This window comes from Lacrimispora sinapis (assembly GCF_043633585.1).
GTDB lineage: Bacteria > Bacillota > Clostridia > Lachnospirales > Lachnospiraceae > Lacrimispora > Lacrimispora sinapis.
Genome location: NZ_CP141832.1, coordinates 1267343 through 1325013 on the forward strand (window position 1 = coordinate 1267343; position 57671 = coordinate 1325013).

Annotated in this window: 44 protein-coding genes (2 of these 44 running past the window's edge); 36 read left to right on the forward strand and 8 right to left on the reverse strand. The window is 45.3% G+C overall.

What is annotated here, in order from left to right; all coding sequences use genetic code 11:
* Positions 1-290, forward strand: the 3' end of a protein-coding gene (locus VIG27_RS05805; protein ID WP_394525953.1) for an SLC13 family permease. Its footprint begins 1009 nt before the window's first position; only the last 290 of its 1299 coding nucleotides appear in the window; its start codon lies beyond the left edge, outside the window; the stop codon is at positions 288-290.
* An 87-nt stretch (positions 291-377) separates the two neighbouring features.
* On the opposite strand, the gene VIG27_RS05810 is transcribed toward VIG27_RS05805, so the two are convergent.
* Positions 378-1364, reverse strand: coding sequence for a LacI family DNA-binding transcriptional regulator (locus VIG27_RS05810; RefSeq protein ID WP_394525955.1), 987 nt, complete (start codon positions 1362-1364; stop codon positions 378-380).
* Positions 1365-1569: 205 nt separating this feature from the next.
* Between VIG27_RS05810 and VIG27_RS05815 the strand changes: the two genes are divergently transcribed.
* From VIG27_RS05815 to VIG27_RS05830, 4 genes are all read left to right on the forward strand, one after another.
* Complete coding sequence (locus tag VIG27_RS05815; protein ID WP_394525958.1) at positions 1570-2964, forward strand: PTS transporter subunit EIIC; 1395 nt, start codon at positions 1570-1572, stop codon at positions 2962-2964.
* 31 nt (positions 2965-2995) lie between these two features.
* On the forward strand, positions 2996-3820 hold the full coding sequence (locus tag VIG27_RS05820) for an MBL fold metallo-hydrolase (RefSeq protein WP_394525960.1): 825 nt from the start codon (positions 2996-2998) through the stop codon (positions 3818-3820).
* A gap of 128 nt (positions 3821-3948) precedes the next feature.
* The gene (locus VIG27_RS05825) at positions 3949-5307 is read left to right on the forward strand and encodes an acyclic terpene utilization AtuA family protein (protein ID WP_394525963.1); all 1359 of its coding nucleotides are present in this window, start codon (positions 3949-3951) and stop codon (positions 5305-5307) included.
* Entirely contained in the window at positions 5304-5609 is a 306-nt protein-coding gene (locus tag VIG27_RS05830; RefSeq protein WP_394525965.1) for a hypothetical protein, read from the forward strand. The genes VIG27_RS05825 and VIG27_RS05830 overlap by 4 nt, the downstream gene beginning before the upstream one ends.
* Positions 5610-5694: 85 nt before the next feature.
* Here VIG27_RS05830 and VIG27_RS05835 read toward each other — a convergent pair whose 3' ends face one another.
* Positions 5695-6726: a substrate-binding domain-containing protein gene (locus VIG27_RS05835; RefSeq protein ID WP_394525968.1), complete on the reverse strand. Its 1032-nt coding sequence runs from the start codon at positions 6724-6726 to the stop codon at positions 5695-5697.
* Between the two features lie 298 nt (positions 6727-7024).
* On the opposite strand from VIG27_RS05835, the gene VIG27_RS05840 reads away from it, so the two are divergent.
* The 4 genes from VIG27_RS05840 to VIG27_RS05855 are packed head-to-tail and all read left to right on the forward strand — an operon-like array spanning position 7025 to position 12043.
* Positions 7025-7930, forward strand: a complete 906-nt coding sequence (locus VIG27_RS05840) for an ABC transporter permease (RefSeq protein WP_394527423.1) — start codon at positions 7025-7027, stop codon at positions 7928-7930.
* 16 nt (positions 7931-7946) lie between these two features.
* The gene (locus VIG27_RS05845) at positions 7947-8843 is read left to right on the forward strand and encodes a carbohydrate ABC transporter permease (protein ID WP_394525970.1); all 897 of its coding nucleotides are present in this window, start codon (positions 7947-7949) and stop codon (positions 8841-8843) included.
* A gap of 36 nt (positions 8844-8879) precedes the next feature.
* On the forward strand, positions 8880-10556 hold the full coding sequence (locus VIG27_RS05850) for an ABC transporter substrate-binding protein (RefSeq protein ID WP_394527425.1): 1677 nt from the start codon (positions 8880-8882) through the stop codon (positions 10554-10556).
* A gap of 14 nt (positions 10557-10570) precedes the next feature.
* Entirely contained in the window at positions 10571-12043 is a 1473-nt protein-coding gene (locus VIG27_RS05855) for a glycoside hydrolase family 32 protein (RefSeq protein WP_394525973.1), read from the forward strand.
* Between the two features lie 37 nt (positions 12044-12080).
* Here the strand turns inward: VIG27_RS05855 and VIG27_RS05860 are convergent, their stop codons facing one another.
* The gene (locus VIG27_RS05860; protein WP_394525975.1) at positions 12081-13133 is read right to left on the reverse strand and encodes an AraC family transcriptional regulator; all 1053 of its coding nucleotides are present in this window, start codon (positions 13131-13133) and stop codon (positions 12081-12083) included.
* A gap of 140 nt (positions 13134-13273) precedes the next feature.
* Between VIG27_RS05860 and VIG27_RS05865 the strand changes: the two genes are divergently transcribed.
* Genes VIG27_RS05865 through VIG27_RS05880 form a run of 4 tightly spaced genes read left to right on the forward strand, consistent with a single transcriptional unit; the run spans position 13274 to position 17412 of the window.
* Complete coding sequence (locus tag VIG27_RS05865; RefSeq protein WP_394525977.1) at positions 13274-14632, forward strand: glycoside-pentoside-hexuronide (GPH):cation symporter; 1359 nt, start codon at positions 13274-13276, stop codon at positions 14630-14632.
* A gap of 15 nt (positions 14633-14647) precedes the next feature.
* Positions 14648-16210, forward strand: a complete 1563-nt coding sequence (locus tag VIG27_RS05870) for a cellobiose phosphorylase (RefSeq protein ID WP_394525979.1) — start codon at positions 14648-14650, stop codon at positions 16208-16210.
* Positions 16211-16215: 5 nt separating this feature from the next.
* Positions 16216-17133 (forward strand): ROK family protein, encoded by a 918-nt coding sequence (locus VIG27_RS05875; RefSeq protein ID WP_394525981.1) that lies wholly within the window; start codon positions 16216-16218, stop codon positions 17131-17133.
* 51 nt (positions 17134-17184) lie between these two features.
* On the forward strand, positions 17185-17412 hold the full coding sequence (locus VIG27_RS05880; RefSeq protein ID WP_394525983.1) for an HPr family phosphocarrier protein: 228 nt from the start codon (positions 17185-17187) through the stop codon (positions 17410-17412).
* 109 nt (positions 17413-17521) lie between these two features.
* Here VIG27_RS05880 and VIG27_RS05885 read toward each other — a convergent pair whose 3' ends face one another.
* Positions 17522-18520 carry a LacI family DNA-binding transcriptional regulator gene (locus VIG27_RS05885; protein WP_394525986.1) on the reverse strand — a complete coding sequence of 333 codons (999 nt, stop codon included), beginning with the start codon at positions 18518-18520 and terminating at the stop codon, positions 17522-17524.
* A 298-nt stretch (positions 18521-18818) separates the two neighbouring features.
* Between VIG27_RS05885 and VIG27_RS05890 the strand changes: the two genes are divergently transcribed.
* Positions 18819-19799 carry a dihydrodipicolinate synthase family protein gene (locus VIG27_RS05890; protein WP_394525988.1) on the forward strand — a complete coding sequence of 327 codons (981 nt, stop codon included), beginning with the start codon at positions 18819-18821 and terminating at the stop codon, positions 19797-19799.
* A 139-nt stretch (positions 19800-19938) separates the two neighbouring features.
* Here VIG27_RS05890 and VIG27_RS05895 read toward each other — a convergent pair whose 3' ends face one another.
* On the reverse strand, positions 19939-21285 hold the full coding sequence (locus tag VIG27_RS05895; RefSeq protein ID WP_394525990.1) for an Nramp family divalent metal transporter: 1347 nt from the start codon (positions 21283-21285) through the stop codon (positions 19939-19941).
* Between the two features lie 261 nt (positions 21286-21546).
* Here VIG27_RS05895 and VIG27_RS05900 point away from each other — a divergent pair, with 261 nt between their 5' ends.
* The 11 genes from VIG27_RS05900 (at position 21547) to VIG27_RS05950 (ending at position 36254) form a co-directional block, all read left to right on the forward strand.
* Complete coding sequence (locus VIG27_RS05900; protein WP_394525992.1) at positions 21547-22596, forward strand: LacI family DNA-binding transcriptional regulator; 1050 nt, start codon at positions 21547-21549, stop codon at positions 22594-22596.
* 324 nt (positions 22597-22920) lie between these two features.
* Complete coding sequence (locus tag VIG27_RS05905; RefSeq protein WP_394525994.1) at positions 22921-24315, forward strand: ABC transporter substrate-binding protein; 1395 nt, start codon at positions 22921-22923, stop codon at positions 24313-24315.
* Between the two features lie 33 nt (positions 24316-24348).
* Entirely contained in the window at positions 24349-25221 is an 873-nt protein-coding gene (locus VIG27_RS05910) for a carbohydrate ABC transporter permease (RefSeq protein WP_394525997.1), read from the forward strand.
* A 7-nt stretch (positions 25222-25228) separates the two neighbouring features.
* Positions 25229-26056 (forward strand): carbohydrate ABC transporter permease, encoded by an 828-nt coding sequence (locus VIG27_RS05915; protein ID WP_394526001.1) that lies wholly within the window; start codon positions 25229-25231, stop codon positions 26054-26056.
* A 13-nt stretch (positions 26057-26069) separates the two neighbouring features.
* The gene (locus tag VIG27_RS05920; protein WP_394526003.1) at positions 26070-27416 is read left to right on the forward strand and encodes a glycoside hydrolase family 172 protein; all 1347 of its coding nucleotides are present in this window, start codon (positions 26070-26072) and stop codon (positions 27414-27416) included.
* A 16-nt stretch (positions 27417-27432) separates the two neighbouring features.
* A complete protein-coding gene (locus VIG27_RS05925; protein ID WP_394526006.1) occupies positions 27433-28917 on the forward strand; it encodes a glycoside hydrolase family 32 protein in 1485 nt (494 codons plus the stop codon).
* Positions 28918-28948: 31 nt separating this feature from the next.
* Positions 28949-29935: a carbohydrate kinase family protein gene (locus VIG27_RS05930; RefSeq protein WP_394526008.1), complete on the forward strand. Its 987-nt coding sequence runs from the start codon at positions 28949-28951 to the stop codon at positions 29933-29935.
* A 137-nt stretch (positions 29936-30072) separates the two neighbouring features.
* Positions 30073-31935 (forward strand): hypothetical protein, encoded by a 1863-nt coding sequence (locus VIG27_RS05935; protein ID WP_394526010.1) that lies wholly within the window; start codon positions 30073-30075, stop codon positions 31933-31935.
* A 219-nt stretch (positions 31936-32154) separates the two neighbouring features.
* Entirely contained in the window at positions 32155-32343 is a 189-nt protein-coding gene (locus VIG27_RS05940; RefSeq protein ID WP_394526012.1) for a hypothetical protein, read from the forward strand.
* Positions 32340-34418: a TIM-barrel domain-containing protein gene (locus VIG27_RS05945; RefSeq protein ID WP_394526014.1), complete on the forward strand. Its 2079-nt coding sequence runs from the start codon at positions 32340-32342 to the stop codon at positions 34416-34418. Before VIG27_RS05940 ends, VIG27_RS05945 begins: the two co-directional genes overlap by 4 nt.
* A 213-nt stretch (positions 34419-34631) precedes the next feature.
* Positions 34632-36254: an extracellular solute-binding protein gene (locus tag VIG27_RS05950; RefSeq protein WP_394526018.1), complete on the forward strand. Its 1623-nt coding sequence runs from the start codon at positions 34632-34634 to the stop codon at positions 36252-36254.
* 101 nt (positions 36255-36355) lie between these two features.
* Here the strand turns inward: VIG27_RS05950 and VIG27_RS05955 are convergent, their stop codons facing one another.
* Positions 36356-37012, reverse strand: a complete 657-nt coding sequence (locus VIG27_RS05955) for a YesL family protein (protein WP_394526021.1) — start codon at positions 37010-37012, stop codon at positions 36356-36358.
* A gap of 260 nt (positions 37013-37272) precedes the next feature.
* Between VIG27_RS05955 and VIG27_RS05960 the strand changes: the two genes are divergently transcribed.
* A complete protein-coding gene (locus VIG27_RS05960) occupies positions 37273-38193 on the forward strand; it encodes an ABC transporter permease (RefSeq protein ID WP_394526023.1) in 921 nt (306 codons plus the stop codon).
* Positions 38194-38210: 17 nt separating this feature from the next.
* Positions 38211-39098, forward strand: a complete 888-nt coding sequence (locus VIG27_RS05965; protein ID WP_394526025.1) for a carbohydrate ABC transporter permease — start codon at positions 38211-38213, stop codon at positions 39096-39098.
* On the opposite strand, the gene VIG27_RS05970 is transcribed toward VIG27_RS05965, so the two are convergent.
* Entirely contained in the window at positions 39072-41381 is a 2310-nt protein-coding gene (locus VIG27_RS05970) for a helix-turn-helix domain-containing protein (RefSeq protein WP_394526027.1), read from the reverse strand. The genes VIG27_RS05965 and VIG27_RS05970 overlap by 27 nt on opposite strands.
* Positions 41382-41470: 89 nt before the next feature.
* Between VIG27_RS05970 and VIG27_RS05975 the strand changes: the two genes are divergently transcribed.
* Positions 41471-44899: a hypothetical protein gene (locus VIG27_RS05975; RefSeq protein WP_394526029.1), complete on the forward strand. Its 3429-nt coding sequence runs from the start codon at positions 41471-41473 to the stop codon at positions 44897-44899.
* Positions 44900-44959: 60 nt separating this feature from the next.
* Here the strand turns inward: VIG27_RS05975 and VIG27_RS05980 are convergent, their stop codons facing one another.
* Positions 44960-48664 carry a hypothetical protein gene (locus VIG27_RS05980; protein ID WP_394526031.1) on the reverse strand — a complete coding sequence of 1235 codons (3705 nt, stop codon included), beginning with the start codon at positions 48662-48664 and terminating at the stop codon, positions 44960-44962.
* Between the two features lie 299 nt (positions 48665-48963).
* Between VIG27_RS05980 and VIG27_RS05985 the strand changes: the two genes are divergently transcribed.
* The 8 genes from VIG27_RS05985 to VIG27_RS06020 form a co-directional block, all read left to right on the forward strand.
* Positions 48964-50559, forward strand: a complete 1596-nt coding sequence (locus VIG27_RS05985) for an N-acetylmuramoyl-L-alanine amidase family protein (protein ID WP_394526034.1) — start codon at positions 48964-48966, stop codon at positions 50557-50559.
* A gap of 116 nt (positions 50560-50675) precedes the next feature.
* Entirely contained in the window at positions 50676-51707 is a 1032-nt protein-coding gene (locus VIG27_RS05990; protein ID WP_394526036.1) for a LacI family DNA-binding transcriptional regulator, read from the forward strand.
* The gene (locus VIG27_RS05995) at positions 51691-52698 is read left to right on the forward strand and encodes a LacI family DNA-binding transcriptional regulator (protein WP_394526038.1); all 1008 of its coding nucleotides are present in this window, start codon (positions 51691-51693) and stop codon (positions 52696-52698) included. The genes VIG27_RS05990 and VIG27_RS05995 overlap by 17 nt, the downstream gene beginning before the upstream one ends.
* Positions 52699-53026: 328 nt before the next feature.
* Entirely contained in the window at positions 53027-54418 is a 1392-nt protein-coding gene (locus VIG27_RS06000) for an ABC transporter substrate-binding protein (protein WP_394526040.1), read from the forward strand.
* Between the two features lie 22 nt (positions 54419-54440).
* Entirely contained in the window at positions 54441-55442 is a 1002-nt protein-coding gene (locus VIG27_RS06005) for a carbohydrate ABC transporter permease (protein ID WP_394526048.1), read from the forward strand.
* Positions 55442-56296: a carbohydrate ABC transporter permease gene (locus VIG27_RS06010; RefSeq protein ID WP_394526052.1), complete on the forward strand. Its 855-nt coding sequence runs from the start codon at positions 55442-55444 to the stop codon at positions 56294-56296. The genes VIG27_RS06005 and VIG27_RS06010 overlap by 1 nt, the downstream gene beginning before the upstream one ends.
* Before the next feature lie 60 nt (positions 56297-56356).
* Complete coding sequence (locus tag VIG27_RS06015; RefSeq protein ID WP_394526055.1) at positions 56357-57385, forward strand: glycosylase; 1029 nt, start codon at positions 56357-56359, stop codon at positions 57383-57385.
* Positions 57386-57399: 14 nt separating this feature from the next.
* On the forward strand, positions 57400-57671 hold the beginning of the coding sequence (locus VIG27_RS06020; protein WP_394526057.1) for an AGE family epimerase/isomerase. The gene runs 901 nt beyond the window's last position; only the first 272 of its 1173 coding nucleotides appear in the window; the start codon lies at positions 57400-57402; the stop codon falls past the right edge of the window.

Genomic DNA, 57671 nt, shown 5'->3' on the forward strand with positions numbered 1-57671 from the left:
TAAGTATGCCGATGATGTTAGTATTTACCAACGATATATGGCAATATGCCTTTGTTCCGGTCGTAGCAGGAATCAGTGGAAAGTACGGAATTCCCAACCAGGTCGTAGTGCTCACCCTTTTGATGAATATGGGGGCAATGGTTTCTCCGGTGGCGCAGCCCCAGATTTATCTGGCCTGTGACCTTGCAAAAGAGAAGCTGGCGGATTATGTAAAATTTTCATTCAAACCGCTTTGGATTCTTAACATTATGTGGCTGACTGCAGGATATATTCTGGGGATTTTCAGATAGACAACCAATTAACATACGAACGCCCCAATCCGGGATAAAAGTATGATGTATGATTCCCGGATCGGGGCGTTTGAGTGCAGCAGCGGATTATTGTTTTAGAGAATTTCTTAGAGTAATATTGGGAAGAATCTCTTTGCGTCTCAATTTCGGGTTTTGAAATTGCTTGTTGAGCATCAAAAGACATTCGGCAGCCATTGTTTCAATGGGGATCTGTATGGTGCTTAACGATGGATTAAGAAATTCATTAATATGCGTCAGACCATTTCCGATGGCCAGGATCTCGATGTCCTCGGGAATGTGAATCTGATGTTCGTAACAGTAGTGCATGATGCCAAGAGCAATCATATCACTGGCAGTATAAATCACACTGGTTGATTGAAAATCTATCTTGGATGCGATCTGGTAGCCATCATAGGATTGATTGGACGCTACATCCCACTCCACATATTCCTGTGAGTTTTCCGATAAAAGCTTTTTCAGCGTGGTATCACGTATCTTCATACCTTCAAAAGCATGAGGAGCCTTTACAATAGCGATTTTGCCTTTATTTTTTAGCAGACTGAACGCCTTACGGGCAATTGCAGAGTCATCTACATAGACGCTGCTTAAATTCTCCAAAATACGATTGTATAAAACAACAGGGACCGTCGGCTTTAATGTTGAGAGAAACTTTAAGTCCTCCTCGCCGGCATTTGCAATCAATGCCCCATGAAAGCTGGAAACGGAGATAAGGGACTCCTCTTTGGAAAGGGTATTATTTTCATAGGGATAGATAATAACATCATAGGATAAGTTGGAATCCCTGATCTGCTGCTGGACCCCTTTTAAAAAACGGGCAAGCATAATATCGCGAAAGTCGGTTGTCCAGTACAGAGCGATCGTCTTACGGGTATCAGGAACCCGCAGCCGTTTTGCAGACAAATTAATCTGATAATTTAATTCCTTTACGGCCTGTAACACCTTTTCCTGTGTTTCCTTCGGTATTTTTCTTTCTTCACTTTTGCCATTTATAACGATCGAAACGGTGCTTTTGGATACACCGGCCAGATTTGCAACTTCTCTGATTCCCGCCATCTATACATACTCCTCAAAAATGATCATTTATTTTTGTATCTTTTTAATAAATCTATCATACCAAAAAGAAAAGATGTTGACAAGTAATTAGTAGAACGTTATACTGAAAATATCAAGTAAACCGGTCTACTTAATGGGGAAGGAGATGTGCGGAGTCCAGATCATGACTGGCCTCCCATAAAAAAGAAAAATGGCAGACAATAAGATGATTGCCGAAAGTGTATTACAGACTGTAGGCGGAAGAAAAAATGTAATTGATGTTACACATTGTATGACCCGGTTAAGATTTCGATTAAAAGACGAGTCGATTGCCAAGGATGATGAAATTAAAAAAATTGACGGGGTTTTGAGTGTAGTAAGAAACGGGGGGCAGGTACAGGTCGTGATTGGCCCCCAGGTTGCCAAGGTATATGAAGAATTACAGAAACTTGACAGCCCTTCAGAAAAAGGACCTGTAATAGAAGAGACAGATGGATCATCACCAGCCAAAGGAAAACAAAAAAAGACATTCAAGGATGTTATAAACAACATCATAGGAGCTTTGGCAGGCTGCCTGACTCCTCTGATTCCGGTACTGCTTTGCTGCGGTATGGCGAAGATGCTGGCCTCCGTTCTTGGACCCAATCTTTTTAACGTCCTGGATACGGAAAGCCATATGTTTATTCTGCTGACCATGGTCGGCGATGCAGGATTTTATTTCCTGCCGATCATCATTGGTTATACGGCTGCCAAGCGGTTTGGAATGACACCGGTCATGGGCATGCTGTTTGGTGCGATCCTGGTTCATCCTACCTTGATCAAATTAGCAACGGAAGGAACCGCGTTCAGCGTATATGGGATTCCGGCTTCCGTACAGAACTATACTTCTACCGTATTTCCTATCTTTCTGACGGTATGGATCGGTTCCTATGTGGAAAAGTTCCTGCGCAAACACATTCCTGATACAATTCAGGTCATCGGGGTTCCTCTGATTACCGTGGCTGTTATGCTCCCGGTGGAACTCTGCCTGTGCGCTCCTTTTGGATACTACGTGGGCAATGGGATTGCAACGGGACTGGTAGCACTGAATCACGTTGCAGGCCCTTTGGCGGTAGCCGTTCTTGCAGGCAGCTGGACGCTTCTGGTACTGTGCGGTATGCATGTTGCACTGGTTCCCTTTGTAGTCACCAGCTTTGCAACTCTTGGATATGATACTTTTATTGTTCCTGCGATGTTTGCCGGAAGCTGGGCGACCTTCGGTTGTATGCTGGCTGTTCTGGTACTGGTTAAAGATAAGAAAAAACGTACATTGTATTCCGGATATGTGTTTGCATGGCTCATCGGAGGGGTAGGAGAACCCTACAAATATGGGGTACAGATCCCATACCGGACCCCGCTGTACGCAAGTGTGATCTCTGGTACGCTGACCGGATTGATTGCCGGTTTGATGCATCTGACTGCAAATGTACTGAATACTGCAAATGGAATTTACTCCTTTGCCGGTTTCCTGGGCGGTGATATGAAAAATTATATTGCCCTGATTGTGACGACCGTAGCTGGAACGATTATTGGTTTTATTACGATGTATGTTATGAAAATTGATGAAAGCCTTGTAGAATAACCAGAGCAGAATGTGTAAGGAGGAAGCTGTTATGAGCAATTATGGCTATACCCATGAGAAATTAAGTCCCCATCTTTGGCGCATCATTGATCGCACTGGTGTCTGCTGTTATCTGGTTGAAGGGACAGAGAAAGCCTGTTTGCTGGATACCACCAACGGACTGGGAGATATAAAGGAATATGTCCAGAGGCTGACGGATCGTCCGGTTTTTGTTGTGCTCACCCATGCCCATCTGGACCATATGGGGTCGTCAGGCTTGTTTGAGGAAGTGTATCTCAATAGGGAAGACCTTCCGGTTTACCGTTTTAAAACAAGTACAGAACACCGTCTTTCCGATGCGAGGAACCGTTTAAAGCTTCAGGTATCCGATATAAGCGAACTTCCTCCTGTTTATGCTGGAGAATTCCGTCCGCTTAGAGATGGCCAGTGTTTTGATCTGGGCGGGATCACGATTGAAATGATTTCCGTGAAAGGACATACCCCAGGCATGATGTGTGCATTGCTGAAGGAAGAGCGTATCATTATATTTGGTGATGCATGCGGGGTTGCGGTGATGCTGATGGATGAGTTCTCATCCAATGTATCCGAATACCGGCAAAGCCTGCTGCATCTGAAGGAATATGAAGACCAGTATGATGTGGTATATCGGAACCATGGCACATTTACCTCACCAAAAGAGCTGCTTGATCATGTGATTGAATGCTGTGATCTTGTATTGGCAGGAAAAGATGATCACGTTCCAATAAAGCTCTATGGGCATGACCTGTTTCTCTGTCACCAGCTTAAACCTGGAACGCATGAACGTATGGACGGAAAAGAGGGAAATCTTCTCTATCTGCCGGAAAAAGTCAAATAGAAAGAACTCCGTCCGCTGATAAAAGCAAAGAGGATAGTAAAAAGATCTGCTGGGGCAAGGCGAATAGGTATGTGACTGGCAGTCGCATACCTATTCATCTATCCCTTGCGGTGGAAAGAAGGAAGAGTATGAAGCAAATTAGAATTGGTTCGGGTGCAGGCTATGGAGGCGACCGGATTGAACCGGCGATTGATTTAATAAAGCGTGGAAATCTGGACTACATTATATTTGAGTGTCTGGCAGAGCGTACCATTTCTCTTGCACAGAAAGCAAAGCAGAAAAATCCGGAACTCGGTTATAACGAACTGTTTGAATACCGGTTCGATAAGATACTGGATGCATTAAAGGACCATAAGGTAAAAGTTGTCACCAATATGGGCGCAGCAAATCCGGAGAGTGCGGCAAAACTTTGTTTGGCTATGGCAAGGAAAAAGGGTATTACCAGGCTTAAAATCGCTTATGTATTAGGAGATGATATCAGTGACCGTCTTGAAAATTACCTGGATTACCAGGTGCTTGAAACAGGCGGAAGATTATCCGATATACAAGGAACCATTTTATCGGCAAATGGCTATATCGGCATCAAAGGGATTGTCCAGGCACTGAGGGACGGGGCAGATATCATCATCACCGGAAGAGTTGCAGACCCGTCTCTTTCTTTAGGACCTTTGTGTTATGAATTCGGATGGGACATGGATGATTATGATAAATTGGGAAAAGGAACCTGGATCGGTCATCTTCTGGAATGTGCCGGACAGGTGACAGGCGGCTATTTTGCTGATCCGGGTTACAAGGAAGTTCCGGAATTATGGAATCTGGGTTTTCCAATGATCGAGGTGGATGAAGATGGCAACGGGATTGTCACCAAGCTACCCGGAACAGGGGGGATGGTGACTAAGGAGACTGTACAGGAGCAGACCCTTTACGAAATCCAGGACCCGGAAAACTATTTTACCCCGGATGTGATCGCAGATTTCAGTAAAGTAAGAATTGAGGAAGCAGGGAAAGACCGGGTGCGGATTTCCGGCGCATCTGGAAAAGCGCCCACAGGAAACTATAAAACCAGTGTGGGATACCATGACTGCTACATTGGGGAAGGACAGATCAGCTATGGCGGAGGCAATGCAGTGGCAAAAGCACAGCTGGCAAAAGAAATTTTGGAGAAACGGTTTGAACAAATCGGACTTGCTTATGAAGAAATCCGCTATGATTTTATCGGATTAAATTCCTTATATGGAGATTCCATTTCAAAACAGTTAAATACAGGTAATTGTTCTGAAGTAAGGCTGAGAGTGGCAGCGCGTGTGAAAACCATGGAGGAAGCAACTCTGGTGGGAAATGAAGTGGAGGCTTTGTATACCAACGGACCGTCAGGCGGAGGGGGAGCAACAAAGAATATAAAGGATATCGTTAGCATTGCATCTATATTTATTCCGGTTGAGGATTTTAAGATATCGGTTGGATATCTGGAGGTAAATGAACAATGAAATTAAAAGAAATCGCACATTCAAGAACCGGAGATAAGGGGAATATCTCCATTATATCTGTCATTGCATATCATGATGAAGATTATGCACTTATAAAAGAAAAAGTGACGGAAGAACGGGTAAAAGAGTATTTTAAGGATATTGTTCATGGGAAGGTGACCAGATACGAGATCGAGACGATCAGCGCCCTGAATTTTGTAATGGAGGATGCTTTGGGCGGCGGTATCACACGCTCTCTGGCGATGGATATGCATGGGAAATCTCTTGGAAGCGCTCTGTTAGAGATGGAAATAGAAGAATAAGAGTGTAAGGACAGGGTTACATATGCCCCGGTATTGTGTCAGCTTCAGCTGCAGTACCGGGGCATGAACCGTTAAAATGGAAAAATCAGAAAGGACCGGATGTATCTCTCGAAATCAGTACAGGAGGAATGACCTTATGGACCACCTTCTCCAAAGGGACCGGTCTTCTTTTTTTTCGCTCGTTCATCTGCACAACAAGAAGCTCCATGGCAGCAAGGGCTATTTTATCAATCTGCTGGCCTACGGTGCTGGTTGGTATGACGGCCTCCCTGGATATGGGGGAATCATCAAATCCTATGATGCGGTAGTCAGCAGGCAGGGACCCGTGTTTTCTGATGAGGGTGTTGACCAGCATATTCGCATACGTGTCATTGGCAAGAAATATCCCCTTTTTTTTGCCGCTATAGTTCTGATCCAGATATTCTACCACTTCTCTGATGCAATTTAAATTATCCTGATAGGTATCCCCAAAGTCTTTCAGTATCAGTTCATGAGGGATTTGGTGTTCCCCGCATAAATCAAGAAATCCTTTGATCCGCCCATAAGCAGGAATTTCCGGAGGGACATCTACATTGACATGGATCAATATGTCACAGTTATTTTTATATAAAAGGCTGGCTGCCTGAATCCCTCCCATATAATTATCCGTGTTTACACTGCAGGTGTATTTGTCTTCCCGTTCAATGGTTACGATCGGAAGGTTATAAGAGGCCAGTTCTTTTGAGGAGATGGTGTGGCTTAAAACAATCATTCCTTCAATTTTGTAAGCCAAAAGTTCCTGGATATACTGACGTTCAATGTCTTCCTTTGAGTTTCCTGCGAAAACAAGAAATTTGTAGCCATATGTTTGATAAGTGGAAAGAATATGGTTTAACATTTCAGAGTAATAGTGGAGATACAAATTAGGAATAATGATTCCAACAAACTCTGTTTTGCCGCTGGCCAAAATTTTTGCAACTTTATTTTCCTTATAATCCAGTTCCACCAGGGCTTTTGCGATGATTTCCTGGTTTTCTAAAGTCAGGGAATCAGGATTATTAAAGTAGCGGGAAATTGTAGTTTTGGAAAAGTTTGTGTAGTTTGCTATATCTTCAAAGGTTATATTCTTTTTTTTCATGGATTCATCCCCAGTTCTTCTTTAATTTGACCGCATACTAAATCATAGCAAAAAGTTATAAAAATTGCAATTGCGAAAGTTTCCGGTTACGTAACCGGTTTTGTAAATACTATACAAAAAGAAGACGGGAAAAACAGGAATATTTGCCAAAAAATATTTTAGAGATTGACGTCTTATGGAGAACGCATTACAATATAACCATAAAGTAACCGGTTACTTTACCGGTTATTATGTGCAGCACCGTGAGAAAGGGGAAAAAATGGGAATAAAACAAAAAAGTGTTACAAAACCTTTAAAAATGAAAAGATCCATAAAACAGAACGTTCGCTATATAGAAAAAAACTGGCAGTTGTATGTTGTTTTTCTATTGCCCGCCCTGGCGCTTACCATTCTATTTAAATACATACCAATGGGGGGCGTATTGATTGCATTTGAAGATTTTAATGTAATTGACGGAGTTTTCGGTAGTCCCTGGGTCGGAGTGGAGTATTTTAAGCGGTTTTTATCTTCTCCTGATTTTCTAAAGTATTTGATGAATACGCTGAAGCTGAGTGTATATGGACTGCTGTGGGGGTTCCCGGTTCCTATTATACTTGCCCTGCTATTGAACAGAATCCGCAGAACCGGAATCAAAAAGAAAATACAGCTATTGATCTATGCACCGAATTTCATCTCGGTCATCGTTCTATGCGGTATGGTAAGAATGTTTTTATCTCCCATCGGGCCGGTGAATCAGGTACTTGGAACGGATATCAACTGGATGACCATGCCGGAGGCATTTCGGACAATTTACATAGCCAGCGGGATCTGGCAGGGAGCAGGGTGGGCCTCCATCATGTATACGGCTGCGCTGTCCAATGCCAGCAAGGATTTAGAGGAGGCGGCACTGGTGGATGGTGCAAACATTCTTCAGCAGATATGGTATGTAGAACTTCCTGCCATCAAAAACATCATTGTCATCCAGTTTATTTTGCAGGCAGGCAATATTATGAGCATTGGGTTTGAAAAAGCATATGCATTACAGACGGATATGAATCTCCCGGCTTCTGAAATATTATCTACATATGTGTACCGGATTGGTCTTTTAAATGGGGACTACGGATATTCAACGGCGGTAGGGCTGTTTAATTCTGTTGTTAATGTGATACTGCTGCTTTTGGTCAATGGAGTCGTCAAGCGTTTAAATGAGGGAGAAGGCATATGAGATGGGAGCAAAAATTATGAACGAAAAAAGAAAAACACGGCTCAGAACATCCGATAGATTTCTTTTAGGCATTGGATATATTCTTCTGGGCGCATTTGCAGCTGCAATTTTCATACCTCTGTTATATGTAGTTATCGCATCATTTATGGACCCTGATATATTAAACAACCAGGGATTGAGTTTTCGGCTTCGTGACTGGACGTTAAATGCCTATCAGCGGGTATTGGAAAATGGTATGATTTGGAGAGGGTTTATCAATTCCATGTTTTATTCCTGTGCATTTACTGTCATATCCGTTTTTATTACCTTACTGGCGGCATATCCCATGTCAAAAAAGGAATTAGCTGGGAGAGGCATTTTCAATACCATATTCATTATTACCATGTTCTTCAATGGGGGATTGATTCCCACATTTATTCTGATTAATCAGCTTCATATGGTGAATACCATATGGGCCATACTGCTTCCCAATGCATGTAACGTATGGAATATGATTCTGGCAAGAACCTATTACCAGTCCCTGCCAAAAGAATTGAGAGAAGCTTCACAAATTGACGGAGCCAGCGAAATACAGCATTTCTTTAAAATTATGATGCCGGTGTGTAAACCCATCATTGCAGTGCTGGCGCTGTGGTCGTTTGTGGGTATGTGGAATAGTTATTTTGACGCAATGATTTATTTGAATGATGCCGGATTGCAGCCGCTTCAGCTTGTACTTCGGTCCATACTGGTTCAAAATACACCCCAGCCAGGTATGATTGCCGATATTCAAAGTACGGCAGAGATGGCTAAGGTGGCTGAGCTGTTAAAATATGCAACCATCGTGGTCTCCAGTTTGCCGCTGCTGGTCATGTATCCGTTTTTCCAGAAATATTTTGACAGCGGAGTGATGGTAGGTTCTGTAAAGGGATAAGAAGGAGGGGTTGATTTGAAGAACACATATCAGTTTATGAGGATTTTTGCATCGGTGATTATTTTATTATCCCTGGCCGGGTGCACTGGCCGGGACATAAAATCAGCAGATGTAAATCCGGACACACCGGTTGAAGCGGTAGCATTTCCCTTAAAAGAAACACAGGAGCTGTCATTTATTACAAGTGCTCCGGCCAGAACGATCCAGGACCCCAATAAAAAGGTGATTTTTAAAAGGCTGGAGGAGCAGACAAATGTTCGGATCGACTGGACCTGTTTTGTAACGGATCAGTTTCCGGATAAGAAAAATCTGGCGCTTGCCCAGTTTGGAAATCTTCCGGATGGACTGTTTCAAGCCGGCATGAATGATTACGACCTGCTCCGGTATGCCAAACAAGGGATCATTATTCCTCTGGAAAATTTAATTGATAAGTATATGCCGAACCTGCAGGCTGTTTTTGAAAAGTATCCGGAATACCGGGTTATGTGCACAGCGCCGGATGGACATATCTATTCTTTTCCCTGGATCGAACAGTTAGGAGCAGGCAAGGAAGCTATTCAGGCAATTGGAAATATTCCCTATATCAATAAGAAGTGGCTGGATTTCCTGGGCTTGGAAGTGCCTCGCTCAACCGATGAGTTAGAGCAGGTTTTGATCGCTTTCCGGGACAATGCAGATCGGCTGGAACAGGAATTTAAGATAGAAGGTGATGTGATCCCCATGTCATTTATCATTAATAATGGCGATCAGGACCCCGCAATATTGTTAAACGGTTTTGGGGAAGGTTATGGGGATACGGGAGATCATTTTGCAGTTACCAATGACGGAACGGTTATTTATACTGCGGTACAGGAGGGGTATAAAGAGGGGATAGGGTGGCTGCACCATCTGGTGGAAGAAAATCTGGTGGACCCGGAAGCATTTACCCAGGACTGGGCAACTTATGTGGCGAAAGGAAAAAATCATCGTTACGGACTATGCTTTACCTGGGATATCGCCAATATTGATAATTATAATGATTATGTCATGCTTCCTGCTTTAGCCGGTCCCGAGGGCTTGGTAAATATCACAAGACAGAACGGCAGTGAAACCAGCGGATTTGACAGAGGCCGCTGTGTTCTTACTACCAGCTGCAGGAATACGGCGCTGGCTGCCGCGTGGATCGACCAGATGTATGCGCCGATGCAGTCCATACAGAATAACTGGGGAACTTATGGGGAAACGGATGCGGCCAATATTTTTGAATTGAGTACCAATTCTAAGGGAGAAAAAATGCTCAGACACAGGGATCTGGGAGACAATTCTCCAGTGGAAATCCGGGAGAACCAGTCGGTGAATGGTCCTTTGGCGGTACTCAATGATTATTATGGTATTTATGTGACGATGCCAAATGATGCGAAATGGCGGCTGGACCAGATGCATCAGACCTATTTAAAAGATATGAACAGTAACTATGTATATCCCAATGTTTTTATGAGCATTGAAGATACCAATAAAGTGTCCCAGTATGATACGGATATTAAGAAGTATGTAGAGCAGATGAAGGCCAGTTGGATACTCAACGGAGGCATTGAAAAAGAATGGGATTCTTACTTAAAAAAATTAGAGGAATACGGACTGTCCGATTACCTGGCCATCAAGCAAAAATATTTTGATGAATATGAGAGGTCCCTCACAAATGAGTCAGGTTCTCAGACAGAGACAGCACAGTGACAGGAGAAGCGATTATGATGTTGAGCGAAATGTTGAAAAAAGCAAGGGAGTACGAAAAGACAGCGTTAAAAACCATCTCAAACGAGCAGAGGCCAGGCTTTCATTTTTCGGCGCCCACAGGCTGGTTAAATGACCCCAATGGATTTTCCATGTATCAGGGGGAATATCATCTGTTCTTTCAGTATTATCCCTACGATACCCACTGGGATTTTATGCACTGGGGACATGCAAAGAGCAGGGATTTTATCAAATGGGAATATCTTCCGGCTGCTTTGGCGCCTGATGAAACGTATGACAGTTCCGGCGTTTTTTCAGGGAGTGCTCTGGAGGATAAGGGAAAACAGGTGCTCATTTATACCGGTGTTGAGGAAGTGGAAGGGCAGAACGGAAAAAAGGAAGTCCGGCAAAATCAGTGTATTGCTGTGGGAGACGGATTAAACTATGAAAAGCTGGAGAATAATCCGGTGATAACGGCCAGCCAGCTGCCAAAGGGAAGCAGTCTGGAGGATTTTCGGGACCCTAAAATCTGGAAAGAGGACGGAAGATTCTATCTTGTAGCAGGAAGCCGGAATGAAGACGGAAGCGGCCAGATCGCTTTGTATTCCGCAGAACAATTAGACCAGTGGAACTTCTGCTCCATACTTGCCCGAAGTGCCAACCTTCATGGCAGCATGTGGGAATGTCCGGATTTCTTTGCTCTTGGTGAAGGACATGTGCTCATGGTTTCCCCGCAGGATATGCATGCGGAGGGATTGGAATTCCACAACGGAAACAACGTTATTTTTGTAACAGGCAAGTATGACAAAAAAGCCATGAGCTTTGAACGGACCGGTTTACAGTCTGTGGATTATGGACTGGATTTTTATGCGGCCCAGACAATGGAAACGGAGGACGGGCGCAGAATTATGATCGCCTGGATGCAGTCATGGGATAACCATATGCGTCACGGAGACTTTCGATGGTCGGGCATGATGACGATTCCGAGAGAGCTCTCTGTGAAAAACGGGCGGATCTGCCAGCAGCCAGTCAGGGAACTAAAACGATATCATCAAAATGAAGTATCCTATGATTCCGTTTCCATAGAGGGAGAGACAAGGTTAGAAGGAATATCCGGCAGGAGAACAGACTTAACGATCGAAGTGGAAGAAGGGGATTATGAGAAATTCAGCATAAAGGTTGCCGCAAATGACAGGTATTATTCTGCTATTGTACTGGATACCAAGGAACGCATACTGACGTTTGACCGTACTTACTCCGGTTACGGAAGAGATGTGATCAGCAGCAGAAGCATGAAGGTGGATCATCAGAATGGAACAATCAAACTCCGTATCCTGTTAGACCAGTATTCTGTGGAAATCTTTGTCAATGACGGTGAGCAGGCAATGACTTCTTTGATCGCTACACCAAAAGATGCGGAGGAAATTATCTTCGATGTGCAGGGAAGGGCATGCTGCAGCTTAAAAAAATATGATGTCATTACCGAATAATACTTTTTTAGAGTCCCGGTGGTTTTACAGATAAGCTCTAACCATATTTATGAATCCTTCGGTATTCACTTGGAGTCATATGATAGGCTTTTTTGAAAATGCGGTTAAAATGTTCGGGATTCATATACCCGATTATTTCGCAAATGGAAGAAATACTTAAATTCGTTGTTTTAAGGGCGCGGCATGCTTTTTCCAGACGGATATCCCGGATCAGCTGGACAAAGGTCTTTCCGGTATGATCCTTGACCAGCTTGCTGAAATGAGGAACAGAAAATCCAAAATGCTCAGCCGCAGAGGATAGGGTGATATCCATAAAATTCGCCTGAAAATAGTTCAAAATATCCAGTACGGCCAGATGCGGGTGGGTCGTGTTGAGAAAACTTTCCAGATGGTTCTCATGGTGCCTCAGCAGTATGACCCAAAAGGTTAAAAGGTAACTGTCCAGCAGGGAATTGGAATATTTTTTATGACCGTAATATTCAATATAAATATCTTCGAGGAGAGAACGGATTACATGATCTGACTGGGTGTGGAACAGCAGATAATTGTTTTCCGTTTTTTCGTATAAGGTATGGGAGAAAAAATGGGATAACACGTTATTGTTGTTAAATAATTCAAAAAAGGTTCCGTGGAAGGTACTGGACTTAATCATGACATTGATTATGACACTGTCGTCAAATACGGCAATGCTGTGCTTCGTATTGGGTGGAATAATACACAGATCTCCCGTCTGGCAGGTCTGTTCTTTGCCTTTGATCGTATTGATGCAGGAACCGGTGTACACATAAAAAAATTCATAAAATTCATGTTCGTGGAGGTATACCGGTGAATAACGGTTGTGCTTTGCAATGTATATGTTCTGGGTATTCGTCTGAAAAAAATCGTTTTCGGATATGTATGGAAACCAGGTATCATGAAGGACAGGAACATAGAGCTGACGGCGCTCAATAAAGTTTTTGTCCAGGGAATGAACATATTGGGCAAAGGTTTCCGGATGTTTTTGTTCTGCTTCGTAAAGACGGCGGTAAAAAAGCTCATCCTCCGTATAAGAAAGCATAAAATCTTTAAATTTTTCTTTGATTATTTTCATAGCAGCACCTCTGAATCACTTTCTGTTGTTTTGAGTATAACATCTTAAAAAAGATCAAGTCAATACCATAAAATATTCAATATTAAAAATAAATGTAAAATGATATCATACCAATATCAAATAAAGGAGAAGGATTTGATATGGTGAATACGATAGAAAAAGAGATGAAAAAAAATCTATGGAGACAGAGGATCGGATACGGTTCTTCTGATTTTGCATGTAATTTGATCTGGCAGGTTATTTCCTTGTATCTGCTGTATTTTTACACCGATGTGATGCATTTAAACGCTGCAGCGGTAAGCGTCCTGTTTTTGGTAACCAAAATCTTTGACGGTTTTACGGACTTGGCGGTGGGGTTCCTCATAGACAGGACGAACACGAAGTGGGGAAAATCAAGGCCCTGGATTTTCGCAGGTGCCATTCCTTTTGCGGTTACAGCAGTTCTTGCGTTCAGTGTACCTGACATATCACAAAAGGGAATGTTGATTTATGCTTATGTAACCTATATGCTTTTATCTCTGGCTTATACGGTAGTCAATATTCCCATGGCAGCTATTTTACCGGCACTAACAGCGGACCCCAGGGAAAGAACCAATCTGGCAACCAGCCGTGTCTTCTTTTCATCCGTAGGTTCGACCGTTGTATCCGCATTTGCGCTTAAACTGGTGGACCAATTGGGGGGAGAAAATGAAGCACTGGGGTTTCGCATCGTAATGACGATTTTCGGTATCATTGGCTGTCTGGTATTCTTTTTCTGCTTTTTCAATACAAAAGAGAGAGTGCGGGTCAGTGAAGAGAAAGTAAGTTTAAAAGCGAGCCTGAGCTGTCTGTTCCATAATAAACCGTGGCTGCTGTTTGCTGCCAATATTATCTGGTTTTTCGGCGGGTATGTGATCCAGGCAGGAGCAATCATTTATTACTTTACTTATAATCTGGAAAACAAAGAACTTTCCAGTGTTGCCGCTACCATCACGACCCTGATTCCTGTGGTGACAAACCTTTGCGTTCCGTTTTTATCCCGTCTGGCCACAAAAAGAAATTTAATGATTGCAGGATCTGTATTGCATGGGGCTGGTTTGGTTTTGGTATTTATCGGAGGCAAGTTCATTCCGCTGGTGCTTTTGGGAGTAGTGGTTGCAGCTCTTGGCTATGGTTTAAAGGGAAGTATGCATTTTGCAATCCAGCCGGACCCTGTGGATTATGGGGAATGGAAATCTGGAATCAATATTTCCGGTACTTTATCTGCGGTAAACGGCTTTATCGGTAAGGTGGGAATGGCTGTTGCCAGTTCAATAGCAGCCGCAATGCTGGCAGCAAGCGGCTACGTTGCCAATGCCCCGGTACAGTCTGCGTCTGCATTGAATGCAATCAGTGCAATGTATATTTGGATTCCCATTGCAACCAATATATTAACAATCGTAACATTTTTATTTTATGATTTAGACAAGAGGTTGCCGGAGATCAACAGAGAGTTAGAAGCAAGAAGAAAAGATCATTAGGAAAAGAGGTTTATTATGGCAAAAGTTAGTATTGATTTAAATATGAAGAGAGTTACGAATGATAATTTTGTGGAAAAGGCAAAAAAGCTGGAACCTAAGCTATTGGAAAAGCAGGTAAAACCGATTAAAATCGTATCCATCGGTGATGATGGGAAGGTGGAACCAAGAGCGGATATTGGTGAATTAGACCGTATTTCACTAAAGAAAGGGGATTCCCTGGTTCTGGATTTTGGTGACCATCAGGTAGGCTACGTCAGCTTAAAGCTGAAATCCGTAGGAAGTCCTCAGGATGCACCGGCTTATTTAAGACTGAAATTCGGTGAGGTTCCAAAAGAAATTAAGGAAAATTCAGAGGAATATAATGGATGGATCAGCCGCGGCTGGATTCAGGAAGAATACATTCATGTGGATGTTCTGCCGGCCTGGCTGCATCTGCCAAGGCGGTATGCGTTCCGGTTTTTGGAAATATATGCGGTTGATACTTCTGTAAAATTCCAGGTTGTAGTGGAGGAAGTGGTTTGCAGGGCAGTTTCGGCGGTAGATATGGAAAACATCGAGCCGTTTTCTGCATCAGATCCGGTTCTCCGGCAGATGGATAAAGTCAGTCTGAGGACGCTTCAAAATTGTATGCAATCGGTGTTTGAAGATGGACCGAAGCGTGACCGGAGACTGTGGCTGGGAGATTTAAGGCTTCAGGCTTTGGCAAATTATGCAACGTTTCAGGAGAATGAACTGGTAAAACGGTGTATGTATTTATTTGCCGGGCTTACCAGGGAGGATGGAGCCATCGGTGCTTGTCTTTTTACGGAACCGGAGTATCTGGTGGATGATACGTTTATGTTTGATTATTCCCTGCTTTTCCTTTCCGCTTTAAAAGAGTATTATGAAGCGACCAATGATAAAGAGACGGTGGAAGAACTGTGGCCGTCCGCTTACCGTCAGATTGAATTGTCCAGAATGTGCTTCGATGAAAGAAACGTGGTTTCGGAGGAAGCTGGTGACAGCTGCTTTGTTGACTGGAAAGAAGGACTGAATAAACAGGCCAGTGCCCAGGCAATCTATATCTATGTGCTGAAGGACGCCATTGCTATGGCCAATGCTTTCGGTCAGGAGAAACTTGCGGCAAAACTGGAGGAAGAGAGAAAACGGTGTGTCAGCGCAGCCCTTGATTATTTTTGGGATGAAAAACAAGGGGTATTTGTCAGCGGTGAAAAACGTCAGATTTCCTATGCAAGCCAGGTGTGGATGATACTGGCCGGTGTAAAAGCAGGGGAAGAAGCCAGAATGCTGTTGGATCGTATCGTGGAACTGAAACCGGAGATGAGCATGGTCACTCCCTATATGAATCATCATTTTGTAGAAGCATTGAATCTCTGCGGGGAGAAGGAAAAGGCCATAGACTACATGAAGTATTATTGGGGAGGTATGCTGTTACAGGGAGCAGATACCTTCTGGGAATTATATAATCCGGATAATCCTCAGGAATCGCCCTATGGTTCATCTGCCGTCAACAGCCATTGCCACGCCTGGAGCTGTACCCCTTCTTATCTGCTTCGGAAATTAACAAATGAGGAGTGAAGGAAATGGAATATCTTGTCATTGATTCAGGAGGAACCTTTATCAAATATGCTGTTATGAATGAAAATGCAGAAATTATTGAAAAAGGCAAGGTAAAGACCCCTCCGTATGATCAATATACTTTAGAGGATTATCTGGAGGTTTTAGAATCTATTTATCAGCGGTATGAGAAAACGGTGAAAGGGATTGCCATGAGCAGCCCCGGGATTCTGGACAGTGATACCGGGTATTGCTACACAGGCGGTTCTCTGACCTACATTTCCGGACAAAATATGGTGGAACTTTTAGAAGAGCGGTGTAAGGTACCGGTTACCATTGAAAACGATGGGAAGTGTGTGGCTCTGGCAGAACTGTGGAAAGGAAGTCTGAAGGAGGTTAAAAATGGCATCGTCCTTGTTCTTGGAACAGGAGTTGGAGGAGGGCTGGTTATAAATGGAAGCCTTTACAAGGGAAATCATTTTTCGGCAGGAGAATTCAGCTATCTGGCAGTAAATGAAGGATGCCTGGATCAGACGGAGGGTTATTGGGGATCGACCAATGGGGTGGATGCGTTAGCAAAGGATACGTCCATAGAAACGGGAATCCCGCAAAAAGAGCTTGACGGGATAAAGATCTTTGAAATGGCCAACAAAGGCGATGAGCGGGTGTTAAAAGCATTGGATCAATATACAAAAAGACTTGCGGTGCAGATCTATAATTTACAGACCGTGCTGGATGCAGAAGTAATTGCCATTGGAGGAGGGATTAGCCAGCAGCCGCTTTTGATCCGGTATGTGAAAAAAAACGTAGAGGAATTGTGTGAAAAGCATCCATTCCGTAACTTTTCCCCATTCATTCCCACACCGGTTGTGACGGCCTGCCGGTATTTCAACGATTCCAATCTGGTTGGTGCACTCTATCACTTTTTGAATAAAGCGAGATAAAGAGTATTTAAGATCAATCAGGAAAAAATATAAAATAAAGGGAGAGAAAGTATGATAAAAAGATCGGTAAAGATTTCGACAATTGGTGCAGTTCAGGAGTTTAACCGCATATGCAGTCAATTTGATTGTGATATGGATTTATCACAGGGAAAGTATACGGTGGATGCAAAGTCTATTATGGGGATATTCAGCCTGAATTTGGAAGAAGAGCTTGAATTAGTTGCAAACACAGAGGATAAAGAGTTAGTGGATGAAAAATTTTCTGATTTTATCGTATAGGATGCCTTCGGTGCGCAATTAAAAATCGCATAGTGTTGTCTGGTATCGTCCCTCTGCATGAAACCGCAGAGGGACGAATTTCGGTATAAAATAAATTTGATTCTACGGTTTATGTGGTTTCCCGTTCTGCCAGAGAAGCGTGGAATATAATGTGCTGATACGCAGGAACAATTTCCTGTGCGGCCTCCATTTCTCCTATTAAAAGCTCAACTGCTTTGCTGCCCATTTCCATAGCCGGCATTTCCATAGAGGTCATGGGAGTTTCAAGCATATCACCGATACAGTGTCCGGTAAGACTCATGACCTTGATCTGTTGGGGGAATTTTATCCCCTCTTTTTTCAGTGCCCTGATAGCACCGATCCCATACATATCTACCGCAGCCATAATGGCATCCAGATGGGGGTCCTGCTCCAACAGCTGATATACTCCTTCAAAGCCTTCCTTAAAATAATTGTGGGAGGGACCGGAGAGTCCAGCCACATTCTCAGTCAAACCACATTCGTAAATGGCATCATGGTAGCCGCGGTAGCGGTCACGGTATGGAATCAGTTTGGAAAACCCATTCATCAGACCGATATGGCGGCAGCCTTTTGATACCAGGTATTTGACTCCGTTATAAGCGATTTCGTGATAATCCGTTACAACGCTGCTCATGGTTTTATCCTGCCGCCGCACCACTTGGACAACCGATATTCCACTGTCCCTGATATCGCGTATCAAGCGGGCGTTTTCCCCAGTGGAAGCGATGATAATACCGTCTCCAAACCCATTTCTTAACCGGTTTAAACACTCTTTTTCCACATTGGGGTCATCCATGGTACAGCAGATCAGGGTTTCATATCCAAACTTTCGGGCTTCCAGCTCTATCCCTTGGGTAATCTCCGAAAACACGGACATGCTGATACTGGGGACCACCACCCCTATGGTATGGCGTTTCCCTTGACGAAGACCTTTTGCCAAAAGATTGGGGTGGTAACTGAGCTGCTTGACGGCAGCATATACCCTTTTTTTTGTTTCCGGATGGACGTAGGAGGTGTTGTTCAGTGCTCTGGAGGCCGTACTTACATCAACACAGGCCAGTTTTGCTACATCCTTTAAAGTTGCCATACGCGGTCTGTCTCCTTTCTCTTACAATCCAATCAATCGTTCCTTAAACTTATGCAAACGTTTGCTTCTCATGACGTCATTATAGTAGTTCCGGTCTTTTCTGTCAATACCACTGCAAATCCCCGAGAATCCTTTGAAATCATGCAAAAAATTGCAGGAACCTTCTGTAATGTTGACGCCATAAATCGCAAGTGATATAAAAGAATTACACAAGAGATACAAACGTTTGTATTAAATCTTGAAGCATGTGCGCAGTGCTTACATATCAAACAAATGACCGAGTGAAAGGAGAAATATTATGGCAAAAACTAAGAATTTCAAAACAATATTCCCGGCTGTTTCTGTTCCTTTAAAAGAGGATTATTCTATTGATGAAAAAGAATTCCGTGCATATCTTCGCTGGATCAAAACATTTTATGGAAAGGGAATCGAGGGGTTAGTATGCAATGGCCATACTGGGGAAATTACAGGTCTTTCCCGTTCAGAACGGAAACGGGTGGTTGAAATCTGCAGGGAAGAATGTGGAGATGTCATGACCATTATTTCAGGAATCAACTGCGAAAATACCGCAGAGTCCATCGAAATGGCAAAAGAAGCAAAGGAAGCCGGGGCGGATGGAATTCTTTTAATGCCTCCTCATATGTGGCTCCGTTTTGGAATGCATGAGGATGCACCGTTTGAGTATGTCAAGGACGTAGCGGAAGGTGCTGACATTGATATTATCATTCACTTATATCCGGCAATCAGTAAGGCATTTTATCCGGTACAGACCTTGATTAAAATGTGCAGGGAAATTGAACATGTGAAATGCATCAAAATGGGAACCCGCGTTACTTCTGTCTATGAGCATGATGTACGCCTGCTTCGCAAGGAGTGTCCGGACATATCTCTGATTACGTGCCACGACGAGACACTGTGCGTTAGCTGGTTCCCTGGAATGGATGGCGCTTTGATCGGCTTTGCAGGCTGCGTTCCAGAAATAATCTGCCCGGCATGGGAAGTATTTAAAAATCCCGACAAACATACGTTGAAGGAAGCACAGGACTGGTCGGACCGGATTTACCATATTTCTCAGGCAATCTATGGCGGAGGTCAGCCGTCCGGGGAAGCGCATGCACGTTTGAAAGAAGCGCTGGTGCAGCGGGGAGTCTTCACCTCCGGACTCATGCGTAAACCCGTACTGCCATTGAATCAGGAAGAAAAGGACTGGATTGCTCTGGGTCTTGAACGCAGCGGACTTGCTAAAGTTGACATGAACCAGTTCCGGGATCAATCCTGACCGTTAAAGCAAATACAAATTTTTGTATCAAGCATGAGAGAAAGCCGGGATCGAAATTCAATCCGATCCCGGCTTTCTCTCGTGGTTTATCCAGGCAATTCCAGTCTTTTGCAGAAATCGTTTATGCTTTTCTTTTTATTTAGAATAATACTGCAATTGAATTTATGAATTTTAAAACTGCGCCAGATAATGCATATATGGTTACAAATAAGTAGAATATGTAACTGATTGTCATACAAACCTGCAGTGCTCTTGGTTCTTTAATCCCACGGTTGATGTCTTTCCTCCAAATCATCCGGGTAATAAATAATCCCGCTACGGGGGTCGCAACGCCGGTGGCCACATTGGAAAAATAAATTAATTGTACCGGAGATTTTCCATAGCTGAAGCAAATGACCGTACCTACAAAAAGAACCATCATGGAACCAAGTTTGATATTCCTTCCATCTAACGCTGTTGGCTGGTTGACACCTGCACTGAACAGTACAACGCCCCTTGCAGTATTTCCTAAAATGGCGGAAAAAGCTGAGGCAAGAAGGGCGACCCCCATAACGAGAGGAGCCGTATTTCCCAGTACAGGAACCAGCATAGCAGCCAGATCAGCAGGAGTGCTGATCGCTGCACCGGTCGGATTCATGACAATTGCACCTACCAGGATAATTGTGATACTGATAATGATTACTCCAAAAATATGTGCTGCCGCGTCGGTCATCATGACTCCATTAAACAAATCCTGCTTTTTCCATTTCTTTTCATTGCCCAGATATGTTCCGTAAATACCTGTGGTGAGAGAAGCACTGGAACCAATAAAACCTATAATTACAGGAAGGCTTCCTCGGGGAAACTTCCACTGTAAAAGTCCTCTGGCCATTTCCCCCGGTTCGGGTCCGCCGGACATGATAAGGACGACTAAAAAGGCAATTGTCATCGCACAAAGCGCAGCCATAATCCCTTTTTCTATTTTATTATAAACGTTCTTGGAAAAATAGCAGAATAGAATGGCAGCCATAATTATCATAGCCCCTGACTTCCAGTTGATTCCAAATATTAAATTCATCCCTGCACCTATGCCGGAAATATTTCCGATTGTAAAGAACATACAGGCTAAAAACGTGGCAATGCCAACAAAACCTGCGGCGGTCTTTCCGTAATAATGTCGGATCGCATGAATGGAAGGCATTCCTGTCAGCATTGACAGCCTGTAAGTTGTCAGCATGAATGTAGTTCCCATAAATAACACGGGGATCATAATCCAAAGGAGACGGTATCCGTATTGTGCTCCGATCATAGCCGATGTTGTCAGGGACCCCGGCCCAAGTACAATCCCTGCCAAAATAAACCCAGGTCCCACCTTTTTTAATAATTCCGTTACCGGAAGACGCTTGACGGTTCCTGGATCAAACCCTAATACATTATCAGCAGAAACTTCCATGTTATCATTAGACTTCTGTGCAAAACCTAAAACTCCTGCATCATTGCTTTCCATAAATAGCCTCCTTCTCATCGAATAGGATCAATCGGTAAATACTGTGAAAATAAACCAACAAAACTTGCATGCAATCGTTTGTTTTTGTTGGTTTATTTTATAACACTTTCTTAAATGTAGTCAATAATTATAAACATTCCTGCAAAATGTTGCATTTTATTGTATTTTCAACCAAATACACACAATGTCGATCCGGCTATTTGTTCTTGGGCCGGCAAAACGGATATCTTACCGCCCGCTGATTGCTATTACCGGGAGAGAATGATACAATGGAAATTATGGATTATAAAAAGTAAAGAAGTGTTTGGAGATGATAAGATGGCAGGGATCAAGGATGTGGCAAAATTAGCGGGAGTCGGCGTGGGGACTGTATCACGAGCCCTTAATAAAACAGGATATGTATCTGAGGAAACGAAGAAGAAGATCGAGCTGGCTATGAAGGAACTTCAATATACACCCAATGAGCTGGCCAGGAACCTGTATCATAAAAAGACCGGGATCATTGCGGTGCTTGTACCGGACATCGCTTATTCGTTTTTTTCCGATCTTGTCCGGGCAATCGAAAGCGATTTGTATGAATACGGGTTTAAGACAATGGTATGCAGTACCTTCAAGACCAAGAATTATGAACGGGAATACCTTGACATGCTGGACCGCCATATGGTTGACGGCATCATTACCGGCGTCCATTCCCTGGATATAGAGAATTACTTAAAGACAGACAAACCGGTTGTTTCCTTTGACCGGTATTTGGGAAAGGATATACCGGTTGTGGGAGTAAACCACTGGAAGGGGGGGACCATGGCAGCGGAGCGTCTTATTGAAGCCGGCTGTACCCATGTGATCCAGTTCCAGGGGTCCAAGGCAGTGAATTCTCCCGCCCATGACAGGCATACGGCCTTTGCCAGGCGTATGGAGAATGCTAAAATTCCCGTTATGACTTATGAGCTGGAATGGAACCGGTTTGACGCAGACTATTTTCAGCAGGTGGCGGAAGAAGTGTTTTTTAAAAATCCGGAAATAGACGGAGTTTTTGGTGCGGATTTGATGGCAGTTTCTTATATGAAGACAGCACTTACCCAGGGGAAACGGATTCCTGAGGATTTAAAGATTGTTGCTTATGACGGAACCCTGCTTACCACCAATATTTATCCGGAAGTCACAGCCATCGTCCAGCCAATCGAGACGCTGTCAAAAAAGTGTACGGAATTAATCGTAAAGAAAATTGAGGGGGGAAATGGAGAAGAAGAAGGGCTGAAGGACATCCGGATCATGGTAGATGTTTTCCTGCGGGAAGGTGGAACTACGTGAAAACAGCGGGCAAATTGGAAGTGTAGTGAATAATGCACAAATTATTTATGCATGGAACCCTTTCCATCGAATAAAAATGTACACGTTTTTACACTGCAATCTATTGACAAATGGAATTCTTTGATATAAACTAACAACAAGAGGACAGAATTCAGTAAAAAAAACAGTGGTCCTCACGAAACAGCAGCAGTTCTGCAATTGATATGCTGCAGATAATGAATGGGAACGGGGAAAACGTATGGGATTTATCTATTTTCGATAAATCCTTAAAAAAGGAACCATATGGAACGCGTTCCACATGGAGAAAACGAAAGGAGAGGTACTATGAGATTGAAGGGGTTATGGATCGGACTTGCAGCAGTGGCAGCCGCCTCCTGTTTAGCGGCCTGCAGCGGCGGAAGTTCCGTCACAAAAACGGGGGATACAACGGCAGCATCAGGCACAAAGGAAACGGCCAAAACAGATGGTCCCAAGGGGGAAGAAAGCACAAAGAAAACAATGGACTCCGAATCAGGAGGAGAGACGGCGATCAAATTTGGAATTCATGTGGCAGATCCGGAGCATCAGGAGTCGGTCACATACAAAATCGTGGAGGCATTTAATGAAAAATACAAGGGGAAGTATCGGGTAGAGTTCGAGGCGGCTGAAAAATCGGCCCATGATACCAGCTTAAAGCTGAAGGCAGCAGATGGAACTCTTCCGGAAATTTTCTGGCTGGACTCCGCATCCGGCCCGGAATATGCAGAAGCCGGGTATCTGCTGGATTTATCCGGCTTTTTATCCCAATATCCGGAGGTGGACAAAGCCTTAGATACCAGCGTAAAGGAAGCATTTCAGGATAAAATCCAGTATGGACTGCCTTATCAGTGCAATGTGGAGGGCTTTTTCTATAATAAGGAAGCGTTCAAAAAGGCTGGAGTACAGGAACCGGTCAATGGAACCACCTATGAGGAACTGCTTGAGATGATCCCGAAATTCCAGGCCGCCGGCATCACTCCCGTAGCTCAGGGAAGTACGGATGCCTATGCGGTTTGGGGATTTTTGGCAGCCATGGACCGGTACGGATACTCCGATTATATCCACGATATTCTGGACGGAAAAGAGATGTTTTCCAACGAGAACATGATAAAGTTCTTTGAAAAATTGGAGGAGCTTGGCAAAAAAGGAGCATTTCCGTCAAATATGTCCACATTAAGCTATTTTGACGCAAAGACCAACTTTGAGGCAGGTACGGCGGCGATGCTCAATACGGGAGCGTGGGACTGTGCGGAACTGGATGAGAAGATGGGAGATCAGATAGGCTTCTGGTGGGGACCTGTTTTTTCAGACAGCAGCTTTGAACAAAAAAGAGCCATGAAGGTTCCTTCGGCACCCATCTGCGTGAGTGCTAAGGTGGCAGAGGATGAGAAAATCGAGAAGGCGGTATATACATTCCTGGAATTCTATTACAGTAAGGACGCGGCAAAGATATCCTATGAAGGCTCTGTGTTCCCCGCAACCAACTATACCGGAATCGAAGCAGCCGACGGACAGTATGCGTTAAAGGCTGTTATGAATGCCATGAAGGATAACTGGGAAAGCCCGGCGGTACAGCCGGATCAGATCCTTTCTTCCGCCGTACAGACGCAGCTTTACGATTCCATGCTTGGCGTCATGCTTGGTAACTATACGCCGACGGAGGCACTTGATAAGCTGGATAAGCAGCTGTCCTATGAATAAGGGACTTTTCTTTAAAGGAAAGGGGAACCATACATGCACTGGTTAAGTAAAAAAAGGTATGTGGCGGGGCTTATGCTCCCCACAATCCTTGTTTATATCTTATATATCATTGCTCCCATTATGGTTGCAATCGGCTACAGCTTCACCAAATACTCCGGGATAGGCCGGGCAAAGTTGATCGGCTTTTCCAATTATAACCGGCTTTTTTCGGACGAGACCTTTTGGCTTTCCCTTAAAAATACGGTCATAATCCTGGCGGTTGATTTCCTGCTTCTTTTGATTCTGGCGTTTCTTACCGCGCTGCTGTTAAATAATAACTTAAAATTCAACGGTCTTTCCAAGGCGCTGATATTCTCACCGGCGATTATTGCACCTATTATTGTGGGGATTATCTGGGTCTATATCCTGGACCCGGAGGTGGGAATCCTAAACAACCTGCTGGAGGCCATAGGGCTTTCCGCTCTGAAACAGAAGTGGATCGGCGGGGCGCATTTGACACCGTTTTCCATTGCGGTCATCTATTTCTGGCAGCAGCTGGGGTATATTGTTACCATTTATGTGGCCGGCTTAAAGATGGTACCTGAGGAAGTTTTGGAGGCTGCCAGAATTGACGGGGCATCGGCGGTACAAAAGGTTTTATACGTCATCATTCCCATGATGAGATCGACCATATCTTCCGTAGCCATTCTGGTCATTACCGGGGTTTTCAAGATATTTGAAATCGTACAGCAGACCACCAACGGCGGTCCCAACCATCTGTCTGAGACCTTGGTGACCTACAGCTATGCGACCACGTTTAAAAATGCAGAATACGGCTATGGCATGTCCCTGGCAACGGTGACCTTTATTTTCTGCCTGTTTGTTGTGGCTGTCTATCAGCTTGTCTTCAGGGAAAGAAAGGAGTGAGGAAACAATGGGAAGTAAAAAGAAACTGGCAGTCATGTATCTTTTGATGGCTGTGATTACCGTGATCGTTGTATTTCCTTTCGCCTGGATGTTTTTGCTCTCCATGAAAACAAACCAGGAGATCATGCTTACCCCCCTGTCCATGCCGGATTCCTTTAATCTGACGAATTTTGTGAATGCAATGCAGATTTTAGATTATGGAAAACTGTATTCCAACACCTTATTAATCTGCGTCATTTCGATCCTGCTGGAGCTTGTTATTACGTTTCTCAGTTCGTTCGTGCTGGCACGCATGGAGTTTAACAGTAAGCTAAAGACCGCACTTTACAGTTTTTTGATTATGGGGCTTGCGATCTCTCCTTTTATCCTGCTGTTTCCGGTATATAAAATAAACCTGCTTTTTGGGTTAAAGGGGAAAGCCGGGCTGATTTTGCCCTATGTGGCAAGCTCCATTTCATTTAATACCCTTTTATTCGTGGGATACTTAAAGGCTCTTCCGAAAGAAATCGACGAGGCAGCCATTGTAGATGGGACCAATCTCTGGCAGCTCATTGGAACGATTATCATTCCCATGGCAAAGCCGGTCATTGCCACCGTGGTTATTTTCAATGTACTTTATATCTGGAATGAATATCCCTTTGCATCCGTTATGCTGCGGGAGGCAAAGGATTATACCCTGGCTATGGGAATATCCTTTTTCAAAGGGAAATATTCTGTGGATTATGGAGGAATTATCGCTTCCAGTATTATGATTATCATACCAGAGCTGATTTTCTATGGCCTGTTTCAAAAAAATATTGTAGATGGTATGACGGCTGGTGCCGTGAAAGGATAAGGAGGATAAAAAGATGGATCATGTATCAGGAATGTTTCAAAATTTAACAAAGGTAACCCATGCAAGGAGCGCAAGGCTTTCCAGCTGGGACCATAGCGGACGCAATCAGGATTACTGGGAAATACCTGCAGGAGAGAGCATCACCTTGGGGGAGATCGAAGGCCCGGCCTGTATCACCCATATCTGGATGACTTCCTCCTGCCGGAAGGTAAAAGAGCCGGGGCTTCTGGACCCGGAGATGCAGGCGAAGGCCGCCCCTGTTATGGAAATCCATCCCGCTCTGGGCGTTATATGGGATGCCTATGACCCCTTTTATTACAGAAAGGCGCTGATCAGGATCACCTGGGATGATCAGGATACGCCCAGTGTGCTTGCTCCCTTGGGAGATTTCTTCTGTATCGGCAACAGCTATCCGGGGAATTTCACCTCCCTGCCGTTCAATGTCTCCTTAAAGCCGGAGGAGGCCGGAAAGTACGGAGCCCCCTGTTCGGTTTCCTGTTACTTCCCGATGCCATTTAATAAGAAGGCGAAGATCGAGATCGTCAATGAAAACGAGCTTCCGTTTATTCTGTATTTCTATATCGATTACGAGCTGTATCAGGAACCTATGGCTGAGGAAACCGCTTATTTCCATGCGTCATGGCACAGGGAATGTCCATGTGACGGCTGGGGACCAGATCTGCAGACCAATTCTCCAGAGGTCAATTCTGTTTCCAATTTAGATGGTGAAGGAAACTATGTGGTGCTGGAAGCGGAGGGCACGGGCCATTATGTGGGCTGTAATTTAAGCGTGAAGCACTACCAGGGAAGCTGGTGGGGAGAAGGCGACGACATGTTTTTCATTGATGGGGAGAAGATGCCCAGTATCAATGGTACCGGAACTGAGGATTACTTTAACCACGCCTGGGGAATGCAGAGAAACCATGGGCCGTTCTTTGGAACCATCCTCCATGAAGGGGACAATACGGAAGGAATCCATACAGCCTACCGGTTCCATATTACAGATCCGGTACGGTTTGAAAAAAGCATTAAGGTGACCATCGAACATGGGCATGCCAATCATTTATCCGATGATTGGAGCACGACGGCATACTGGTATCAGACCATGCCGACCCGGAAGCCCCTCACCATACTTCCGGTGGAAAAGAGAATCCCGGTTACAGCCTCCCTTCCTGCCATTGAGCAGCCCAAAGTGGAATTAAATGAGGAGATGAAGGCGGCCAGAGCAGCCTATGAAACGCGCTGGGAGGAATATGCTCCCAAGCGGGAAGAACAGTTCAGAATCAAAGAAAGCAAATGCAGAAAAGATTCTGCGGAAAATACGGAATTTGCAAAGAAACTGCGGGATCGTTACCGCTGACAGAAAAGGAGCACATATGTCAAAGTCACATCACCTTGAAAATATTAAGAAAGCCCAGAAAGAAATAAATGCCAAAAAAGCCCTTATGAAGAATGCTCTCATGCGGCAGAGGTATCATTTCATGGCGGAGGAGGGCTGGTTAAATGACCCTAACGGCCTGATTTTTTTCCGTGGCAAGTACCATTTTTTTTACCAGTATAATCCGTATGATTCGTTCTGGGGTTCCATGCACTGGGGCCATGCCGTAAGTGATGATCTGCTTCACTGGGACTATCTGCCTGTCGCGCTGGCGCCAAGCGAACCCTATGACGATCATAAAGAGGGAGGCTGCTTTTCCGGCAGTGCCATAGAACATGATGGAAAGTTGTTCCTGATTTATACGGGTACAGCCAATTATGGAGACGGATTTGTCCAGACCCAGTGCGTGGCATACAGCGAGGATGGAATCCATTTTGAAAAATACGAAAAAAATCCGGTAATTACCGCTCCCAAGGGCTTTGATCCGGCAAATTTCCGGGACCCCAAGGTATGGGAGCATGAGGGAAGGTTCTATCTTGTGTGCGGAGCCAAGAAGGATGACTTAGCAAAGGCATTGCTGTACCGCTCAGACAATCTGCTGGAATGGGAGTTTGTCAATGTAATGGCGGAAAGCAGGGGCGAGCTTGGTAATATGTTTGAATGTCCTGATTTCTTTCCTATAGAAGATAAATATGTGCTGATGTTTTCTCCCATGGGACTAAACGAGCGTACCTGTGTGTATCTGGTGGGCGATATGGATTATAAGACCGGAACGTTCTACCATACCGTTATGGGAGAGATTGACTGGGGCTTTGATTACTATGCCCCCCAGTCATTTCTCGATGCGAAAGGCCGGCGCCTGATTGTGGGCTGGGCCAATGCGTGGGACTGGATGCCGTTCTGGAAGGACTGGGGCCCTACCTATAAGGAACATTGGTGCGGTTCCTTTGCCATTCCAAGACAGGTGCGTCTGATGCCGGATAACACCCTGCAGTTTCTTCCGGTGGAGGAGCTTAAAAGCCTGCGGACGGAGGAAAATGTCCGTTATAACGTAGAGGTGGAAGATGGGCCGGTGGATGTGTCGGCTGGCGACGGAGTGGCTTTTGAATGCCGTCTTGTGCTGGATCTGGAACGGACGACGGCAGAAACCGTGGTGCTTGAGCTTCGGAGCGACGGAAAGTTCAAGAGTGTGGTGTGCCTGGATTTAAAACATGGGCAGATGACCTTTGACAGAAACCAAGGTGACGGCTGGAGCCGGGGACAGACGAAAAGTCCTTTAAAGCTTTTGGATAAAAAACTGCTGGATATCCACTTCTTTTCCGACCAAAGCTCCATTGAGGTGTTCAGCAGCCAATATCAGACCAATCATTCCTGCAATGTATTTGCTTCAAATGACCAGAACAAAAATACGGTCCGCGCTTTTGGGGGAAGGGCGTATTTTACCAGTATTATTTCCTATGGGATGGAGCGTGCAATTGATTGAGGGGGAAGGCTTTTAAGTGAGGAGGAAAGACATGAAAGAGCAGTATGATGTGGTAGCGCTTGGTGAGCTGCTGATTGATTTTACGGAAAATGGACAGAGCGGGCAGGGGAACCAGCTCTTTGAAGCAAATCCCGGAGGCGCTCCCTGCAATGTGCTGGCCATGCTGAATAAACTGGGATACCGGACGGCATTTATCGGCAAGGTGGGAAAGGATTTTTTTGGGGAGAAATTAAAGGATACCCTGGAACAGCAGGGCATTGATGCCAGAAATTTGATTTTGGACCCGGAGGTCCATACGACCCTTGCCATGGTCCATACGCTGGAGGATGGAGACCGGGAATTTTCCTTTTACCGCAATCCGGGAGCGGATATGATGCTGAGACGGGAAGAGATCCGGACGGATCTTTTAAAGAATACCCGGATCTTTCATTTTGGAACGCTGTCCATGACTCATGAGCAGGTAAGGGAAGCGACGAAATACGCGGTTGCAACAGCGGCCAGATACGGTGCGATGATATCCTTTGACCCAAACCTGCGGCCGCCCTTATGGAATTCCATGGAGGAGGCCAGAGAACAGGTAAACTATGGCCTTTCAAAGTGCCAGATATTAAAAATCTCAGACAATGAAATACAGTGGCTGACCGGAGAAGAGGACTATGACCGGGGAGTGGAAAAAATCAGGAGCCAGTACGATATTCCTCTGATTTTAGTTTCCATGGGAAAATGGGGGAGCAAAGCCTACTATGAGGATATGACCGTGGAGGCAGAGCCTTTTCTCATGCCGGATACCATAGAGACCACAGGAGCGGGAGATACCTTTTGTGCATGTGTTCTGCATTATGTGCTGCTTCACGGTTTGGGGGGACTGACCAAATCCAATATTGGGGAAATGCTCCACTTTGCCAATGCCGCCGCCGCACTTGTAACGACCAGAAAAGGCGCCTTAAAGGTCATGCCGGAGCGGTTGGAAATTGAAAAACTGATTTCACAGCATGGTTTACTGCAGAAAAAAAGTTAGAGACAGGCAACCTTTATCTATCAGTTAATAGCGTTACAATCTTTCTGTTTTAAAAATTTTCTGTTTACTTATAAAAAATATAATTATATAATGAAATATGTAGTAAATAAAGATTTTTTTAATAAGAGGGAGGATGTATGATAAAAGATATGATTCAAAAGGCGGCCGCTGTTTCGGCATTGTTTGTATTTGCATGGTTTTGTCTGGGAAGTCAGGTGGTTCACGCAGAACCGGCTTCTGAGTACCAATCTGCGTATACAAAGGGAACCTTAGACAGGAACGCATTTGTACATCCGGGGATAATAAACAATGCGCAGGAATTGGCCTGGATGAAGCAGTATGCGACAGGAAACGGAGCAAAAGAACCTTGGAAATCAGCGTTTCCGGAGCTGAAAGCACTTGTTCAATCCTATTATGACCGGTCAAGCGGTCAATATATTGATTTTTCTAAGATGGGTACCACCCAGATCACCCGCGCAAACAGCGGCGGTTTTAATGATATGAGGATTAATGCATCAAAGGCATATAATCTGAGTGTGTATTATCATATCACTGGGGATGAGACCTATGCAAAAACCGCAAGGGACATTATGATGCATTATTCCAATCAGTTTGAGGGAATCGGAAGCTTAAAAGACGGTGGCTTATATGACTGTACGGTGATTTCAGGGGTCATAGCACAGAAGTTCTGCAGTGCTGCGGAAATCTTGATTTATGATAAGTATAGCGGCTGGGGAAATAAAGAAACCAAAGCTCTGATTGATATGTTTAATAAAGACAGCGGAGCGGATGTGATCTGCAGTATGGCAAGGTTGCTGGATTGGAGAAATGATGTTGACGGTCTCATGTCAAAGTACGATATGGATAACCTTGCACATGGACATGCTGCGTTTACGGACTTTGGGGCATTGTCCTATGCGGTATTTGCAGGTGACAAAAATCTTTATGAAAAGACCGTCAAGAGTATCACTGCCTCCGTTTCCCCTGACCATACAGAAGGCGGGGCCTCATGGCAAAGAAAGCCCAAGGTAAAGGGGACGGGAGGGTCCCTGACTTATATAATCAATCCTGTGACCGGACAGAATAAAGAGAGCGACCGGGATATGGTTCATGCCATTGTACTTACTTCCTCTCTTGTAACCTCCGCCAAGATTGCGGATAACCAGGGAGATAACAGTATTTTTGAAAGTCATGACAGGCTGTTGTTAAAGAATGTTGAGTTTATGGCAAAATACAATTTAGGGTATGATGTTTCCTATACCAATACATATCCCTGGGAACATCATACTAAGGCAATCACCACATTTAACCGGGGGTACGGATTGCTGGAGGATCCCATGTTTGAAGCTGCATACAATTACTACCGGTATAATAACTCAGGTGCACAGGGAAATGATACTTATCTGGAGCAGCTGGTCAATAACAGAACCATTCTGCCGGAACCTATTTCAGAGGATGTAACGGGAATGGGGACGCTGTTGTATTCCAATCCGGCGAGGACAGAAGTGTATCATCGTTTACCGGAGAAAAAGAAGAATCCTAAAAACACCATATTGGCAGATCAAGTATTCGCATTGGTTTCCAATGCCTCTGTAAAAGGAGACGGCCGTGTGGCTGTAAAAGGGAAAAAAGGAATTATTTCCTATCCAACGCCCGATTGGCAGCAGGATGGCAAAGCGACAAAGGAGATTGGAATCAAATATTCCAGTACGACAAAAGGATATGTGGAAATTCGGCTGCAGAGTGTGGATGGAACCAGATACGGCCAGTATTTGACATCGGATATTGAGGCAGGAAATACCGGAAGCCTCTTAGCCAGAATTGATTTGCAGAATACGAATGGTGTACAGGCAGAAGCCAAAGGACTGATTTTTAATAAGAACGGAAATACCGGAGGTGAATTGGTGAATAATGGGAACAAACATATGCTGTTTGTTGTATTTTATCCGGAAAATCCCAATGGCCAGGTGGAGTACAGCCAGCTGCTGCTGAGACCTTAACAGAATATTGGTGATTTTATATGGACCGACAGTGTGAAAATTTGCTGTCGGTCCATATTTATATATCATCCAGCCCTCATAAGGCAGAATCAGGACCAGTAGCTGTGCAATTTGTTAAAAAATATACTTTATAATTAAATAATGCAGTTTCTTTTCCTGTATACCTCTGGTATTTTTTAATGGAAGAAATAAAAATATTCAGAAGCTGGAGGAAGGTGCATGGATTTTTATGTAAATAAATATGGTGCTGTGGCAGACGGAAAAACGGAGGACACAAAACCCATTCAGGAGGCTACTGACAGATGCCACCGGGATGGCGGCGGAAGAGTGATATTGGCTGATAGAGAGCCATATATCATAGAACATTGTAAAGTAATAAAACAGGAGATGAGGAGTGTGGTAGAATGAAAAAAGTAGCGGAAGGAATATGGAAGATCACATATGAGACTCCGGAGCAGTTTACTCCGGTTTCCATGAGAGAGCATAAGATTGCCGAAGAGGAACTGGAACGTATGGGAAGAGAGGAGGGCAAGGAGCCGGCAGTCCTGCCGCTTTCGGAGAACGATATCTCCTTTGCCAAGTCTGCAAGAGGAATTACGGTCACCCTTCCCATGAAAACCGATGAGGATATCTTTGGATTTGGCCTCCAGCTTTTGAGTCTGAATGCGGCTGGACGGAGGCGGTATATTAAGGTGAATTCCGATCCTAAGATGGATACGGGAGAGAGCCATGCACCGGTTCCCTTTTATATTTCTACGGCTGGATACGGGCTGTTTGTGGATACCTACCGTTATACTTCCTTTTATATGGGTACGAATACGGAACGGGGCATATCTTCCGGGAAAAAAGAGGTCAATATGCCTCATAAGGAATTCAGTGAATCTGCACTGTACGCATTCAAGCGTGCAAAAGAGGAACGGAAGGTGATTATTGAGATCCCGGCGGCTGAGGGGATCGAGCTGTATCTGTTTGCTGGCAATGTAAAGGAAGTCGTCAGACGGTATAATCTGTTTTCAGGAGGCGGATGCCTGCCGCCGATGTGGGGACTTGGCATGTGGTACCGGGTCTATGGCGGAAGCGATGAAAACCATGTAAAGCGGCTGGCGGATGAATTCCGGGAGGACAGGCTGCCGGTTGACGTGATCGGTTTAGAGCCGGGCTGGCATTCCCATTCCTATTCCTGCACGTATGAATGGAGCTATTTGTTCCCCAACCACCAAAGGATGACAGAGGAACTGAAGGATGAAGGGTATCATATCAATCTTTGGGAACATATTTTTGTTTATCCGGCGGCTCCCTTTTATGAGGATTTGCTTCCAAACAGCGGGGATTACGAGGTATGGAACGGCCTGGTGCCGGATTTTGCCACGGAGAAGGCAAAAAACGTGTTCGGAGAGTGGCATGAGGAACAGTTTATTAAGAAGGGAATCACTGGATTTAAGCTGGATGAGTGTGATAATTCTGATTTTAATCCCTCCAACTGGTCTTTTCCCGATTCCACCGTATTTCCTTCCGGCATGGACGGAGAGCAGATGCACAGTGCCGTGGGGATGCTGTATCAAAACCTGATTTTTCAATCCTTCAAAAACCAGGATGTACGGACCCTGTCTCAGGTACGCTCCTCCGGAGCGTTAGCGGCCCCCCTTCCATTTGTCCTGTACTCGGACTTATACGGCCATAAGGAGTTTATCCGGGGAATGGTGACTTCTTCCTTTTCCGGTTTATTATGGGCACCAGAGGTGAGAGACTGTGCAAACGGAACGGATCTGCTTAGAAGGGTGGAGACCATCGTCTTTTCTCCCCAGGCACTGTTAAACTGCTGGCGGATTCCCAATCCGCCATGGAAGCAGGTGAATATTGAAAAGAATTTAGACAACGAGCTGATGGAGGACAGGGAATATTACACAGATGCGTGCAGAAGACTGTTTGAACTGCGTATGTCCTTGCTTCCTTATCTCTACAGCGCGTTTGTGGAATATCATGAGAAGGGGATTCCGCCGGTCAGGGCCATGGCCATTGATGTGCCGGAGGACATAGAGGCCCGAAATATTGATGACCAGTATTTCTTCGGAAAAGACTTACTGGTTTGCCCTCTGACGTTGGAGGATGGAAATGAGAGGATGGTCTATCTTCCAGCCGGAAGGTGGCACGATTTCTTTCGGGATAGGGTTTACGAAGGCGGCCAGTGGATGAAGGTAACGGCAGAAGCGGATGAGATTCCGGTTTTTGTGAGAGACAACAGTCTGGTGGTGCTGGCAAAGCCGGTTCTCTTTGTGGGAGAAAAACCGGTGTTTGAGATGGAGATACGGTCTTATGGAGAGGGAGAAGCGGAGTTTACCTTATACGAGGATGATTTTACTTCTTTCCAATACGAGAAACAGGGAATCGGCCGTGTGGTGGTACGGCGTGACCGGGAAGGGAATCTTACGGTTCCTGGTCATAAGGAAAGCAGCCAATACCGGTTTTTGAATATCTGCTCATAGCTGGAAGGCCGCCGGGCTGTAGAATTATCCGGCGGCCTTCGTTTATGGAAGGGGTATAAAAAGTGAAGAGCCGTCGGTTTCTTCATTTTTTGAAATTGTTTTTTCCAGAATATTTTGTTTAAATGAAACCAGGGGCTGGTGCGGGGACGCAGGCAGTCTCCAAGAAAGAACCTTGGAAAAAAATGAGAAGAGAATGGGAAGGAGTTTGGCTTAATGAAAAAGCGGACATTGAAAGCGGCAGCGGTTTTTCTGACTGCAGCAATGGTTTCTGCCATGACCGCGGGCTGTACTGGAAGCGGAGATGGCAATGGGGAAAAAAGTGCGTCGGGCGGAGACAATACGATCAACATATTGTTTAACGGTGCCAAGGAAAAAGGCTGGGATGAAATATATGCCAAATACTTGGAGGAGACAAAGGACACTCTGGGGGTCGAATTGAATATTACCTGGGTGGAACCGGCGGACTATAAGGAAAAACTGAATTTGATTATGATGGGAGGCGATGACTACGATCTGGTATTTGATGCACCCTGGTGTCATTTAAGGGATTTGGCGGCAGATCATTACTATGCGGACTTGTCCTCTTATTTTAACAATGATGAATATCCGGGACTGAAAAAGGCGTTTTCCAAACAGGTAATGGAAAATAATAAATGGTATGGTTCCCAGTGTTACATCCCTCTGATGCGTACTTACGGTACGGGAATCCCGGTGGTTCATTATCGGAAGGACTGGGCGAAGAAATGGGGAATCGGAACAGACGGACAAATAGAAAGCATGGAGGATTTGACCGCTTATTGGGAGAAAGCAAAGGAAAACAAGATCCTGCCGCTTTCCGTTATGGATTCCAGAGGCTTTTATGAGCTGCTGTCTAACGAACAGGATATGACAAAGGCAGGCATTCAGATGTTTAAAGCCGCAAATTTAACAATTTATGTATACATTAAAGACAATAAGGTGCAGGCAATGGCTGCGGAAGGCGCGGGAGATGAGGCGTTTAAGAACTTCCCAGAACCATTTAATTATGATTTCGGTGCAAAACGGTATGATGAATTTGCAAAATGGCAGAAAGCCGGATACATCAGCGCTGATTCCATGACAATCAAGGAGGCGGACACTCCGTTTTATGCAGGGGATGCAGCTTCAGAAATAGGAACCCTTGATGATACCACCAAGATCGTGACCAACTTAAAGCAGTATTCTCCGGAGGCAGAGTACGGATTTTTCGTTTATGTAGACCGGGTACGCAATATGCAGGATGGTGCAATTACCACCACATTTACAGCCAACAACGGGCTTAGTATACCGGCAAGCTCCAAAAAGATTGACAAGACCATGAAATTCCTTGACTGGATGTTTGGAGATGCCGCAAATCACGATTTGTTTGAACTGGGAATAGAAGGAACTGACTGGAAGCCGGTTGGAGAAGACCAGTATCAGTCGATTTCCACCTATCCCGACAATTTCCATGGATATGCCTTTACCTGGAACCCGAATTATGTTAGATTTTCGGATACTCTGCCAAAGGACGCTTTAAAATACAGGGTATGGGAGTTAAAGGAATCCAGTTTCCAGGCGGCACCTGTAAGCGGCTTTAACTTCAACACCTCAGATGTGGAGCTGTCTACAACGGTCGCACAGGTAAAGACTATAACAGACCGTATCACCACCATCAAGCTCCATGGTATATTAAATGACGGGACAAAGGAATACGCCTCAGCAAAGGAAATGCTGAAGAGTAACACCGATGAAGCCATGAAAAACGGCGGTGAAGAAATCTTTAAAGCCCTGGAAACTCAGATCAATGAGTTTTTAAGCGAAAAAGCAAAACAGTAAGACAAGAAAAAGAAAGACAAAAAAAGGGAACTGCCCGCCATACGAGAAACAGACGCGTTGCTGTTGTTGTATGACGGGCAGTTCTTCTTCAAAGTAACCGCTCATGATTTTCCTTCGCGTTTTATGGGACTGCCTGGAAGAAATGTTCCGCCGGGCACATACTTTTTAAAGATCCGGTTTAACAGATAAGCCTGGAAAAATACAGGGAGAGCCGGGCCGAAGATGATCAGGGGCAAAAAGCGGAACAATATGACCAGCGGCAGAAGAAGATTTAAAATCACCAGGCAGAAGGACCAGTGGGGGTTTTTGTTGACAAGGCCAAGAGCTGCCTGGAAGGTTCCGGGAACCGAGTTTTCAAACTGTGCCGTCAGGGGCAATAAATAGACGGCGGCAAAGGAAAAAGCCAGCAAAACCCCTGCAATAAAAAAGGCCAAAAGCCTGAGCAGCAGATTCTGGCTGTTTCCCAGATAGAAAAAGTCCACAGCGCAGACCGCCGTTACTCCCACAATAAAAAAGAAGAAGAAGGTGGCTTTTTTAAAGCTGCATTTAAAGGAAGAAAAAAAGTCTCTGGTTAAGTATCCCTCTTCCTCTCTGGCAAGACGCATGGTGGTATAGTAGAGGGCGCAGGTGGAAGCCCCCGCAGTTACCAGGGGAAGGCTTGTCACCAGCCAGAGAATGTTGAGCCACAGCAGCTTTAAGAGCTTTACGAGAAACTGGGTCAGCGGATTGTTGTATGAAAAAATAGAGTGGCTGTTCAATAAATAACCTCCTTTCGAGTTGGTATTTCAGGGTTTTATTATATTATGCAGCAACGACGGAAACAAGCGGTTCATTAACATTCATAGCCCTATCGTTAAAAAACAGATTGCAGGCTTTTACTTCCATTCATAACGAATGAACGGTTCTTTAACATTTTGGATTTTATTTGGACGGCGGAATTGATACTCTGTGATTAGCCGGTTTGCATGTTCTCCGGACTGAGTTGCCGGCAATATAAAAATGAAGAAATGGAGATGAAATGATGTTTAAAAACTTACGTTTTGACATGAAACGCAACAAATTTCTTGTATTCCTCTGTGTGCCGGCTGTCATCTGGTTCTGCATCTTTGCCTACGCACCCTTATGCGGGCTTGTGGTAGCATTCCAGAAATATAGTCCTGCAAGAGGAATTTGGGGAAGTGAATTCGTAGGACTGAAAAATTTCAAATTTTTCTTTGGGTCCCAGTCCTTTTTCCAGGTTACATTTAACACCCTGTTTTTAAATGCTCTTTTTATCATCGCAACGATGGTAAGCTCGATCCTCATTGCCCTGGCAATTTCCGAGGTGTCAAACAGGTGGTTTAAGAAGGTGTCCCAGTCCGTGATCCTTCTGCCCCATTTTATTTCCTGGACGGTGGTAGCACTTTTGATGGAAGCGTTTATAAAGACCGACGGGGGAATTGTCAATAAGCTGCTCCTCTCCCTTGGGCTTGACGTGATTCCGTTTTACCAAAGTCCCAAGGTTTGGCCGTTTCTGCTCACCCTTCTTAGGGTCTGGCAGGGGGCTGGCTACGGTTCCATCGTCTATCTGGCAGCCATTACCGGGCTTGATCAGGAGATGTACGAGGCAGCAAGAGTGGATGGGGCCTCCAGGTTTCAGAGAATCCGTTACTTGACACTTCCGCTCCTGAAGACAACGGCTATTCTGCTGTTCATCATGAGTGTAGGAAAGATATTTAACGGTGATTTCGGCATGATTTATACTCTGGTGGGAAATAATTCTGTTCTTTATCCGACCACGGATGTTATTGATACCTATGTATACCGGCAGCTGGTAGAGGCAAATAACATGGGAATGTCCTCTGCTGTTGGATTGTATCAGTCCATTATGGGCTTTATTATGGTCATGATTACAAACTATATTACGAAAAAGGCAGATCCGGAATCTGCATTGTTTTAAGAAAGGAGTAAGCGATTATGGGAAAAGTCAGGCAATCCAAGGGGGACGCCGCCTTAAATTCGGGTTTTTATATATTTATTACATTGTTTTCTGTATTTTGTCTTATACCGTTTCTTGTGGTGCTGGGTTCCTCATTTACGGATGAGGTCACTCTGGTGAAGGAGGGCTATAACATCATTCCTAAGAAATTTTCCACTGCATCCTATAGGATGGTGGCTCAGGCTTCGGATATCTTATCTGCCTACAAAGTGACCATTTTTACCACTGTGGTGGGAACTGCGCTTTCCATGATATTTACGTGCAGTGTGTCTTATGCCATGAGCATAAAGAACCTGGCAATTCGTGGAGGACTGGCCATGTTTATCTATTTCACCATGCTGTTTAACGGCGGCCTGGTGGCAAATTACTTAATGATCACGAAAGTTCTGCATTTAAAAAACAGTATTTGGGTTCTGATTCTGCCAAATTTAGTCAATGCCTATAACTGTCTTCTGATGCGTAACTTCTTCAACGGCGTTCCGGCATCTCTGGCGGAATCGGCAAAGATCGACGGAGCCAATGACATCACCATCCTGTTTCGGATTGTACTTCCCGTTTCCACGCCGGGAATTGCTACCATCGGTCTGTTCTATGCACTCTCTTATTGGAACGAGTGGTACAAGGTGCTTCTTTATATCTCGGAAGAGAAGCTCTACACGCTCCAGTATTTAATCATGTCCATCCTTAGAAAGGTAAATTACGCCAGCACCCTGCCGGCGGGAGCGCTGCTGTCTCAGGAAACGCTGCCCACCTATGGATTCCGAATGGCGGCTGTGGTGGTCACCATCGGGCCTGTGATCTTCCTCTACCCGTTATTGCAGAAGTATTTCGTACAGGGACTAACGGTCGGCTCCGTCAAGGGGTGAATCGGTATTTTTGTGAAGACTGCGGTACTGGCCCGGTGTCATGCCGGTGTGCTTTTTGAAGAACGTAAAGAAATAGTTTTTTGTAGTGAATCCAAGCTTGTCGCTGATATCCTGGATCGTCATGTTGGTATGAAGCAGCAGATCGCTGATCAGCTCCATCTTCCTTCTGGTAATAAAGTCGGAGAGGGAGTCCCCGGTCTGCTCTTTGTAAATGCTTCTTAAATAATTGACGGACAGATGTACCTCGTCTGCCAGATAGACCACGGATAAATTGGGATTGCAGAGGTTTTCATCAATCAGAGAGGACAGCCTGGTGATCAGTTCCGCTCTGTCGCTGTTGGTCACCTTTTTATTCTCCAGAAACTGAATGGCGGCGGTACAGCGGTGCTCCAGCATGGTGCGGATTTCCGAAAGGGTGTGGGCTGTTTCTAAGTCTACCGGTGTGGTTTCCAGATTGTTTATGTACTCAAACCGCTGAAGATTGTAGTTCAGCCACATGAGATAAAGACGGATCTGGGAATATGGATAGGAGGCGATCTTCTGGAAAAAGCAGTCTAAGGCCTCCATAACCTTCTGATGATTCAGCCCTTTTAAAGCGGCAAGCAGTTCTTTTTCTGTTTCAAAGGGATAGCTTTGGCTGTTTTCCGGCGGAGTGTCCTCATGACGGAAGCAATGAATGGAGTTGTACCCATTGACAAAACGTCTGTTCAAAGAATTTTCCGCTTCCGCTTTTGCAGCAGGCAGGTCGTCAAGTTCACAGACGGTGGAGCTGGTTCCGATGGAAAAGCTTACTTTAAAATATTCATTGACAAGGCTGTGGATCTGTTCCAATGCCTTTGGAATTTCCGGAAGCTCTCCGTCAAAATTCAGGATATAGACCAGCCGGGAGTAGTTGGATTCAATCCTTTTGTAGGGACAGAGGGAGGTAAACACTTCATCTGCAATGTTTGAGATGGAAAACATCACAAGTCCCACATCCCCCGGCCGTCCGGTCAGGGAATCCGGTCCATCCTCTTTCTGGGTATCCAGCTCCATGAGCACAACCATAAAGTGGTTCTGATCAAACAGCATGGAAATGTCAGTATAAGAGGCAGGGGTCACGGCTGCGGAGCTTCCCTGAAGAAACTTCATCAGTTCCTGCTCCTGGGAGCGGGACAGATACGCATCCTTAAATTTTTCCAGACGGCGGTTCCTCATGGAGATGGTATGGTAGGCGCCCGAAAGCATGGTAAAGTCGTCATCGCTGATTTCTTCTGGAAGCTCAGGAAGTGCTGAGAGCACCGAAGACTTCAGAAGGTCCACTGGTTTATATAAAATCCCGCTCATTACAAAGGCCAGAAACAGGCAGAGGAGGAGATAGAAAACAGAGATACCAAGGGAAAAGCCGAGCAGCCCGTTGGCGGCGTCAAAAATCGTGTATGGCTCCAGCTTTAAGAAAACAAGACCAAAGGAGGAGTCCTTGGCATAGCTGACCGTGTATTTTTCACCTTCCAAACGAGCCGTTAAGTGGCCGTTTGTCTGAGGAAGGGCTTTGATTTTGTCTAAAAGGGCTTTCCCGGTAAAGGAAAGACCGAAGTTATCCATACCGTCAGAAAGGAGGATTTTATTTTGACTGTTTAAGAGATAGAAGCGGCTTTTATTTGAATCACCGGTGTTTAAGAAACCGGAAAAGGCCTTGCTGTCGATGTTGATGACCATGGCACCGGATTTGCTGCTGTGATAGATCAGGGACCAGACATCGTCAGGCTGGCGGGTTGCATAGGGAGCATACCGGTTTACCTTCCTTGGCATAAAAAAGACAGGAGAGGGCGAGGGGGCAGTTTTTTCCAACAGGCTCAGCAGTTCCTGGTCATAAAAGTCATCAAAGCTGCAGAACTGGTAATTCGTCATGACTTTTTTCAGACGAAAATTGATGAGGTTCACGGAATGGATGGAATCCGAACTGTACTGTATGGCATTGACGGTGTTTATGGCCTCCAGCTGCATGCCTGTATCCCATTCGTTTCCATAGATCAGGTTTAAGAGGGTGTGGTCTCTGGTGAAGAGTGTGACCGTATGGCCATAAATATCCTTTAATATATTGTTGGTGGTCTGTTCAAAGTGAGAGACAGATAAATCATTGGTTTTGATCTTGTCCTTTTTATAGCTTTGGTTCAGGCCCCCGATGATGATAGCAAAGAAAATGAAAAAAATGATGCTGAAGGTAAAGATAAAGGAAAACAGGACTTTACGGAAAAAACGGCTGCTTTTTAATGTGCGGAATGTGTTATAAAAGCGATTCATAGACATGAGCTCCTTTTTTTAATTATTAATATTTTAGACGATAACTGCTTAATTTTCAAGATTTATTAAGAGATAGAACAGGAGAAAATATGAAGAAAACAGATGGAATAGTGGAACTGAAAGAATGGCAGAAGCTGGGAACTGCCGCTTATGTGCATCAATATCCCGACAGCACAAAGGAGGATTCTTATTTTTATCAGGATGGAATGTTTTTGAAAAATTCCAGGGCTTATGATTTGACCCGGTATCCGTTTTTTGATTTCAAGCTTCAATGCGAAGAGAAGAATACCTACCAGGTGACCGTTGACATCGCCTTATTCCGGGATGGGAAGCCAGAAGAGTTTGAAACCTACACCGCCAGGGCAGGCGTGTCCAAAACAGGGACCTATGATCTGGAGCTTCCGGCAAAAGCGTTTGACAACTGCTCATCCTCCTCCAATTACTTAACATTCGTCAGGAGAGTGGCTGTGAAAGGAGAGAAACCCTTTACTCTTTTAACGGCCAGGCTCAAGGAGGGAAAGGCAATTACTCTTTCCCCGGACCGGTATGGCAAGGCAGGGGACAAAGGAAGCACAGCCGTCTACCGGATGACCTTAAAAAACTGCACAGATGCTCCTCAAAGCGTGAATCTGTCCTGGAAAAAATACGGGAATGAAGCCACGGAGCAGGTGCATATGCCTGAAGAAATAGAACTGGAGGGGCTGGAGGAAAAAACATTCTCCATTGAAGTGCCTGTTTCTGAGCGCATTGTGGAGGGCGGCTATGAAAAACAGTTGATCCAGGCCATTCCAGACGGTGACGCAGGATCGGCGGTGGAACTTACCCTCTATACCTCGGCAAGGCTGGCTCATCCCTTTGTGCTGCTGACGGAGACGGAGCTGGCGGCTGTGAAAGAAAAGATCAAAAATTATGAGTGGGCACGAAAAAATTATGAAGGCTGTGTGAAGGAAGAAGCCGCCTGGGAGGCTCCCCGCATCACAGGAGAAACCGATTATTTATTCTGGACCGATGACGGCCATCACGCCAGAAAGTGCGCCATATTGTACCGGCTGGGAGCGGGAGAAGCGTTCAAACAAAAGGCCCTCCTGTTTTTAAAGGAGCTATCCGATCCGAAACGGGGATACCTTGTAAATCCCAGGGCATGCAATCAGGAGCTGGTCCATGAGGGAGAGTTCTTTAAAAGCGTGGCTTTTGCCTATGACCTTCTCTATGACTGTGAAGAACTGACAAAAGAGGACCACTCAAACATGGAGGCAGTTTTAAAAAAATTCATGGGGTATATCGACCAGGTTGCCAGAGAGGGAAATGTATCCAACTGGGCGCTTGCGGAAATTGAAGGGGCGCTTTATGGGGCGTGCGTGCTTCAGGATATGGCCATGATCCAAAGGTTTCTTTATGGTACGGGGGGCATGACGGATATCCTGTCCAGAGGGGTGATGAGCGATGGCTGGTGGTATGAGGCTTCCATCGGATATAATCTTCTTGCGGCGGGGATATTTTCTGAAATCGCCCATGTAATGCTGCATTTTGGCATGGACCTGCGTTTCCTTACGGTTCCGGCCAGTTACAGCAAACGGGTGGACAGCGTAAAACTATTAAAGGATGGTCTGATTGCCGAGAGCTGGGGCGGAAACGATAAAACCTACCGGAACATCTCCATGTTGTGGGATAGTCTGGTGAATTTCTATGATTACCGGGGGGTGATCTTTGGGCTGAATGACTCCTCGGAAATGCATGTGCAGGGAACTTCCCGTCAGCTGATGGATTCCCGGTATGACTTAGCCTATGCCCTCTATGGAAAGAAAGAGTATGCTGCCCTTTTGCGGCTGTCAAAGGAGGAGGACAGAGACTTGCTCTTTGGAGTGGGTGAGCTTCCAAAGGAGGAGAGAAAACCTCCGGTCAGCGATTTTGCAGACAGCTCCGGTGCATGTGTGCTTCGTTCCAGAAAAGAGGGCGTACCGGACAGGGAACAGCTTCAGGTGGTGTTGAAATACGGGTCCCATGGCGGTGCCCATGGCCATTATGACCGGGTGAGCATGACCGGACTCAGCCGTTTTGGACGATCACTGACCGGGCCGGAAAATATCTGGTACAGCTATCACACCATGATGTACAAATTTTATACACAAACCTCTTTAAATCATAACATGGTGGTTGTGGATTACAAGATGCAGGAGGCAGTCCCTCCCAAACGTCTTCTTTTCTACTCCGGAACCATGATGCAGGCGGCAGCGGTCCAAAGCAAAGGCCCATGGAGCCATCCCCCTTACGGCGGCTGGCAGGTAAATGGGGACCGGACCTTAAAGGAACGCTCCTGGAATGAGGGCAGATACTTACCCACTCCGGAGCCGGAACCGGAATATTCGGTTAGAAGCGGCTTTACGGAGCCGGTTTTAACCAGGCGGCTGACGGTTGTGACCGATGAGTTTGTGGTAAATTTCGACTATGCAAAGGGAGAAGCGGAACACGATTTTGCCTGTCTTTACCATCTGCAGGGACTTCGTAAGGTTATGGACTTAAAGGAGCGTCCTATGGTTGTGCAGCGGTGGGCTGAACAGCTTGATACCGATATGTTAGGAAGCGCCCAGTTTATAACAGACTGCCAGTGGTATGAGATGGAGCAGGGGGCAGTTCTTGATTTTACCGTGGAGTACACGGAAACGGAAAACAACGGAAATAAGTGGCTGTGCAGAAACAGGACCGGCTATAATGAGCCGGGGATCATGCACACCAGGCTCTATGGGGCTTATCCGGCAAAAGGGGTTCTGGCCATTGGCTGTGACCCGGAATACCAGGGAGTAAACAAACAGCTTTTCTACTCGGTGGAGGCAGACGGCAAAGAACTTGCAAACGGGCGGTTCGGCGCATGGATCCTTGGAAGAGAGACGGTGGACGCAGATATTTCCGGGAAAGGTAAGCTCGTTCTTACCACCAGAGTAAATCAGGTGGAGTTTGAAGAACATCATTTTGCAGACATGGAAAAGAGCATATTCTGGGGAGATCCTGCAATTCTAACGGAGGACGGAACCTGGATTTATTTATCGGAGCTGCCTTATGAGACCGAAAATATTGATCCTGGTAATGGAATCGGGATTGACTATGGCGGAGGCCCGGTAAAAATCCAGGCAAAGGAGCAAAAGCAGGCAGTACCTGCGGAACCGGTGGATCTAAAGAAGGAGGGAAGAATCACCGTGGATTTGGAAGGGCTCCATGCCGTCCGGTTCCGTTCTGAGATCGGAGGAGACTATCCGGTGGGAGACGAAAGCGGACGCAGGCGTACAGCGGCGTTTTCCCAGAAGGGAATAGAGGCCGCCTGGATTACGGTGCTGGAAACCACCGAAAGGGAATACGTCATAAAAAAAGTGACAGCAGAAGACGAAAAGACAGTTGCCGTGGACTTGGCGGATGGAAGAAGGATTCTCATACGGACAGAGGGCATGGACAGCGGGGACGGAGAGATCCGGGTATGGATCGAGGAATGGAAGGACGGCTGTTTTCTGCGGGGAGAACACAATTAAAATATGAAAGAAAGCCTGACAGCAAAAGGGAGAATGCAGATCGCATTCTCCCTTTTGCTGTCAGGAACCGACGTTGATTTTAATGGTTTTCGTTACAGGGTTTTTGTGGTAGCTGTCATTTACTGCAGCTTCAAATAGATATTCCCCCGGCTTCTTTGGTGTGAAGGTGATAACATTGTCTTTGATAGAGGCGCCTTCAGGCAGCTTAGAAAAGGTATAGGTTAAGGTGTCATTTTCCGGGTCAGAAGCGTTAAAATTAATAGAAACAGTAGTGCCGGTTTCTATTGTCCGCCCCACCTTTTCCCCTTTCATTTCCAACTGGCTGATGTAAGCTGTGTTTTTACTTTCTGCGGCGGTCATGGATACACCGGCATAAATAACGTCTCCCATATCAAAGGTTATCTTCGGTTTGGAGGTCTGGAGATAAGTTTTTCCATCATCCAGGCTGTACCAGTATTCTATGGTATTACCGGTGCGCTTTACGATAAAGTGGATAGGAACGGATTTGTTATTCATATCGCCGGACCAATAACCGGTAACATTGCTTTCCTGATCGGATTTATGGGACACCAGCAATATGTTGTTGTTATTAGAAAAATGCCGCTCTTCTGCAAAATTTGCCTGTTCCAGTTTTAAATGATCGGTAAAAAATATACCGAAATAGTCGGAATCCGTGGCGGTCCGGTCAAAATGATCCAGTCTCACGTGTATCTCAAAATCTCCGGTCAGTTCCTTATAGGCAATTGTCTTTTCAAGGTTCCCTTTTCCGGTGGTTCCCTGTGAGGATATGGAAGTTATATTTCCGTTTTCATCGGTTGTAATGTCTCCTTTTGCGCTGCCGTAATTCATTACCTGCCACGGGGCTTCCTCCACCTGTCTTGGCCCGGAGGTGAATCTGGGCGCTTCGTTCTTTTCGTATTGGAATACTGCAATGTTGTCTTTGTCGTTAGAACCTACCGTAATCGGTTGTTCCTGGCTGCTGACCAGTTTATAGCCGTCAATGGTTTTGGCTTTAAACGTCATGGACGTTCCGGGAAGTGCAGAGCATACATCGGAGTCAAGTACTTGATTCCCCTCCACATAGATGGCTCCGGCATGTCTGACCGGTACCGATTCCATAATTTCCAACACCACAGCCTGGGAAGGCCCGACCTTTACTTTTATTCCTTCCGGATTCTCATAGATTTGTCCGGATACAAGGTCCTTTGCTTTGGTGACACCGACCGTTTCCTTCAAAAAGTAGGTGTGGCCGGGCTGTCCGATTTCCGTATCCTTCTTAGACTGGTTTATTGCAAAAATGTATTTCCCATACCGGGTCTCGCTCATTGCGTCAAACCGGGTATGCTTGATTGGATTTCCTTTTTGGGTAAAATGGTTTTTGTCATTCCAAACAAAGGTATCTCCCTGGTGGATTCCTCTTACATCTGCGATCCGGTCCATGTCATCCTGGATAAAGTGGATTCTGGTATTGTCGTTATACTTCCAGTCATCCCTCCGGTAATTGAAGGTGATATATCCTTTGTCTCCTTTATTCTTAAATACGATTACCTGTCCGTCCATATCATAGTACACAAAATCTTTATGTCCGTCTTCCATGGGAAGAAGCGGATTTTTTCCTTCTTTTTTCACCTTTTCTTCAACGGTCTTATAATATTTTAAAATGTCCTGTGTTTCAATCATTCTTGTATAAATGTGGGGAGATTTGGTTTCAAAATCTTCCCTTAGCGTATCCGTATACCCCCGGTTATCAGCAATGTATTTGGAGAGGAAGCGGAATGCACCCTCTGATCCCAATTCCAGCGCCGTATACCCTGCAATGGGATATACGATTTTCTGACCGTATCCGTTGTTGCGGCTGGAGGCGTAAACTTCACTCAAAAGCACCTGATGGCCATCTTTATCCACGCCGGGATAATAAAAATACTTTGCACTTTCAAAGGTTTTATAGGCTGTATCGTTGAAAATCTTCTGGGTCTTCTTATCAAAATATCTTGCATTTTCCGCATACTTATTTGTTACATCAATAAGCAGTGTGCCGTAATCGCCGGCCCAGCCTCCATGGCTGGCACCGCCCTCCAGCCCCAGCCGGTTATCGGTTGAAAACCATTTTTGCCCGTCTGCCATTTCTCCGTATTTATAGCTTACCATATCCAGATACTGCTGCGGGTCTTTTGCATGGAATTGGGTGTTCGACTGTCCGCCGGAATGTTTCTCAAGAAGCTCTATGATCTTATTGGCACTGTGTGCGAACCCGAAATCCTGATTGGCTGTGCCGGCTCTGCTTTCGGGAGAGTAAAAATCACCCTTTGTTCCCTGATGGGGATTGGCCAGACGCTCCCGCAGCCGGCCGAACATATCAATATAGGTTTCCCGTCTGGTCCGGCGGGCCGTCCCGGTGAGGGATTCATCAACTTTTTCATTTAAGAGTTCCTGGTATCGCTGGATCATATCCTGGCTGCCGCTGTTCATGATATAATCGTTCAATTGGATAAAAGACTGCATCATGGCATCCACTCCCAGAGAGAGAAGGGGCCAGTCTTCTCCGGTTCCTCTGGTTCCGTCCCCGTTTAAGGAAGCACCGATCCATGCACCTTGGTTCTGCCCTTTGGTGCTGATGCACCAGCCTCCGTTTTGATCCTGGGCTTTCTGATAAAAATCCAACAGTGCGATGTAGCGGTCAAGGATCTCATCACTCTGATAATATTCTCCTGAGAAATCAAACATATAGGAGTTTGCCAGCATGAGAAGATTGGACATGGTAGACCAGTTCTGGTGGTTGATTGCCTCAAGGGTATACCGGCGGGCTACTTCATCACTGGTTCCGGTTAAGTTTGCATCTTTTACGGGAAGATTTCTGATGATCGCCCCCTCCATAAAGGCATTCTCTTTTGTTTTTTTCTTTTCCCAGTCCTCCCCATAAAGCTGCCAGGATAGAATTTGTTTCGTCATGTCATGTACTTCTCCCCGAAGATAATCATAGGCGGAGATACCCTGTTCTCCGGCCGGTTCTCCCACAGGAGCGCTTCCCCTAAATCCATCCTGAGGCGTATAATAAGGGTCCGTATGGGAGGCGATGGAGTACAGAAAGCGGCTGTTTTGTTTTACCGGCTCATACGTTCCGGTTCCGTACGCACTAAATTTTCCGCACTGCATGATCGAGAGCGTCAGCGTTCCGTCCGCTTTTACCATTCCCTGTGGGATCTTATAGGTAGAATAATAGTAACGTCCTTCAAATACCGGTCCATAGGGATAAAACCCATTGTCCAGCTCGCTGTATTCCAGTCCGGCCCTGGGATTGAGTATGGAGGTATCGCCGTCTGGTCCGTAGAGCATTAGGTTTCCCCTGTCGTACTGAGAACCTGAAAAACGGACGGTAATATAATTCTGTGCTGCCGGATCGGCTTTTAAGGTGAAGTTTAATCTGGCAGGAGCGTCGGCAGAAGAAGGGATTAAGAGCTGCCGGTAGGTGAGTCCGTCCCCCAGCCCGCCTCCCTGATACAGGCCATCTTCTGTCATGGTCTGCTTGGACCGGGTCGTGTCTGTTGCGGCTATGGACCCGGTTTGGGTGAAAGCGTGTTCCTGCTCGGAGGCTTTGTTGCCGAATAGAAGCAGATCGTTGAGCGGCACCGGTTCCTCTGCTTTGACCGGCAGCATTCCTGTTTCCGTTGAAATCTGGCCGTATGCAGAGCCTGCCGCTGTAGTGCAAATCAAGACTGCGGAAAGAAGTGCAGCCGTACATCGTAAGTACCCCTTGTGTTTTTGCATATTTTTCACACCCTCCTAAATGTTTTATTGTAACATATGACATAATTTCATTAAAACATAAAAACTTATATGGATACAATTACAAAAAGTTAAGATAGTAAGCGTGATCAAATTTTATACTGATATAAATTCTGCTGAAGTATTCCACCGTTAAAATTACTGACTTTTGCCGGACAGACAGCATGTAATATAATTGAGCTGCCAGAACGGAGAGGGCTTAAAAAGGAGGTGGAGACAGGGGGAAAGCAACCAAGGAATCAATTTGTAAATGTCAATATTATGATATGGGGGAAATCAAATTGAAAAGAACATGGATCAGTATCACAACAATTGCTTTGGTGAGCACAATCATGGTGTTTGATACCGGCATAGTGGCAAAGGCAAGCGGCTGGACGGAGAAGGAGGACGGCTGGTATTACGAAGAGGATGGACAATATGCGGCAGACGTATGGAAGAAAGGAGAGAAGGGCTTCTATTATCTGGATCAGACGGGAAGACTGTCTACGGATACCTGGGTCGATGACGGAGAAAAAAAATATTATGTGGATGTACAGGGCTTAAGAGTCAAGAATCAATGGGTCTTTACAGACAGCTGGGAGGAATCCGGAGACGACAGCCAGCATTGGTACTATTTTGACGGCAACGGGAAAATGGTGACAGGCAAACAGGAAATCGGTGATAAAAAATACTTTTTTGATGAGGAGGGAAAGATGCTTACCGGCTGGATCACTTACCGGGATGGGCAAGCGGAAGAACTGACAGAGGAGATCAGCGGCGGTGATACTTATTACTGCCAGGAGGATGGAGTAAGGGTAAGCGGCTGGCATCAGCTGGCACCGCCCGCAGATGAAGAAAATACGGGAGAAGAGTACTGGTACAATTTTGAAGGAAACGGAAAATTACGGAGAAATACCAAAACAAAAATCGGTGATTATGATTTCTGTTTTGATGAACAGGGCAGAATGATTGAGGGCTGGGCCTATAAGACAGTTGAAACCAATGCCTATGTTCAGGTCGATGATACGACACAGAAAGAATTGCTTGACCATTATAATCAGGATTTCAGCCGGTATTACTACTGCGGGGAAAAGGGAGTCGGTGTGGTTCAGAAAAACATATGGCTGAAGATTGTACCACCCGGTAAAGAAGGAGATCCGGATGAAGGCGAAAAATGGTATTATTTTGACACAAAGGGGAAATTGTACTCGGCATCAAAGGCTTCTCCCTCTGAAGCGTCTCCCTCGGAGGCAAGCCGTATGACAACAGCCCGTAAGGTTAAGACCGTGGGGGAATACGGATTAAAGGGGGGCGGCGGAGATCTTTTGCATGTCATATTAAAAAAGGTTAATGGGAAGTATTATATTTTTGATTCCAACGGACAAATTGTTGACGGACTGATTTATATCTACAACACAGATGGGACGTATCCACTGAAGGAGGGCTATTATTATTTTGGTACGGCCACATCCAGAACCACCGGAAAAGTAAAAAAAGAAGAGGATGGAACGGAGTACCAGTACCTTTTTGCAAAAAAATTTGGTGATGGCTACAGTGAAGGACAGGGAGTTACCGGCATATACAACGGGGTCCTTTATTATAAGGGACTTGCGGTTACCGCCGGTGATGATCTGGATTATAAAGTGGTCTATATTCCGGAGCTTGCAGGAGATTCCGGAACCGGAATGTTTCTTGTGGACCGGGATGGAAAAGTAAAAACCGGCGGGGTGACGAAAAAGCTTGACGATGGCAGCAAATACAAAGTAAAAAGCAAAAGAGGAAGCCGGAAGTCTGGCTTTATTATTTACCGCGTGGAGGATGGAACGCAGGAGGATGTTCCCCTTCAGGCAGAAGATGCAGATGAGACTCTGGACTTTGATGAGCCGGAGCTTGTATAGGATTATTTCAAAAGAACTCCGACCGTTTTCTGTCTCTTAGAAGTGTTGACCTGTGTCCGTTTTAATGATAAAATTAATTAGATTTAATTAAATTTAAGTTAAAGTGAGACATAAGTATGCCAAAAACCAAGAAGAAAGTAACGTTAAAGATGATTGCAGACCGTGCAGGGGTCAGCACAGTAACGGTATCGAATGTACTCCTGGGGAAAAAGGGCGCAAGCGAAGAGGTGCGCAGCCAGATTCTGGCTCTTGCAAAAGAGATGGAATATCAAAAGAAAGCGGAGGAGCCCTCCGGGGAATCAAAGCGGATCGGGATCGTGATAGCGGAACGTTATGTAAAGGAAGCCCATTCCTTTTATATGGACATTTATAAGCGGATCTCTCAGGAGGCGGCAAGGCAGGGAGCACTTACCATCCTTGAGGTAGTGGACGAAGGCAGGGAACGGTTGGAGGAGCCGCCCGCGGTATTTTCCGGAACCTCCATTGATGGAATCCTTATGGTGGGCGAAGTAAATCCTAAATTTCTGGAGGCAGTTAAGACAAATTCCCTGCAGCCCATGGTATGCGTGGATTTTTACAATGGGGATCAGGAGCTTGATTTTATCATCACAAACGGTTTCCGGGGAATGCAGGCAGTTACACAGCGGCTCATTGATTATGGCCACCGGCAGATCATGTTTGTTGGGACCCCGGGAGCCACCGGCAGCATTATGGATCGGTATATGGGCTACTGCAAGGCTCTTTTACTGAATCATATTCCGGAGCTTCCGCCCCTTAAAGACCGTAAAAAAGAGGGGGATGCATCTGCGTTTGAATGGACCTTGCCCCAGGTCCTCCCCTCTGCCTTTGTCTGCAATTGTGAAAAAAGTGCGGAACTCCTTATAAGAAAGCTCAGAGAGCAAAAAATCGCGGTGCCGGAGGAGGTATCGGTTGCTGCTTATGACCGTATCCATAAAGGTCAGGTAGAAGGGCTGGAATTGATGACGTATGAAAATGATGAAAGAGTCATGGCAGAGATCAGTGTTTCTACTTTATTAAAAAGGATTCATAAAAATGGCCAACCCAAAGGAATCCGCATCATTGAGGGAAGCCTGCGGGAAGGAAATTCGGTTGCGGACAGGAGGGATCATCATGGCAGGGGCTGTTAAGCTGAAGGATATAGCGGCTGCACTGGGAATCAGTGTAGTAACGGTGTCCAACGCCCTTTCCGGTAAAAAAGGCGTGAGCGATGAAATGAGAGACCGGATTATTGCAAAGGCTCAAACCCTTGGTTACGGTAAAGTGAAGCGTGTGAAACCCCTTGGCTCCGCGTTTACCATCGGTGTGATCGTGGCCCACCGGTATATTGATGTGGGCGGTTCCTTTTACTGGGCCATGTACCAGCAGACCGCATTTGAAGCGGCAAGAAAGCAGAACTTAACCATGCTGGAGATTATCGGGACAGAAGAGGAACAGCAGAAGGAACTGCCTAAGATGCTGAAGGAAGAAAGCATTGACGGACTGATTGTCATCGGGAAAATGGATGAAACCTACCTCAAAAGAATCATTGATCCCGGAACGGTTCCGGTTGTGCTGATGGACTTTTTTTCGGATGAGCTGACCTGCGATGCGGTGATGTCAAATAATTACATCGGCATGTATAAGATGACCCGTTATTTATGGAACCACGGACATAGACAGATTGCCTATGTGGGAGAGATTGCTACCGACGAGAACTTGTGTAACCGGTATTTTGGTTACCGGAAGGGATTGGAGGAGCAGGAGATTCCCTTAAATCCGGATTGGGTCATTGATGATCCCAGGCTGGTGAAGAAAGAGGTCCGTTTTATGCTTCCGGAGAGAATGCCAACGGCCTTTGTCTGCTGCAATGACCTGGTGGCGGGGTTGGTGTATGATGAACTGACCGCCGCCGGTTACCGGGTACCGGAGGATGTTTCGGTGGTAGGATATGATGATTATCTCTATGGGCATCCCTTTGCAAAGGAGCTTACTACGTATCATGTGGACATGAAGGCCATGGCGCAGGAAGCGGTGAAGATTCTGCTGAAAAAAATCAGAGGGGACCGGAGCTATTGCGGAGTAAGGTATCTGGATAGTTTTATAATAGAACGTAACAGTGTGAAAACGATAGAACGGTAATTGAAGCAATAGAAAGGCAGCAAAAGCGCTGCCTTTTTTTGTGCAGTAAAATTCGGGGAAGCATATTTATCATGAATATAGCATAGTGTGAATGATGGAAATTAACTTAACTTAAATTAATTTATAAATTAATTAAACAAATATAGATAAAAATAATGGTATGACTTCACAGGAATGAGTTATATACAAAATGCACAAATAAAGCGTGGTAAAAACGTAAAAACGTCAAAAATACATTAAAACAAACTTTGCGCTTGAGATTAAAATACAAATATGATAAGATTAAATATACTTAAAAGTTAATTAAAATGAAGTAAAGGAGAAGGCTATGAAATCAAAAAAAATCAAGAAAATCACTGCCCTTACATTGGCCGGAGCAATGATGCTTTCCGTTACAGCATGTGGGAGTGGAGAAACTGACGGATCTGGGGGCAAAGCAAAGACAGCCGAGAAAGTGAGCCCCGGAATTACCTTTGAGCAGATCAAACTGGGAGAGGATTACAAGGATTTAAAAGCCGACTTAAAATTTCTGACCCATAAGACGGATGTTGTTGATACCACGTTTGCAGAGTACATAAAAGAGTTCAACAAGATCTATCCTGACATCCATATTGAATATGAAGGAATTACCAATTATGCAGATGATATTACCACCAGGCTGACCACCGGAGACTGGGGAGATATCTGCATGATACCGTCAACCGTGGATAAGGATGAGCTTCAGAATTACTTCACTTCCATGGGGGACTATGACACGCTATCCAAAGAATATACCATGCTTCAGGATTACAGCTACGACGGTAAGGTATATGGAATTCCCTCCATGGGAAATATCCAGGGAATTGTCTATAACAAAAGAATATTCAAAGAGGCAGGAGTGACGGAAGTGCCTAAGACTCCGGATGAATTTCTTGCGGCTCTTCAGAAGGTAAAGGACAATACCGATGCGATTCCTCTGTATACCAATTTTGCAGCCGGATGGACCATGACGGCCTGGGATGCGTATATTGACGCATGTGCCACAGGCCAGGCGGATTTTGCCCATGAAGGACGGGTAAAAGGGAAAGATCCGTTTGCGGACAGAGGCGATCAGACAGGACCTTATGCGGTATACGATACACTTTACCGGGCTGTGGAGCAGGGGCTGACCGAGGACGATCCCACCACCACGGATTGGGAGGGCAGCAAGGCGCGTTTGAATAACGGTGAAATCGCCTGCATGGCTCTTGGCTCCTGGTCTATTATCCAGATGAAGCAAGCAGGCCCCCATGGAGATGATGTGGCATATATGCCATTTCCTATCACGGTAAATGGAAAACAGTACACCAGTGTAGCACCGGATTATAATTACGGCATTAACTGCAACCGTTCCGCAGATCAGCAGATAGCGGCAATGGTATATGTAAAATGGCTGGTGGAAAAGTCCGGATTTGAAAAGGACGAAGGTGGTTTGCCCATTTCTGTCAATGCAAAGCTGCCGGATTTCCTTTCTTCTTTCAATGATGTGGAGCTTTTGTATGCAGTCCCGACTCCCAAAGGGGAAGAAACACTCAACAATGATGTAAACAATGAATCCGAGCTGGGGATCAATGTTTCCGGTGATATGGCAAAGAGCGTTGTGGAAGCGGCCATTGATAAGACGCCTACGATGGAGGAGTTAGCGGCAGAGTGGAACGAAAAGTGGACAAAAGCACAGGAGAAGTTTGGTATCACCCATTAGGTATGGCCGGGAGGAAAAAAATATGAAGCAGGAAAAAACTTCATTGGGCTTTGCGGAACAGATCGGACGCTTTAGGAAATGGTTACAGCTGGGAAAGGTGAACAAGAGGCTTTGCATTGTCACATTTATGCTGTTCCCCTTGCTTCTGTTACTGGTATTTACCTATATTCCATTTTTTAAGATGTTTCAGTTTAGCTTTTATGATATGAAATACATCGGTGACAGAGAATTTGTCGGCCTAAAAAATTATGCGGAGGTGTTCTCAAGAAAGGATTGCTTCCAGGCATTGAAATTAAGTGGATATTATATCATTGCTTCTTTTGTGCAGCTGGGCTTTGCCTTATGGTTTGCTTCTATCCTGAGCTTTCGGATTAAGGGAGCGGGCGTGTTTAAGGGGCTGATGTTCTTCCCTTATCTGGTATGCGGAATTGCGGTCGGCTTTATCTTTAAATTTTTCTATACCAGAGGGTTTGTTCTGGATACGGTGCTGCAATGGTGCGGATTTAAACTGGATGACCTTCCCTACTGGCTGAAGGATAAGAGCATCAATAATATCTCCATTGCAGCCACCTCGGTCTGGCGTTATATGGGGCAGAACATGGTGCTGTTTATCGGGGCCATTATGTCCATTGACAGCACGCTGTATGAAGCGGCTGCCATTGATGGGGCTTCTGGCTTTAATAAATTTCGTTACATTATATTTCCTGGGATCAAAACAATCGTTGTTCTGAATATGATTTTAGCCATCACCGGTTCTCTTAGTGTATTTGAACCTCCTTATGTCATCACAGGCGGTGAATTCGGCACAGGCACGTATTTCGTAATTATGAATAAGCTGGCCCATGAGAGCCAGAAGGTAGGTCTTGCTTCGGCAATGGCGATTGTTCTTTTTGTACTGATTCTTCTGGCGGCTTTGCTTCAAAAGCTGGGAGAGCGGTATTTCCTCGGAGTGGGAGATCAGGACTCCATCCGCAGCCAGAGAAAGCAGAAGAAGCTGCAGGCTCATAAAGGAGGTGGCTTGTGATGACAAGGAGCAAAAGGGCAGCCATAAAAAAGTTTGTATGGTCACTGATCCGGTATGGGACTCTGTTAGCTGGCGCAATCGTTTCGGTGCTCCCGGTAGTTGTCTGCGTGTTTACCGCCTTTAAGACACCGGAAGAATATGCCTCCACCAGTGTTATGTCCCCTCCAAATAGCTTTTTGTATTTCAATAACTTTATTGAAGCATGGCAGAAGGCCAATATGGGGGTTGCGTTCCGCAACTCGGCAATCATTCTGGTGTTTGTATTGATTGGTTCTGTGCTTTCCGGCTCTATGCTGGCCTATGTGCTGAGCCGTTTCAAATTTCCGGGAAACGGGTTCATTCGTAATCTGTTCCTGTTCGCCGCTCTGCTGCCGGGAATTGCCATGCAGGTGTCCGTGTATCAGATCATGTACAGCCTTGGCTGGATCAACAGTCTTCCGGGATACATTGTGATGATGTGCGGAACGGATATCATGTCCATCTATATTTTCATTCAGTTTTTTGAAAATATTTCCACCTCACTGGATGAGTCGGCAATTATGGATGGATGTACCTATTTCGGCGTATTTTTCCGGGTGCTGCTGCCGCTTTTAAAACCTGCCGTTATTACGGTGATGATCTTAAAGGGCGTAGGCACTTACAATGAATATTATGCGGCAAACTTATATCTCCAGGATAAGAATAACCTGGTAACGGTGGCGACGTCCCTGTTCAAATTCACCGGTCCTCTGGGAAACCAGTACAACTATATCTGCGCAGGAGTCATTATTACCATGATTCCGGCTCTGCTCATTTTTATTCTTTGCCAGAAGCAGATATACAGCGGACTGACCCAGGGGGCGGTAAAGGGATAGAAAAAGCAGGAAGTGACAGTGATAAAACATACATAAAAAAGGAAGACAGAGGTAGGAACAATGAGCGATGTAAAAATGATTGGACCAAATGTACCCAATATGCCGTGGCAGGAGCGTGGAGCGGAGACAAAAGGTTTTATGCCAGTGTGGAGATATTCAGGGAATCCGATTATTGGAAGAAATCCCCTGGAAGGAGTTGCCCGTATTTTTAACAGTGCAGTAATTCCTTACGAGGACGGATTTATCGGAGTGTTCCGCGGAGAAGGAACAGATGGGGTGCCTCATATTTATTTAGGCCGCAGCCAGAATGGGACTGACTGGACGTTTGAAAAGGAGAAGATCCAGTTTGTAGATGAAGCGGGAAATCCTTTTATGCCAATCTATGCGTACGATCCCAGACTGGTCAAGGTGGAGGAAGTCTATTATATGATGTGGTGCCAGGACTGCTACGGGGCTTCCATTGGCATGGCAAGGACCACTGATTTTAAGACCTTTACGAGAATTGAGAATCCATTTTTGCCGTTTAACCGGAATGCTGTGCTGTTTCCAAGAAAAATTGACGGAAAGTTTATGATGCTGTCACGCCCCAGTGACAGCGGCCATACACCGTTTGGTGATATCTATCTGTCGGAAAGCCCGGATATGGTTTACTGGGGAAAACACAGACATGTAATGGGAAAGAACGGAGACCATTGGTGGGAGAATGTGAAGATCGGCGGAGGTGCGGCTCCCATTGAGACCACAGAGGGCTGGCTTCTCTTTTACCATGGGGTAACAGGGACCTGCAATGGGCTGGTGTACAGCATCGGGGGAGCGATTCTTGATAGGGATCAGCCGTCAATTGTCAAATACCGCTGTGCAAACTTTTTGCTGACTCCCCAGGAGTGGTATGAAGAACGGGGCTTTGTGCCAAATGTGACCTTTCCCTGTGCCACCATTCACGATGCAAAGACCGGGAGAATTGCCATTTATTATGGAGCTGCGGACAGCTATGTGGGCCTGGCATTTACGACGGTTCATGAGGTTGTGGCCTATATTAAGGACCACAGCCGGGTATCAGAAAGCGATAGGGAAATCGGACTTCGCTGAAAGAGGATAAGATCATGATGAAAGAGGAAGTTACAAGACACTTAATCCGGGAGCTTATCCCGTTTTGGGAGCATTTGCGGGATGAGGAAAACGGTGGTTTTTACGGGTATGTGGGCTATGATCTCTGTGTGGATCAAAAGGCAGTCAAGGGGTGCATCTTAAATAGCCGGATTCTTTGGTTCTTTTCCAATGCTTATCTGCTTTTAAAGGATGAGAGCCTGTTGGACTATGCCCGCCATGCCTATGAATTTTTAAAAAATAAATGTCTGGATAAAACCCACGGGGG

Bases quoted from the DNA above. Each gene is read 5' to 3' on its own strand.
- VIG27_RS05810 (WP_394525955.1), bottom strand. From the start codon at position 1,364: ATGGCGGGAATCAGAGAAGTTGCAAATCTGGCCGGTGTATCCAAAAGC.
- VIG27_RS05815 (WP_394525958.1), top strand. From the start codon at position 1,570: ATGATTGCCGAAAGTGTATTACAGACTGTAGGCGGAAGAAAAAATGTA.
- VIG27_RS05820 (WP_394525960.1), top strand. From the start codon at position 2,996: ATGAGCAATTATGGCTATACCCATGAGAAATTAAGTCCCCATCTTTGG.
- VIG27_RS05825 (WP_394525963.1), top strand. From the start codon at position 3,949: ATGAAGCAAATTAGAATTGGTTCGGGTGCAGGCTATGGAGGCGACCGG.
- VIG27_RS05830 (WP_394525965.1), top strand. From the start codon at position 5,304: ATGAAATTAAAAGAAATCGCACATTCAAGAACCGGAGATAAGGGGAAT.
- VIG27_RS05835 (WP_394525968.1), bottom strand. From the start codon at position 6,726: ATGAAAAAAAAGAATATAACCTTTGAAGATATAGCAAACTACACAAAC.
- VIG27_RS05840 (WP_394527423.1), top strand. From the start codon at position 7,025: ATGAAAAGATCCATAAAACAGAACGTTCGCTATATAGAAAAAAACTGG.
- VIG27_RS05845 (WP_394525970.1), top strand. From the start codon at position 7,947: ATGAACGAAAAAAGAAAAACACGGCTCAGAACATCCGATAGATTTCTT.
- VIG27_RS05850 (WP_394527425.1), top strand. From the start codon at position 8,880: ATGAGGATTTTTGCATCGGTGATTATTTTATTATCCCTGGCCGGGTGC.
- VIG27_RS05855 (WP_394525973.1), top strand. From the start codon at position 10,571: ATGATGTTGAGCGAAATGTTGAAAAAAGCAAGGGAGTACGAAAAGACA.
- VIG27_RS05860 (WP_394525975.1), bottom strand. From the start codon at position 13,133: ATGAAAATAATCAAAGAAAAATTTAAAGATTTTATGCTTTCTTATACG.
- VIG27_RS05865 (WP_394525977.1), top strand. From the start codon at position 13,274: ATGGTGAATACGATAGAAAAAGAGATGAAAAAAAATCTATGGAGACAG.
- VIG27_RS05870 (WP_394525979.1), top strand. From the start codon at position 14,648: ATGGCAAAAGTTAGTATTGATTTAAATATGAAGAGAGTTACGAATGAT.
- VIG27_RS05875 (WP_394525981.1), top strand. From the start codon at position 16,216: ATGGAATATCTTGTCATTGATTCAGGAGGAACCTTTATCAAATATGCT.
- VIG27_RS05880 (WP_394525983.1), top strand. From the start codon at position 17,185: ATGATAAAAAGATCGGTAAAGATTTCGACAATTGGTGCAGTTCAGGAG.
- VIG27_RS05885 (WP_394525986.1), bottom strand. From the start codon at position 18,520: ATGGCAACTTTAAAGGATGTAGCAAAACTGGCCTGTGTTGATGTAAGT.
- VIG27_RS05890 (WP_394525988.1), top strand. From the start codon at position 18,819: ATGGCAAAAACTAAGAATTTCAAAACAATATTCCCGGCTGTTTCTGTT.
- VIG27_RS05895 (WP_394525990.1), bottom strand. From the start codon at position 21,285: ATGGAAAGCAATGATGCAGGAGTTTTAGGTTTTGCACAGAAGTCTAAT.
- VIG27_RS05900 (WP_394525992.1), top strand. From the start codon at position 21,547: ATGATACAATGGAAATTATGGATTATAAAAAGTAAAGAAGTGTTTGGA.
- VIG27_RS05905 (WP_394525994.1), top strand. From the start codon at position 22,921: ATGAGATTGAAGGGGTTATGGATCGGACTTGCAGCAGTGGCAGCCGCC.
- VIG27_RS05910 (WP_394525997.1), top strand. From the start codon at position 24,349: ATGCACTGGTTAAGTAAAAAAAGGTATGTGGCGGGGCTTATGCTCCCC.
- VIG27_RS05915 (WP_394526001.1), top strand. From the start codon at position 25,229: ATGGGAAGTAAAAAGAAACTGGCAGTCATGTATCTTTTGATGGCTGTG.
- VIG27_RS05920 (WP_394526003.1), top strand. From the start codon at position 26,070: ATGGATCATGTATCAGGAATGTTTCAAAATTTAACAAAGGTAACCCAT.
- VIG27_RS05925 (WP_394526006.1), top strand. From the start codon at position 27,433: ATGTCAAAGTCACATCACCTTGAAAATATTAAGAAAGCCCAGAAAGAA.
- VIG27_RS05930 (WP_394526008.1), top strand. From the start codon at position 28,949: ATGAAAGAGCAGTATGATGTGGTAGCGCTTGGTGAGCTGCTGATTGAT.
- VIG27_RS05935 (WP_394526010.1), top strand. From the start codon at position 30,073: ATGATAAAAGATATGATTCAAAAGGCGGCCGCTGTTTCGGCATTGTTT.
- VIG27_RS05940 (WP_394526012.1), top strand. From the start codon at position 32,155: ATGGATTTTTATGTAAATAAATATGGTGCTGTGGCAGACGGAAAAACG.
- VIG27_RS05945 (WP_394526014.1), top strand. From the start codon at position 32,340: ATGAAAAAAGTAGCGGAAGGAATATGGAAGATCACATATGAGACTCCG.
- VIG27_RS05950 (WP_394526018.1), top strand. From the start codon at position 34,632: ATGAAAAAGCGGACATTGAAAGCGGCAGCGGTTTTTCTGACTGCAGCA.
- VIG27_RS05960 (WP_394526023.1), top strand. From the start codon at position 37,273: ATGATGTTTAAAAACTTACGTTTTGACATGAAACGCAACAAATTTCTT.
- VIG27_RS05965 (WP_394526025.1), top strand. From the start codon at position 38,211: ATGGGAAAAGTCAGGCAATCCAAGGGGGACGCCGCCTTAAATTCGGGT.
- VIG27_RS05970 (WP_394526027.1), bottom strand. From the start codon at position 41,381: ATGAATCGCTTTTATAACACATTCCGCACATTAAAAAGCAGCCGTTTT.
- VIG27_RS05975 (WP_394526029.1), top strand. From the start codon at position 41,471: ATGAAGAAAACAGATGGAATAGTGGAACTGAAAGAATGGCAGAAGCTG.
- VIG27_RS05980 (WP_394526031.1), bottom strand. From the start codon at position 48,664: ATGCAAAAACACAAGGGGTACTTACGATGTACGGCTGCACTTCTTTCC.
- VIG27_RS05990 (WP_394526036.1), top strand. From the start codon at position 50,676: ATGCCAAAAACCAAGAAGAAAGTAACGTTAAAGATGATTGCAGACCGT.
- VIG27_RS05995 (WP_394526038.1), top strand. From the start codon at position 51,691: ATGGCAGGGGCTGTTAAGCTGAAGGATATAGCGGCTGCACTGGGAATC.
- VIG27_RS06000 (WP_394526040.1), top strand. From the start codon at position 53,027: ATGAAATCAAAAAAAATCAAGAAAATCACTGCCCTTACATTGGCCGGA.
- VIG27_RS06005 (WP_394526048.1), top strand. From the start codon at position 54,441: ATGAAGCAGGAAAAAACTTCATTGGGCTTTGCGGAACAGATCGGACGC.
- VIG27_RS06010 (WP_394526052.1), top strand. From the start codon at position 55,442: ATGACAAGGAGCAAAAGGGCAGCCATAAAAAAGTTTGTATGGTCACTG.
- VIG27_RS06015 (WP_394526055.1), top strand. From the start codon at position 56,357: ATGAGCGATGTAAAAATGATTGGACCAAATGTACCCAATATGCCGTGG.